The sequence below is a fragment of the Vibrio sp. Isolate25 genome (genome assembly GCF_022398025.1).
Classification (GTDB): Bacteria; Pseudomonadota; Gammaproteobacteria; order Enterobacterales; family Vibrionaceae; genus Vibrio; species Vibrio coralliilyticus_A.
In genome coordinates this window covers 576717-623595 of sequence record NZ_JAKEUT010000002.1, presented here as the reverse complement: position 1 = coordinate 623595, position 46879 = coordinate 576717, and the positions used below count along the sequence as shown (strand labels likewise).

Sequence of the window (46879 nt, the reverse complement as noted above, 5' to 3'; positions counted from 1 at the left end):
AGCGATATGGTGTTGTGGCTGATTGTGGGTATGGCTTTTTTCCGCAATGAACCCATTGCCGAAGTCGCTCGAAGAATGAACGTCTGTGCTGACGGTTTGGCTGATGAAGAGCTATTGGCAAAGAGCGCCTTAACCCAAGCAAGACAACGCTTAGGCAAAGCAGCACCCGAATGGCTGTTTAAGCAATGTGGGAAAACGTGGGGACTTGAGCGATACCCTGATGATACATGGCAAGGCTTACAAGTTTTTGCTGTCGATGGCGCTCTTTTTAGAACGGCTGACACACCAGAATTGAGGGAACATTTTGGYTCTGGAAATACGTCTAGCAACAGACAAACACCTCATCCAGTATTGAGAGTTGTGACTATGATGAATGTTCGCTCTCATGTCATCGTTGATGCGGCGATAAGCCCGTATCGCCGAGGTGAAATTCCTCTAGCGATGCCTTTCATCAACGCTCTACCAGACAACTCAGTGACGTTACTGGATAAAGGTTTTTATGGTGCAGATTTACTCCTTTCTCTGCAAAACAGTGGAATAAATAGACACTGGCTTCTCCCTGCAAGGAAAGGAGTCAAATATACTCTACTGGATGATAAAGAAAGCAGTGACATGCTTGTGGAGATGAAGGTCTCACCGCAAGCTCGTAAAAAGAATCCTCGTCTTCCAGAAAARTGGACAGTCAGAGCCGTCAGTTATGAGGTTCAAGGTAAATCCAAAACGGTGTTTACCTCGCTTCCTAGAGAGCAGTATGACGCTCAATCTGTGGCAGAGCTTTATCATGAAAGATGGGAAATCGAATTAGGTTATCGTGACATCAAGAGCTCAATGCAACACAACGCTTTAGTGTTGAGAAGCAAAACAGTCGARCTCGTCTATCAAGAGCTGTGGGGGTTATTACTTGGTTATAACTTGGTGAGACGAGRRGCTAGTCAAGCTGCCGTTGARCACGGACGCTTACCTAATGAAATCAGCTTTAAGTACGCTTGCCAATTTATMGCCAGCCAGCTCAAAATGATGAGTAAAGCGGTGTCTTTAGGTAACACGCCGAAACGCTTAAAGAGCCTTCGAGGAGATTTATCTATCCTCTTTATAGACAAACGCCCTAAGCCAAATCGGCCTAGGGCGGTAAAAATATCAAAGACCCGATACCCTGTTAATCGCTACGCAGCTCCTCTTAAGTGAACTACGTTGCNCGAAACGCTTAAAGAGCCTTCGAGGAGATTTATCTATCCTCTTTATAGACAAACGCCCTAAGCCAAATCGGCCTAGGGCGGTAAAAATATCAAAGACCCGATACCCTGTTAATCGCTACGCAGCTCCTCTTAAGTGAACTACGTTGCGGTATTTCACCGGGCTTTTTCATTAAATAACCTGTGAGACCAGCAAGAAACTACCAAACAACAAAGAGAACATCAGCATTATAGCGCCTCCCTCAGCGGTGTATCGCGTCGTTGCGGTATTTGCCAATCTGACTTTATACACCATCGCCAGTGGCACAAATACAGCCAGAAACACCAAAATGATACCGGCGTAACTCAGTACCGCCAAAAACTTATCAGCGGCCAATAGTGCACCGACAAGAGGCAAGATAAACGTCATCACATATGTCACTACGCGATTTTGTCCGAACATATCGCGGTTTTGGTTAAACAGAGACATCGCCACACCAAAAAATGACGTCAAAAGTGCAAGCCCAGTGAATACAGATAATATCGTACCGATCCAAGGTGAATGATATTCAAACGCAATAATAAGTTCTGAGACATTAGAGAACTCGCCTAATTGCTCTGGTTGTAAGTTACCCACAACCGCAAACAGCCAGCACAAGTAACAGATCAAAGGAATCACAGAACCAATAATCACCATGTTTCGCAATTGCTGATCTGTCGCTTCATGGTTGTAGGAAACAAGAGAAGGAATAACAACCATAAAGCCAAAGCTGGTAAACAGAACCGCACTAGTCTTGATCAACGCAACTTGATCATGATTCATCACCTGCATCAGATTCGTTAGGCGAAAATCCGGTAGCAGGAGTATTAAACTTAAACCCAAGCTGGCAATCATAATGAAAAACAGCGTGCGGTTGAGCTTGTCAATGACACCTGTACCGCAAGCGATAACCGCGCCAGCAATAAGCGTGAAGAGGATCTGAGTTTGGCTTGCAGAAAGCTCAATGCCAATCGCACGAGTCAGCTGACCGACAAGATCAGCAGCACCAAGAATATAAGCCATTAATAGACAAATTAGCAGAGCGTATAGAAGCAAGTTTGTCACTAATTGCCCTACTTTTCCTAACGTTTGGCGAGCCACTGAGTTAAGACCAAGGCCACCGCCTGCCTTTAACGTCGCTTCAAGCAACAACAAAGCCGCATATGTGGTGCCGAAGCAAATAAAAACCATTAGTAAGGCTCCATACCACAAACCAAATTGTGCCAGAACCATAGGAATTGCGAGCATACCAGCACCGAGCGCGGTACCAGAAATAATCAGGGAACTACCAAGAAGTTTAGTATTCATATTTTCGTATCTATTTTGAAAGTGAAAAGATTGAGATGTGCGCGTGCCTAGCGCGAGGACTAACAATCAAAAACAATACGAATAGCGAGCTTTAAAGAAGAAAACGCGTTGAAAAGAATGACGTAGAGAGGAAACGTTGTTGAACGCTTGAAAGGCAAGAGAAAAGGTAACAGCAGTGTGTGGCGAACCTTCCGTAGGTTCGATGATCGGTGTGGTAATTTTGAAGATCATTTAGGTGTCCGATATTATGAGACAATCCCTTGAAAAAAAGCAGCAATCCTTCCGCTGCCTGCCCTTCAACATGAAGGGACTCGTCATCTTAATCATTGACAGCGGGATTGCAATGTCTTCAATAAAGAAATTTCGCTATTCACCTACTGGTACATTCATAGGCGGGTATTCATAGCGGATCTCATGACGATCAAAAAAGCGAAGCTTTGAGCTTCGCTTTTCACAATTTATATCGTCGCTTAATTGCCGGTGTAAATACAACCCGCAGTACAGGTTTCTTTGATTTCGACTTTGCTTAATAGTGGCAAAGTTGGTTTAAGTTTCTGCCAAATCCATTTCGCCAACACTTCACTGGTCGGGTTTTCTAAACCTTCAATGTCATTGAGGTAATAGTGATCAAGTTGATCATAGATAGGTTTAAACGCAGCTTTAATTTCTGCAAAGTCAACAACCCACCCAGTGTGTGGATCGACTTCACCTTCTACGTAAAGACGAACTAAGAAAGAGTGGCCATGCAATCTACCGCACTTATGGCCTTCCGGCACGTTAGGAAGGTGGTGCGCCGCTTCAAACATAAACTCTTTGTATAATTCAGTTTTCATTTTGGATCTCGGGCATTACAAAAGACACGCAATACTAAGGAAATAGTATAGTAGTGACAAGGTTCACCCCGCGATTAATAGAATTATTTATAAGAGCCTAGTTCTTCGACCTTTGTAGCACGTCGAAAAAATGTCGTCGCGTCAAAGATTTGGTTACATCAGTTCCACATCACATTTACATAAACCACACATTGTGTATGGTCACAATAAATCTCTCTATCGATTGAGTGAATATGCATATAAGTCATTATATTTGACGTCTATTCCAATTCTAACAATTAAGCATTTGAAATGAGTTCAACCATTACTACCAAATTGCTGGCAACCCTCGTCACGGTTTTCTCTCTGGTACTCGCTTCCTCCACCGCGTATCAGTACTGGCAACAGAAAGAGCTAATGAATTCCGTTCTTAGCGAGCAGTTACATGATAAAGCCAGTAACTACTTTGACAGCCTCAATATGATGATGCTAACAGGCACTATGGCGCAAAAAGAAACTCTACGACAAAAAGCTCTTGCTCAAGACGGCATTGAGCAAGTCAAAGTACTCCGTGCTGAGGCTGTCAGTAAACTTTATGGCCCAGGCCAGCCAAGTCAGGCACCTGAAGACGAGATTGACCAAAGAGCTCTAAAGGGTGAACTGGTCATTGAACCGATTTCTGCCGAGTGGGGTAAAGGTTTAGTTGTCGCCTTACCGATGAAGGCAAGCGAAAACTATCGCGGAACAAACTGTGTCTCTTGTCACATGGCACCAGAAGGAGAAGTGCTCGGCGCGATTCGATTAGAATACAACTTATCTCACGTCAATAGCATGATCAGTCAGCGAACCATTATCGCCGTGACCATTATGGCAACCTTCGGCTTTATCGGCTTTTTGTTGACCCTGTTCTTGATCCGTAAATTCATTGTTCGCCCGATTCAAAAGACATCGCGCTACATGCAGAGCGTGAGTGAAAGTAAAGATTTATCCAAACGAATTAAACACGAGAACAAAGATGAGATTGGCCAGCTCTCTGTAGCAATCAATTCGTTTATGGACACGGTAAGCCATAGCTTGGAAAAAGTTCAGGAAACCTCACACTACCTAAACAGTTCAGCGGCAGGGCTTACCGACGTCGCTCAAGTGACCGATCAAGCCGCACATAATCAGCAAAACGAGACATCAGACGTTCAAGCCAACATCGAACAAATGCAATCTCAGCAAGTTCAGGTAGAACAGGCTACCAATGATGCTTCCAACTTGATCAAACATACCACCAGCATTGCTGAGCAAAGCGCTGGACAAGCGCACAGCGCCAGTACTGAAATCAAGAGTCTGGTAACCGATATAGAGCAAGTAAAAGTCAATATTGTCGAGCTCAACGATCAGACGGCTGAAGTATCCACCATTTTAGAAGTGATAAAGGGTATTGCAGAGCAAACCAATCTACTGGCACTCAATGCCGCTATTGAAGCCGCTCGCGCAGGCGAACAGGGCCGTGGCTTCGCCGTGGTCGCGGATGAGGTGCGCCAACTTGCCAGCCGAACATCCGACGCGACTGGAAGCATCGAAAACATTATCTCGCAATTCCAGAAAGACAGCCAAGCTTCTCTGGCTTCCGTTGATACTGTATGCGAGACCGCTCATGAACGCTCCAATGAGATTGAAGCGCTGTCTGTAGCAATGTCTGATGTGGTAAGCGAAATGCAACAGGCACTCGCTCATGCGCAGAGTATTCAGCATCAAACCAGCAATACCACTCAGATTAGCCAACAAGTCCAACGTAAGGTCGAAATTATTACACAACACGCAGATAACACATCACAATCCGCTGCGAAAACACGTGATATCAGCATGAACCTAGAGCAACTTTCAGAACATTTGGAGTCTTTAATCAACCAGTTTACGCTTTCGCGGAAGAATTAAGTCGATTTGGACATTTTTTGCGCCACTATTCGCGAATAAAGGTTGAAGCCTAAGATTTGAAAGGTAATATGTTCCATTGAATAGATGAAATTCAGTCCAACCCAATGTTTGCTCACTTTTTATTCGGTGAGTCCACAAAAAACATTGGGTTGATTTTTTACTCAATGGAGAATATTTACAACATGACTTACGCGCCTGTATCAGACGTATTGAACGGTAAGCTAGCAGTTGACAGTGAAGTCACTGTCCGCGGCTGGATCCGTTCGCGTCGTGATTCCAAAGCTGGAATCTCTTTCCTTGCCATCTACGACGGCTCTTGTTTCGACCCGATTCAGGCCGTGGTCCCTAATAATCTAAATAATTACAACGATGAAGTCCTAAAGTTAACAACAGGCTGCTCTGTTGAAGTAACAGGCACTATCGTTGAATCTCCTGCGAAAGGTCAGGATTTTGAGCTTGCAGCGACAGATGTAAAAGTCGTTGGCTGGGTTGAAGATGCTGAGACTTACCCAATGGCGAAAACTCGCCACTCAATTGAATACCTACGTGAAGTGGCACACCTTCGTCCACGTACGAACGTTATTGGTGCAGTCGCACGTGTACGCAACTGCTTATCTCAAGCAATTCACCGTTTCTACCACGAGCAAGGTTACTTCTGGGTATCTGCGCCACTTATTACCGCTTCTGATGCAGAAGGTGCGGGTGAAATGTTCCGTGTCTCTACGCTAGACATGGAAAACCTACCGCGCACAGAAGAAGGCAAAGTGGACTACAACGAAGACTTCTTTGGTAAAGAGACGTTCCTAACGGTATCTGGCCAGCTTAACGGCGAAGCTTACGCTTGTGCACTAAGCAAAGTTTACACGTTCGGCCCTACGTTCCGCGCAGAAAACTCAAACACCAGCCGCCATCTAGCGGAATTCTGGATGGTTGAACCTGAAGTTGCTTTCGCTGATCTTGAAGATATCGCGAAACTGTCGGAAGACATGCTGAAGTACGTATTTAAAGCAGTACTAGAAGAGCGTCGTGATGACCTTGAGTTCTTTGCACAACGCATCGACAAAGAAGCGATTACTCGCCTAGAGAAATTTGTTGAGTCTGATTTCGCTCAGGTTGATTACACTGATGCAATCCAGATTCTTCTAGACTCTGGCCGTGACTTCGAATTCCCAGTTGAATGGGGTATCGATATGTCTTCAGAGCACGAGCGTTACCTAGCGGAAGAACACTTCAAAGCACCGGTAATCGTTAAGAACTACCCGAAAGACATCAAAGCCTTCTACATGCGCCTAAACGAAGATGGCAAAACAGTAGCAGCAATGGATGTACTTGCACCGGGCATTGGTGAAATCATCGGCGGTTCTCAGCGTGAAGAGCGTCTGGACGTTCTAGACGCCCGCATGCGCGATATCGGTATCGACCCAGAGCACATGGATTGGTACCGTGACCTTCGTCGCTACGGTACAGTACCTCACTCAGGTTTCGGTCTCGGCTTTGAGCGTCTGGTTTCTTACGTAACTGGTATGGGTAACGTACGTGACGTCATCCCATTCCCACGTACACCGCGCTCAGCTAACTTCTAAACAAGAAGTGAAATAAATATCAAAAAGCCTCCTTGGAGGCTTTTTAAATGAATAAACCTCCAATATGGAGGTTTATTTTTGCACTTAAGACTGTTCTGCTTTCGAGGCATATTTAATACCAAACAGGCAAAGTCCAAACATCACAAACGGAATGGCGGCTGCAGTGTATTCCGTCCACACCAAATCAGCAAAAGACTTAGCAAGAATCAGGTGACCAAAAATCAATAAGAATGCGCTGAATATCGCGATGGCAATCAGTCGAAATTCATGCTTATAGCGTTGTTTTTCCATACTTTCCTCGCTAACTGTTTATATTTCTGGTGTATTTCATCACAGACCTCGTCAGTCAGCGCAGTACAGTTGAAGCGAAAAATAGCCAAACAGTAGCTAATCAGTGATCACCTTAGCAATTCCAATAATGGTCTGTTCCAACTCACTTGTCATCGGATAGGACGCGTTCAAACGCACACAGTTCTGAAACTTTTCCCTTGAACTGAATAGTCCGCCATAAGCAATGGTAATTCCTTGCTTTTGCAACCTTTGGTACAACTGGTAAGTATCGACGTCCTCATTCAATTCTAGCCAAACAAAGTAACCGCCACTGGGCCGGCTGACCTTCGTTCCTTTGGGAAAATAACGCTCCACAACATTAATAAAAGCATGCTGTCTTGCTGCCAATTCCTTACGCAGTTTTCTTAGGTGATTATCTAAGCTTTCATACTGGAGATAATGCGCGATCCCCTCCTGAACAGGTACGCTACCGGATAACGTTGAAACCAGCTGTAGCTTTTGTAAACGCTCGTTGTACTGACCATTAACTACCCACCCGACCCGATAACCGGGGCATAAGGATTTGGATAAAGAACCACAGAGCAGCACCCTATCTTCTTGGTCCCAGTATTTAAGCGGCATCGGTTTGTGAACACCAAAATAGAGTTCGGAATAGACATCATCTTCGACGATGGCGATCTGATGTTGGTTCGCCAATTCAATGACCTTTTGCCTGTTAGCGGACGATATGCTCGCTCCGGTCGGATTGTGGAAGTTTGGCATCAACCAGCACGCCGTCACCTTATGTTTTTTAAGCGCTCGCTCAAACTTCTCCAAACATAACCCAGTTTCAGGATGAACAGGGACTTCAATAGCTTTCAGGTTTAATCGCTCAATTGCCTGAATGGCGCCATAGAACGCTGGGGCTTCAACGATGACAGTATCACCTGGCTGTGTTACCACCTGTAGCCCTAGATTCAGCGCTTCCATTGCGCCTGAAGTAATGACGATATCTGTATGAGAAACTGTTATTCCTTGCTTGAGGTAACGCTGCGCGATTTGACGACGCAGTGCCTCATTACCAGGCGGCATGTTATCAAACACACTGTTGAGCGGCATTTTTCGACCCGCACTCGCCAGGTGACGATTCAGTGATTGAAGAGGAAATAATTGAGGGTCAGGAAAAGCCGAACCGAGCGCAATATCAGCTTTACTATTACTTTGTAAGAACTCATACAGCTTATCGTTAAATTCAGGTGCAACGACTTTGCTTTCTGGCTCAGGAGTTGGAACCCGTTCCATGATCGAGGTAACGAAATAACCTGACTGTGGTTTGGCGAGTAACCATCCTTGAGATTCAAGAAGTTGATACGCCTGAAGGACAGTTGAAGCGCTGACTGAGCAGTTACGACTGGTCATCCTGACTGAAGGCACTTTCTCTCCGGCTCGCCAGACACCATTCTCAATTTGTACCTTAAGCTGTTCAGCTAACTGTTGATAGCGATTCATACTTCCCTCACCTTTTCATTCAGGTGACAAAAGATAACACACATTTGATTCACACTGGCTTAAGCTAATTAAAACAAATTCGTTAATTTTTAACGCATTCCGTTTGTTGATGATAATCACATTAAATATTTACTTCTCTGTTACATTTAATCACGTATTAGTGATCAAACTAACCTTAACGTAAGGATTGATGATAATGAAGAAATACGATGAGTCGCATATCGAATATAAAGGTGAAAGCAACGGCGTTCATAGCTGGATAGCTCCACATGGTCAGCCGTACTATTGGCACCCAGATTGGCTACACATTGCCGAAGACGCAACAGGTTCACACCCCAAAAAAGATATTGATATCGAGCAAGGTGAAAAACCGACCCAAAAACACGCACTAAAAGCGATTATTTCGCATGTGAATGACTGGGCAGCGAAAAAGCTTAAATAATCGAAGCTAATAGCAAGTGCACTAAACAACAGCAGAGCCACATATCCGAGCGCGGTTATGTGGCTTTCTTCTGAGTAGCGAGATGGCATTAGATATCCCTAAATTGGTATTACCACTACTACTAAAGTTGCAAAAATCTATCTAAACTCGAAATGAAACGATACTATCGCGGGTCATTTATACAGGATAGATATGAAACTTAATCCAAACAGATTAATTTCAACGCAAAAATAAGGGCTAGAAGATGGTTAACTCAAACTACAACGCGCCTCTCACACTAAAGCTGTATGCTATTGCAGCGATGGTTTTCGGCACTTATGGAGGTCGAGTCTGTCCTTTTCTTGAAACACTGACAACAAAAGAGATTTTGTTTCATGTTGGAGTCACCTTTGGCTCACTATTCTTAATCCGACATTTTTTGCTCAACAGCCACTCTCTCCTTGCCGAACAACGTCAAGCAAGGCTTGATGCCACTCTATTCTTCATGGGTAGTGTTCCTCTGGCCCTGTTCTATAACACTCAATACGACTTCGCTCTCGATAGCAACCTTAAAGTCTTGTTCGGTATGACTCTCTTCGGGTTCTTTACGGGTTTAATTCTCCAACTCATTTCTAAGATCAAACAGTTCGAGCACTTGAGTCAGGAAGAACAATATCAGTTCGAACTTAGTGGTGAACGTCAATCAATGGTCAAGCAAATGATCATGATGATCTGTATGTTACTCGTGACTCTTACCACTATGTTAACGATGGTTGCGGTGAAAGATATATTCTGGTTACAACACAACCCAGAACGTGTCCTAGATGGCAGTGGCACTATCAGTATCATTAAAGAGTTTATTTACCTGTCATTGGTTCTTGGCGCGTACGTCGTCACAATTCTTGTGCTTTGGACCAAATTAATGCGCAAAGTTTTGCTCACTCAAGAGTGTTCATTGCTGGAAGTTACGCAAGGCAATATTGCCAAGCGCTTGCCTATTTTTGAGCATAATGAATTAGGTTCGATGGCCTCACTCACCAATAAAATGCTCGATAGCCTGCAGGCAAGTCAGGATGAAGTAAAGACGACGCGTGATGTCGCAATTGTATCCCTCTCCGCACTTGCCGAATCACGGGATAATGAAACAGGCGCCCATATTCTGCGTACGCAAGAATACATCCGTGCGCTGGCCAATTATTTAAGTCAGTTTGATAAGTACAAAGCACTTCTGACTCCAAACTATATAGAATTGTTGTACAAATCGGCACCGTTACACGATGTGGGTAAAGTGGGTATTCCAGACAATATTTTGCTCAAGCCCGGTAAACTCACAGATGAAGAGTTTACCACCATGAAACGTCACCCAGAAATTGGTGCAAAAGCATTGTCGATTGCAGAAAAGCACTTAGGCAGCAACTCTTTCTTACGTCTTGCTAAAGAAATCGCACTTACCCACCATGAAAAGTGGGACGGCGCAGGCTACCCTAAAGGCTTGAAAGGTGATCAAATCCCACTCTCAGGCCGTTTGATGGCACTTGCCGATGTTTATGATGCTCTCATCTCTGAGCGCGTTTACAAGAAAGCCTTCAGCCACGAAAAAGCCAAATCAATAATCCTAGAAGGAAAAGGCAGTCACTTCGATCCTGAGTTAGTTGATGCGTTTCTCACCATAGAGCAAGAATTTGTCGATATTGCAGATAAATACCGTAGTTTAGAAGCGGAAGAGAATGCGATGGCTTTGGAAGAACTTCAAGCCAGTGCGTCCGCTTAAATTTCTTCCAGCGACTTCACATTGATTTACAAAGTTCAACCACTTTTGACCTGCTTTTTATTGGCAAAATGCAGGTTAGGCAATGAGCGCTAACAAAATGTGCTTATTTTATAATTTTCTTACTGGTTGATGTTGTCTCAGCGCGCGCAGATAAGGTATAAATAACCGAAATACTTATATCCTCCCTTCGATTAACATGGATGACAATTATGTTTGAAAAAGTAGTAGCTGCACCTGCCGATCCTATCCTTGGACTGACGGAAGAGTTTAAAAAAGACTCTCGCGCAAACAAAATTAACCTCGGCGTTGGTATCTACAAAAATGAACAAGGTGAAACACCTGTTCTTGCGACCGTAAAGAAAGCCGAAGCCGCACTGATTGAAAGTGAAAAAACCAAATCATACCTGACCATCGAAGGGACTGCAGAGTATGGTCTAGCGGTACAAAAACTGCTATTTGGTGATGACTCGAACATTGTAACTCACAAGCTGGCAAAGACAGCACAGGCGCCGGGCGGTACAGGTGCTCTGCGTGTCGCAGGTGAATTCATCAAGCGTCAGCTTGGCAATGTAAAGATCTGGATCAGCAACCCTACTTGGGCCAACCACAACAGTGTATTCACCGCCGCTGGGATCGAAACTGCACAGTACAGCTACTACAATGCTGAGACAAAAGATAAAGATTTTGCGGCAATGCTCGCTGACCTTGAAAAAGCGTCTGAAGGTGACATCGTCCTTCTTCACGGCTGTTGCCATAACCCAACAGGTATTGATCCTACAGTTGAAGAGTGGGAAACATTAGCGAAACTGGTCGCGGACAAAAAACTTCTGCCTCTATTCGATTTTGCTTATCAAGGTTTTGCTAAAGGCGTTGAAGAAGATGCCGCTGGTTTACGTGTCTTCACTAAGTACAACAAGGAGATCTTAGTCGCGAGTTCGTTCTCAAAAAACTTTGGTCTTTACAATGAGCGTGTTGGTGCGTTTACCTTAGTTGCAGAATCAGAGCAGACGGCAAATACAGCATTCTCTCAGGTGAAAGCCATCATTCGCTCTATCTACTCTAACCCACCAGCACACGGTAGCGCAGTTGTGACGCACATTCTTAACAATGCTGAACTGCGCAATGAGTGGGAAGCGGAAGTAAAAGAAATGCGTGACCGCATTCAAGACATGCGCGAGCTGTTTGTCACGACTCTAAAAGAGCAAGGCGTTGACGCTGACTTTAGCTTCATTGAGCGTCAAAATGGTATGTTCTCCTTCTCTGGCCTTTCCAAAGATCAAGTGGCTCGCCTTAAAGATGAGTTCGGAATCTACATCGTGGGTTCAGGCCGTATCAGCGTAGCCGGTATGACTCGCTCAAATATGCTGCCACTGTGTAAAGCCATTGCAGCGGTTTTGTAAGCCTATTCTCTAATAGAAAGAGCCATCTGGCTCTTTCTATTACTACTGCCCTAAAGTAAATATCGTAGACTCACGCCACCTTCGTTAGTCGTTGTCGAGCCGTTATTGCGATGAGTATAAAAACCTCCAAGCATTAGCTTAGGTGAGATTTGATAATCGCCACGCATATTAAAGATATCTTCATCCAAGATATCACTTCGCCTTACTCCTCCAGTGACTGACAGTTCCCAAAGTTTGCTCAATTCATATTTAAGGGTTATATCGCCACCCCACATGAATTTACTGTCACTCGAGATTTTCTCATCTGTAACGTCATTCGTTTGAGTTGACCATATAAAGCCTGCTTTAGCACCTGCGACCAAGTCCCATTTATCCTCTAGCGAATACCTGAACGCTGCACCAGGCAGTAATGTGTAACGCTCAGTAGTGGTATCTTTCGGATGGATAAACCTCGCTTCATAATCCAGTGTCGCGAGAAACTGATCATCAAGAAGCATATTGCCACCGACGGCCAAAGAGGTCACATTGCTGTTGACCCCTAAATTCTCATCCAACGAGCCTGCACTCAAGTCTGCGTACAGAAAGTTATAATTAAGGTCGTGGGCCGTGTTTTGTCCAAAAGCGGATAAAGATGTAACCAAGAATATAGGAGCAAGCAGATAAGGCAGTTTTACTTCCATGAATACCTCTCTTAATACAGACAAATAAAGCCAGTCTATGGGAAAGAACGCATCCTCTATAATGAGAGATGGGCATCGTTCTGGATTAGAAAGTATAGAACAAGTTAACGCAAGTTATTGAGAGATATATAGGATTCTCTGAAGAGAATAAGGCCCGATACAGGGCCTTAAAGTGTAATGAACAGTTCGTCCTGCTGATCGCTTTCGATAGAGGTATTTGAGCGAGTTTCCAGGCTTTCAATTTGTTCTTGCTCTAGCTCATAGGGCATAACCACCTTGAGCTCTTCAATACCTTCACTGCGAGCAATCTGCATCAGTATGAGAATATTGGCCTCATCACTACGACTTGCTGAGAGCGATTTCATCGCTTGATCCCACAAGCGGTCTTCGGCTGAGATTGCTTCTTTGATTGAACTTTTCCAGACAAGGCTGAAAATAGGGGCGAACGTACTCATCGCTTCTAGGAAAGTCCACTTTTTGCTGCACGATGCGCCAAGAAAAGAAGTATAGTCGAAAACAACACTAGTCTTGCCCTGATGTTCCATATCAACCTCCTCTGGTAGGCAACACAGTGTTCTCAATATCCTCTATCCTTAGTCATATAGCAATAGGATATAAAACAATCGTCTTTTATACCCATTTTTTCGAGAAAAAAGCTATATCAAAACCAACCCAATAACAAAAGATGTACAAAATCGAGACATACACAATCTGTTGCGTAATATTTTAGAGACCAAATTTATCCCTACGGTTTGGATAATTATTCCCCTATCTAATATCTACGATTCGGCTCGCTTTCTTGTATTGAACTCGCCAACCGGACCATCGCGGCAGTTCCCAACGTTTTGGGTCTCCCTTTCTCAATCCAGATTTATACACCACATACACCAGCTTCTTCTTCGGGTGATATTCAACACTTAGTTGTAAATCACCAATGAAAAGCTCAAATGGGTAAGTCGCTGCAAAATCTTCGTATTCCCAATAAGGTATTCCATCAAAAGGAAAATCGTCAGCGCTGAACATTTCCAGCTCCGAGGCATCTGTCAGTTCTAATGCTTCGAGTTGTTCTATAAACCAAGTATCAAAAGTGAGTGGTTCATAGTATGCCTGAGAAAGCATTTTATCTAGCGCTTGATAGAGTTTCCAATGTTCGATCTCCTGATGACGCTGTTTCGCAAAACCGGGCAGTAATTCCTCACGTTTTACCGCTTCAAGCAGTGGCTTGATCGCAAACTCTCCCTCAGCTTGCGTTTTCTTTGAAGCCACCTTACGTCCTGCATAAATCAAATTGAGCTCGACATGAGGGATATCATCAACATTCACTACATCGCCTTCCACCCACTCTCCGACTCCAAGTGCTTCAAACAGTGCAAGATTGACTGGCATAGCTACGGTTGCGAGGTTTAAAGTCTGCTTAACGCCTCGTCCTGGTAGGCTGTGAGTATCCAACACCAGCGCTGCATCGACATTACTGGGTAGCCGACTCGCTCGTCCTAGTATGACTTCCATATGTCCGTTGCCCAATGCCTCTTTGCGCTTTTCCCGTCTAACGAACAAAAGCTCAGGATGCAAAGCAGCGATGGCCTCTACCAATTCATGGTGTGCATAGCGAGATGCCACGCCAAGTTGCGGCAATTCGAACACCACTCGCATCTGTTCAGACAAAGCTTTGGCTTCTTTCAGAACATCCGATTCAACGTTCACTCCCGGTAGACGTTCACCTCGCAAAGTCCGAATCGCGACCTCAGCATCACAACCCAATGGCTCTTCTTTATCGAGTTGCTCTAACGCTTCTGTATTTGACGACAATCGATACAAAGCCGCGGGGGTAGCGAGAACCGACGTAAGATCCACCATAGCTTCCTGCAATTTTCGGGTTGGCATACGCGTCACCAGATCCGCATACAGAGCGTCTATAGGTAAAGGGTATATTCGTTGACCATGAGATGTAGCAAGGCCGGAGTCGTCAATCGTCCCCATGTTTTTCAATATGGTCATCGCCTGCTCAAATGACTTGTCAGGCAGTGGTTCCAAGAAATTTATATCCGCCAATGATTGACCACAACAGGCCGATGCCAGCATTGCTTCAGTCAATGTTTCACGATGAAGCTCTGGCGGTGTCACATCCGCTAAAGCGGCATGCTCACCATATAAACGAATACACACGCCATCCATAACTCGACCTGCGCGGCCACTGCGCTGCCTAGCGCTGGCTTTAGAAATATGCTTCAAGCTCAGCGTGGTCTTACCGTTTCTCTGTTCCGTACGGCGCTCTAAGCCGGAATCAATCACCGCCACGACATTAGGTATCGTCAGTGAGGTTTCCGCCACGTTAGTCGCAAGCACGACTTTCTTTAGGCTTTGTTGGTTTAAGGCAATTTCTCTTTGCTGTTCAGTAACTGAGGCATGCAGTGGAACCACAATCACATCATTTATGTGTGACAGCGCACCTTGACACTGAGCTATCTCTTTTCGTCCGGGCAAAAAAACCAGAATATCGCCATCAACATCGAGTAGAGCCTCTACCTCAGTTTTGACTTTTTGTTCCAAGTTTCGGCCATCGGGCAACTGACGAGAGTCACCCGCTCTATGGGCAACTGCAACTTCAAAATTACGTCCTTTGGCCTGCAATCTTTCAGCACCCACATAGCGGGCAAGTTTCTCACCTTCGATTGTCGCTGAAGTAATAACCAAACGGTGCTGGTCGAGTTTTCTTAGCAGAGCAACCAGCAAATCGGTATCCCAACGACGCTCATGAAACTCATCAATAATAATCGTTTGATAGCCACTCAACCGATTTTCTGAATACCAACGCAGTGCAACTCCGGGGGTGACAAAGACGATTTGTGTCTCTTCATCACATCGGTTTTCAAGTTTGATTGAGTAACCAACTGATCGACCAAGTGGCTCCTTTTTTTGTTCCGCAAGAAACTGCGCTAGCGAGGTACAAGCGATACGTCTCGGTTCAATCACCAGCACTCTCCCCTTCTCTGCTGACCAAAGCGGTAATCGGGTTGATTTGCCCGAGCCAGTTTCGGCTTCTACTATCATATGGTGAGTAGAAAGCAGGTTCAGAAAGTCGGGTTTGAGAATATCTATAGGTAGGCTGGACATCGTTAGCATCGAGATCGTGGAAAAGGCGGAAAGTATATAACTAATCTGTGCCAGAATGCATGAATATTCGGTTTACAATATGGTCACTAATCCCTATCATTTTCTGGTTCCCGTTCCTTAAGACCCTACGACAAGGCAAGTGATGAATAACGATAAACGCCCTTTATATATCCCTTTCGCTGGTCCAGCGCTTCTTAGTACGCCTCTTCTCAATAAAGGCAGCGCATTCTCAGCAGAAGAAAGAGCTTCTTTCAATCTCGAAGGTTTGTTACCAGAAACAACTGAAACCATTCAGGAACAAGTGGAACGTGCTTACCAACAGTATCGCAACTTTGAAAGCGATATGGATAAACACATCTACCTACGTAACATTCAGGATACCAACGAAACTTTATTCTACCGCTTAGTGCAGAACCACGTTTCAGAAATGATGCCGATCATCTATACACCAACGGTAGGTGCGGCCTGTGAGAACTTTTCAAATATCTATCGTCGTGGTCGTGGTCTATTCGTCTCTTATGCAAACCGTGACCGCATTGATGATCTTCTTAACAACGCCTCAAACCATAACGTAAAAGTGATTGTTGTTACCGATGGTGAGCGTATTCTTGGCTTAGGTGATCAGGGCATCGGTGGTATGGGTATCCCTATCGGTAAACTTGCACTGTACACCGCCTGTGGTGGTATCAGCCCAGCTTACACACTACCTATTGTACTGGATGTTGGTACGAATAACCCTCAGCGTCTTGCTGACCCAATGTATATGGGCTGGCGTCATCCACGTATCACTGGCTCTGAATACGATGCATTCGTCGAAGAGTTTATTCAAGCGGTGCAGCGTCGCTGGCCAGATGCGTTGATTCAATTTGAAGATTTCGCACAGAAAAATGCAATGCCTTTGCTTGAACGTTACAAAGATCGCATCTGTTGTTTCAATGATGATATTCAAGGTACGGCTGCTGTCACTGTTGGCTCTCTACTGGCAGCTTGTCAGGCAGCGGGCACGCAGCTTTCTGAACAGCGCGTGACGTTCCTTGGTGCAGGCTCTGCGGGCTGTGGTATTGCAGAAGCTATCATCGCTCAAATGGTATCGGAAGGGATTTCTGACGAGCAAGCGCGTTCACAAGTTTACATGGTGGATCGTTGGGGCCTACTACAGGAAGGCATGCCAAACCTACTTGATTTCCAACAGCGTCTGGTACAAAAGCACAGTAACACCGGCGACTGGGAAGCGGAAGGCAATGGCTACTCACTACTCGACGTTATGCGCAATGCCAAGCCTACCGTTCTGATTGGAGTTTCTGGTGCTCCAGGTTTGTTCAGCGAAGAAGTGATCAAAGAGATGCACAAACACTGTTCTCGCCCAATTGTATTCCCTCTGTCAAACCCAACCAGTCGAGTTGAAGCAACGCCTCATGACATTATTCGCTGGACTAACGGTGAGGCTCTCGTTGCCACTGGCAGCCCATTTGACCCAGTCGTACACGATGGTAAAACTTACCCAATTGCACAATGTAATAACAGCTACATCTTCCCGGGTATCGGCTTAGGCGTACTTGCTGTACAAGCAAAGCGTGTTACTGACGAAATGCTCATGGAATCCAGCCGTGCTCTCGCTACGTGTTCTCCGCTGGCGATTAATGGTCAAGGTGCGCTGCTGCCTCCTCTCGAAGCTATCCACTCAGTGTCGAAGAAGATTGCTTTCGCAGTAGCAAAGAAAGCGATTGCACAGGGCGTAGCGCTTGAAATTACTGACGAGGCACTAGAAGAAGCGATTGAAAATCACTTCTGGCAACCGGTTTACCGTCGTTACAAGCGTACTTCATTCTAATTACTATATTGACTCAGCCCCTACTAATAGGGGCTTTTTTGTTTATGATGATTTTTGAATTCCTTTCCCCAGCGGGAAAATATCTCTTACCTTATCTAACTGAAATTTCAACAGCGCTGATCGCTTGTTTTCTTGTGATGGCTGGTGGCGAAGTCAACACTTTGCTCAGAAGAACGCTGCGAAACCACAACTTTGTACTCAGAACCGTCGTATTTGTCTTGATTAACGCCTTTGGTTACGGCTTAATCATTGTTAAAGCCACCCCTTACCTCGCTCGGACATTACGTGATATGGACGCTGGCATCATGTTTTCTATTGTTATTGTCAGCTTTATATTAATTGGTTCATGGGCACAACGGAATCGACAAATTTAGTGCGAAGACTCTTTCACAGACCAAAACCCTCTGATCATTATTTAGCCTACGCGCTAAAGGGGCTTCGCTGTATCCCTCTCTTGCTGATCTGCGCGGCTATCTCTCTCTTTTTGATAGACCGCTGGGTCTCCTATCAGACCAAAGATCAGCTCTATACTAGTTCAGAGCAAGTCGGTAATTTTGATGTCGCCGTCGTCTTGGGGACCAGTAAGTATCTTGGAAAAATCCTTAACGATTACTATACCAATCGCATTAGTGCAGCGATCGAGCTATACCAAAGTGAGAAAGTCGATAACTTCCTGTTAAGCGGCGACAATGCCCACCGGTCTTATAATGAACCTTGGACAATGAAGCGTGATTTGCTCAAAGCGGAAGTGCCTGAGAATCATATATACCTTGATTACGCAGGCTTTCGTACTCTTGACTCTGTGGTTCGAGCAAAGGAAATTTTTGATACCGATAATTTTTTGATCATCACTCAGAAGTTTCATTGCGAGCGAGCGCTATTTATTGCCAACTTCCATAATATCAATGCCAAATGTTTTGCGGTTCCCGGCCCTTCGGCACATTCTGGTTATCAGATCCGATTACGAGAAGTGTTTGCCAGAGCCAAAGCCGTATTGGATCTTTACATCACACGAGCCAAGCCCAAATTCTTGGGGCCAAAAGAACCGATTCATCCCAGCGAAGCAGAGCCACTAAATATTGAAGACAGCGTAGTTGAAGGCACCGAATAGCCTATCGAAACGGGCTGACTTCACCCCCAACTATATCGTTTATCTTCATAAAGCCACATCAGCCAAGTAGCAATATGGTCGATAACGATTCTCTGCTACACTAACCGCTGAGTTAAACAGCTCAAATACAACATTTACCCATATAAGAGCTGTCAATATAAAATGAGTAATGTCATGTCTTTAATCGCAAAAGGTACGCTAAGTAAGATGCGTGCTTCTTTAGATGGTGAAGTACACTATCATCTTCCAGTCGGTGATGAACTCGTCGACCTTCAGCCTTTCATAGGCCAGAAAATAACTCTAAACCATACCGGTAACATCTTTTGTTGCTCTTGTGGTAAGAAAACCAAAAAAAGCTACTCACAGGGCCACTGTTTCGTGTGCATGAAAAAGCTCGCGAGCTGCGATATGTGCATTATGAAACCGGAAACGTGTCACTATGATCAAGGCACATGTCGCGAGCCGCAATGGGGCGAAGATAACTGCATGGTTGACCATTTCGTCTATCTTTCGAATACATCAAGCCTCAAAGTCGGAATTACTCGCCATACACAGATCCCGACACGTTGGATTGATCAAGGTGCCACCCAAGGCCTTCCAATATTCAAAGTGAAAACTCGCCATATCTCAGGCCTGATTGAAATTGAGTTGGCAAAACACATTGCAGATAAAACCAACTGGCGAACTTTGCTCAAAGAAAATGGCGAGCCAATGCCACTTGAAGAGAAGTTTGCAGAGCTATTGCCGTTGGTTGAGGACAAAATCGCTGAGATAAAACATCAGTTCGGTGATGATGCGATTGAGATACTCAACGCTGATATCACGTCCATCAGCTACCCTGTTTTGCAGCACCCGACAAAAATCACATCGCATAACTTTGATAAGAACCCTGAAGTGGCAGGCACTTTACAGGGTATTAAAGGTCAATATATGATTTTTGATACTGGTGTGATTAATATCCGCAAGTTCACGTCTTACGAAGTTGAAGTCAGCGTATAACACCTGGCCCATTAACTCCTATTAAAAAAGCCCTTTCATTAAAAATGAAAGGGCTTTTTGTAACAAGGCGACTTATTGGTCTAGCGGGCTAAGTATGTATTTGTAATGCTCTGCACCTTGACCAAATGACTCTATAGCACGAACTCGCACGTCATCTAACGTAATCGCTTTTGCTACCTCTCTTGATTGAGTGAAGGCTTCTTCACCAAAATCATTCACCAAAGTTAAAGCACGGAACCAAGCAACGTCTGAGGGGTAGTTAATCGTGTCTTCAAGGTACACATCCAACTGCTCCTTCGCAATCGCTAGCTCCTCTTGGGTCACAGAAGTGATCAGATTCTGAATGACCTTATCAATGGCTTGTTCTACCTTAGGTAGATCTTCTGCTGCAACTTGAGCTTCAATAGTCCAATCCGTTGCCGGCTCATTATTGTCAGTAGAAAAGTAACTGTCGGGGGCATAATCTAAGCTCAGCTCTTCACGTACGTAAGCATCTAGACGTCTGGCTAAAATACGCTGAACAACCTTATCTACCAACGTAAGTTTTGCATCTTGAGCCCTTGCGGATTGATTAATAGAGCGCAGTCTGTAACGGCTATTCTGCTCATTATTGATCGCTAGGTTAATTTTGCTATCGGGACGAGCATTATAACGCACTTGATAAGGCGGCATCTTCGCAGCTTCCAGAGGAATTGTCGAAATATAGTTCTTCACACCATAAGCAATCTGCGATGATTCAACCCCAGCCACAATCACCAGCTTACTATTGCGAGCCTTTCTAAATAGCTCGTCATAAGCTTGTTGCACTTGATCGACCGTCACGCTTTCAAAATCATGGGCATAAGTAGGAAAATACACACTTTGAGCAGCAAAGGTATTCGTTTCAATCGCGTCATACCATTGACCGAGCGGAGATTTGAGATAAGACATGAGTTCATCCGCATACTCCTGCTTTAACACTTCGATCTGCTGTTCACTAAACTTAGGGTATGCCATCACGTTATAAAGAAGTTTGAGTACCTCATTAACTTGGTCTTTAGGAGCACTGATTTCAAAACCATGTTCAGTGCCATTAATGTAACTCTGAACATCAATATCATTTTTGCGGATATACGCTTTGAGCTGAGTACCATTAAACTGAGCAACACCACTCTTTATGAGGGTTGCCAAGAGTAATTGAGATGCTGGTACAAGATCTCGCTCCAGAACGGCTTTCCCACCCGAAGACATATAAACAATATGAGCAAAATCAGTGTCGTTATCGGGGTCAAATAGTACGTCAATACCATTATCCAAGAACCAGGTCACCTCTCCATTGTTTTGTTCTATGGCATCAGGTAAAGGCTTTTCTGACTCCACTTCAACCAATCCATTCATATCCGTACTTATGTGATTACTGGCCACACCAGGCATTCCATACATGCTTTTCCACTCAGGCAGACTTTGCTTCACTTGCTCAATCGATTCCACGGGGTCAGTACCGACGAACATATCATATGAAGAAGATAGCATATTTCGTACATGTTGATTGATGTAGTCAATATCCGCTAAACGCAGCAGTTGATCGAGACTGCGCTTGTAATCGGCTAATGACTGAGAAGGTTCTCCCTCCGCCAATTGGGTTGTTCTGTCTTCAGCGAAGTCTTCGCTTCCACGCCGAAACCACTCATCGTCCGCGTGTTCACGACTACTTTTATATTCAGCCATAACTACCTTCAATTCTTCTTGACTAACACCATGATCCCTGAGCGACGCCAAAGTTTCAAAAAACAAAGGCTGAACGGCATTTCGATCTTGAGGGGAGAATGAGATAGACGCATCGTATACGCGCTCTTGCACACTCGTATAAATACTAGAATCCCAGCCGCGTAAAGGTAAAGCATGTTCGGTGTATACTGCATCTAATCGATGTGATATCAAGCGAGCAACAATTTTGTCTTTCCAATACTCGATAAGATCATTTCTTGTGAGAAGCAAATTTTCCCCCAGATAGAAAGTCATCCCTACCACCGATGGCTCATCAATACTAACTTGAGTAACAAAGTCACCTCTGTTGATCGCAGCTTTTGCTCGTACAGGTGGTGGTAAGTCATTCGTTGGCTGCCAGTCTGCAAACATTTTTTGGATTAACCCTTTCGCATCTTCACGCTTAATATCTCCGACAATGATTAATTCACTGGATTGTGGCTGATACCAAGTGTCATAAAACGCTTTCAGTGATTGAGAAGTTGCGCTTTGGATAGTCTCTGGTGTACCAATCGCGTCCTTTCCCTCATAAGGTGTCCCTTTCACGCTATTTTCATACGCCTTGTCGTTGAAAGACAAATGCTCAGGCCCCCCTCGGCGATATTCTGCCAGAACGACTCCTTTCTCGCGCTCAACCTCCTCAGGGGCGAATGTCACACGATTTGCAACGTCTCTTAGCCAAAGTATTGCTTTGTCGAGTTCATCTTGGTTCGGTAAACTTAGTGTGTAGACTGTTTCCTCGTACGAAGTATAAGCGTTAACATCGTGACCGCTTGCTCCCGTCTTCTCCATCAGTTCAATGACTTCATTTGGCGTAAAATTTTCACTACCATTAAATGCCATATGCTCGACAAAGTGTGCATACCCGAGTTGGTCAGGTGTTTCTTCCAATGAGCCAACATGGACAAATAACCGAAGAGATATTGCTTCTGTATCAATTGGGTAAATATGGTATCTGAACCCGTTATCTAACTGACCTGACGTCCAGTTAGTATCTTGCTGAATAGGTATATTCGTACTTTGCTGAGCACAACCGGCTAACAGCAAGACAAACATAATTAAGACTTTCTTCATAATCGATATGCTTCTGTTTTATATTCAGCCGAAATATAACTGTTAACATATCAATGTCGATAGTCTATTCAATAAGAATTAGTCCTTCACGATCAAAAAAGACCCTCAGTGAGGGCCTTATTTATAGCTTAAAAGCAGAAAAAGTCTTTCGCTATTCATTGTCCTAAGATAAGTTTCAGCTCATCAAACAATTCATCGACTTCTTCTAATGTGTTGTAGTGCATGAAACCAATTCGAACCACACCACCTGATTTTTCAAGATCGAGCTGACGGGCCAAGCCAAGCGCATAAAAATGTCCGTTCCAAACACAGATATTACGCTGACCCAGCTTCTGAGCAATCTCCTCAGGGGAATGGTCATCAAAGGTCAGTGCGAAAGTTGGCGTTCTCAACTCACTGTTGGCTTCATTGCGTCCCCACAACCTCACTCCTTTTAGCTCTGCTAAACGTGTAAGGAAACGTTCACTGATCGCGGACTCGTGTTGATTAAACTGTTGGAAAGAGTCGACCAAACGGCGGCGAAGATCATCACCATCCTTACCCCATTGAGCCAGATACTTGACAGCGGCAATGACCCCCGCAAGACCTTCAAAGTTCTGAGTGCCCGTCTCAAATCGACCCGGACCTGTATTGGTGGCAGGCTCGACTTTGTATGGCTGTAAAGACTGTAACCACTTAGGCGCGATATATGCAATCCCAACATGGGGGCCAAAGAATTTATACGCAGAGCAAGCCAAGAAATCACAACCTAGCTGTTGTACGTCAACCAAGTGGTGCGGAGCGTAATGTACAGCATCGACATATACCATAGCTCCCACACTGTGTGCGGCTTCAACTACACGTTTCACGTCCACAATTGAGCCTGTGGTATTAGATGCGTAAGTCAGCGCGACAAGTTTAGTCTTAGGAGTGATCAGCGATAGCAAATGCTCTAAGTCTAGTGAACAGTCTTGCTCATTCACTCGAGCCTGATAGACTTTCACTTGCTTATCATCCGCCGCTTGCTGCCAACTCGACACGTTGGAGTAGTGATCGAGAGAGGTAACGATAACTTCATCTCCTGCTCGCCAACCGCGACTAATTGCCCGGCTAAGCTGGAACGTCAAAGAGGTCATGTTGGCACCAAAGACGATGTTATCGCTCGATTCTGCATTGAGTAACGCTTGTGCAGATTCTCTCGCTTGTTTCATCAAGTCAGTGGTATGGGCACTGGAAAAATAGTGACCACCAAGATTCGAATTAAAAAAGCCCAGATACGCGGTCATCGCCTCTAGCACACTGTTTGGCACCTGTGATCCACCCGGGCCATCAAGAAACATCACCGGCAGGTCATTGTGACTTTGCTGTAAGGCACGAAACTGCGCGCGTACCAAGTTAGGAGTGAAGTTCATTCACGGCTTCCTTTGCGGTTAGTACAAATACGTCCATATACCCTTCTTCACCCTCAATCACAGAGCGAATTGGCGTTGCGTTATGCCACAATTTATTGTCGGCCAACATGGCAACTTCACCGTTTTGAAGCACTTTGCGGAAAAAAGGTGCTTCGTTGAAACTGCTGTATAGCATCACATCGCCACCTTCGATGTTATGGCGACCCATTCCGACAAGTGCAATATGGTCAAAGCCATCTTGATGCACGCCTTCAGGAGCTACCTGCGTCTCATCAAAAATGGCAGAGATGCGCATTTGGTGAATTTCAATTTCCTGACCATCTATCAACTTATTAGCATCGACAAACAGCTGACAGATCTCGCGCATCCCTTCACTTTGAAGGGTCGTCGCTTCAATAGGCTCAAATTGACGCACGACATTGCCTTGAAACCGGTTGATATCATCGGTTTGCATGAACTCATTTTTCTGAAGATCAATAACCTGACCATCTTTAAACTGGATGACTGAGTAACGACGCAAACGGTATTGACCGTCTGCATGCTCGGTATTAGGTAGCTTGGTAAAAGACGGCGCCAACTGTGCAAAAGCAGAGTCACTTAACTGAGTGAGCTGCAAAGTTGTTTCGCGGTTATGTAACATCATCATCTCCTTAATGAGTGTTCATATGGGAATCTTTGGTTAACATCTTGTTCACAACCATTATTTGCGCATTTATATTGCAAGATCAACAAATATCAGCAGTTAAAACCAACAAAAACTATAATTTGGAATGTAACACCAACAAAAAAATTAATTACAGTTAAATGAACCATTTTGAGAGTTTAACGAGTCAAAAATTCAGATGACTTATCTATTAACAGCGATATAAATCTTTCAGCTCAATTAGTTAAGGGGCTCTTTTGTCGTTGCAAGCGTCATCGTTTGCGTTCTAATCTATAACCATTTATTACATTTCGACGACTTGCTAACGCTTTCAATACCCCAAACTATTCCATACAATCGAATGAAATTGATAAGCGTCACCGCTAATGGAGCACAAATGAGCGACGTAAAACACAGTAAGTTACTTATCCTTGGTTCTGGTCCTGCGGGCTACACTGCTGCAGTATACGCTGCGCGCGCAAATCTAAACCCAGTATTGGTGACTGGTATGCAACAAGGTGGTCAGTTAACGACAACAACCGAAGTTGAAAACTGGCCGGGTGATCCTGAAGGCTTGACTGGGCCAGCTCTCATGGAACGTATGAAAGAACATGCCGAGCGTTTTGAAACCGAGATCGTTTTTGATCATATCAACCAAGTCGACTTCAGCCAGCGCCCTTTTCGTCTGAAAGGCGACAGTGGTGAATATACATGTGATGCTTTGATTATCTCGACTGGTGCCTCAGCGAAGTACCTTGGCCTTGAATCCGAGGAAGCGTTCAAAGGGCGTGGCGTATCAGCATGTGCAACCTGTGATGGTTTCTTCTACCGTAATCAAAAAGTCGCGGTGGTTGGCGGCGGCAACACGGCTGTTGAAGAAGCGCTTTACCTCTCTAACATTGCTTCAGAAGTACATCTGATTCACCGTCGTGACAGCTTCCGTGCTGAAAAGATTTTGGTTAAACGCTTGATGGACAAAGTCGAAAGCGGCAACATCATTCTCCATACGGATCGCACTTTGGAAGAAATCACTGGCGACGACATGGGTGTGACGGGCGTTCGCATTAAAGACACCAAGTCAGACTCTATCGAAGAATTGGAAGTGATGGGTGCTTTCATCGCAATTGGCCATCAACCCAATACAGGCATTTTTGAAGGTCAGTTAGAGATGAAAGATGGCTATATTCTTGTCCAATCTGGCCTTGACGGTAATGCGACACAAACCAGCGTCCCAGGCGTCTTTGCTGCGGGTGATGTCATGGATCACAACTATCGCCAAGCAATCACTTCAGCCGGAACCGGTTGTATGGCAGCCCTTGATGCTGAACGTTTTCTGGATGCTCTAGCAGACCGTAAATAATATTTTTCATTTTTGACTCAAATCCTTAAAGCCTCGCGGTATTCCCACGAGGCTTTCTTTTGTATAATCGCGAACCTCAACTCGCATAATAATTATCATTAAGCCTTCACGATGGACAAAAAGAAACAGCGCAGCTTGAATAAATGGCTCAAGCAGCAAAGTAAGTTAGCAAAACGCTGGCTGATGATTGCTGTTGGCCTCGGCGTACTTTCAAGCGTATTTTTGTTAGCTCAAGCAGCCTTGCTCGCCACCATTCTGCATCAATTGATCATAGAACAGGTCGACAAATATCAACTTGTGCCTTATTTCATTGGCTTAGCCGCCGTCATTGGTGTTCGAGCGCTGTGTTCATGGGGCCGAGAGATCGCAGGTTATCGTTGCGGCGCGCAAATTCGTGTTTATATACGTCAGCTTATTCTCGACAAGCTAAGAGAGTTAGGCCCAGCTTATATCAAAGGTAAACCTGCTGGTTCGTGGGCAACATTGTTGCTTGAACAAGTAGAAGATATGCATGATTTCTTTGCGCGTTATCTGCCTCAAATGTCTCTCTCTGTGCTTGTTCCCTTCGTGATACTTATTGTCGTCTTCCCAGTGAACTGGGCAGCCGGTCTTATCTTCTTGCTCACCGCACCATTAGTGCCAATGTTTATGGCCCTAGTCGGTATGAAAGCCGCCGACGCCAACCGCAAGAACTTCAAAGCATTACAGCGTTTATCTGGTCACTTTTATGACCGCTTACAGTCGATGACGACGATCCGTCTTTTTGACCGAACCAAAGCAGAAACGGAAGTCATGCGTGGGGCTTCTGAAGTATTCCGAACTCGCACAATGGATGTCCTGAAAATTGCATTTCTGTCTTCCGCCGTTCTGGAATTTTTTACCTCTATTTCCATTGCACTGACCGCCGTTTACTTCGGTTTCGCCTTTATCGGTGAACTTAACTTTGGCGACTATGGTGCAGGGGTAACCTTGATGGCCGGCCTGTTTATTCTGGTGCTGGCTCCTGAGTTTTATCAACCACTGCGTGATTTAGGTACTTTCTATCACGCTAAGCAACAAGCGGTTGGAGCTGCTGAAAGCATTGTTGAGTTCCTTGATACTGATGTCAGTGCCGTTCGTTCAGGTGACAAAACGCTCAGCGCGAATGACGCTATTTCCATCCAAGCAAAAGATTTAGAGGTGTTCTCACCAGAAGGCATTAAATTGCTTGGTCCTGTGAGTTTTGAACTCTCGACGGCTCAAACGACAGCTTTAGTTGGCCCAAGTGGCGCCGGCAAAACCAGCTTAATCAATGCGATACTCGGATTTCTCCCATATCAGGGATCACTCATCATCAATGGCATTGAAAGAACAGAGCTGAATCTCGAAAACTGGCGAGAAAAAATCAGCTGGGTTGGCCAAAACCCGTTGCTATTGCATGGCTCTATCCGTGACAACATCACGTTGGGCAAGGACAACGTATCGGATGACGCTATTCAAACTGCATTACAAGAGTCTTTCTCCGCAGAATTTGTTGAGCAACACGGCCTCGATTACGCCGTATCCGACCGCTCTGGCGGCCTTTCCGTTGGGCAAGCTCAACGATTAGCACTCGCAAGAGCGATGGTACAGGACGGAAAATTCTGGCTTCTGGATGAACCAACCGCTAGCTTGGATGCGCGTAGTGAGCGCTTAGTCATGCAGGGTTTAGCTGGTCAGATCGAAGGTAAAACAACGCTGATGGTCACCCACCAGCTCAGCCCTTTACAGAACGTTGAACAGATTCTGGTCATGGAAAACGGTGCGATTATTCAAAGTGGTCACTACAACGAACTCTCTAGCCAAGAGGGGTTATTCCAAAATATGCTTCAGGCTAATAATACTCTGAACCAAGCCAATAAGGGGAATCTCGATGCGTGATTTAGTTCCCTATCTAAAACTTTATAAAAAGCACTGGTTCGGCCTATCTCTGGGAATGCTGTTGGCCTTCCTGACACTATTTGCCTCTATTGGCTTACTGACTTTGTCCGGTTGGTTCTTATCTGCAGCTGCAGTGGCCGGGTTAACTATCGCCCGAGAAACCTTCAACTACATGCTGCCAGGGGCTTTTGTCCGCGGCTTTGCCATGGGACGTACCGCTGGTCGATGGGGTGAGCGCGTTGTTAGCCATAACGCTACCTTCAAGCTACTGACCGATCTGCGTATTTTCTTCTTTTCCAAACTCGCACCATTAATTCCGGGGCGAGTATCAAACCTACGTGATGCCGACTTACTCAACCGCCTAGTTGCCGACATTGACGCGATGGACCACGTCTATCTGCGCCTTGTCAGCCCTATGGTCGTAGGCACACTTGGCATCCTAGGTTTAACTGCTCTGATTTGCTGGTTTGACATGGAGCTCGGCTTAACGCTTGGCGCCATTCTTATGGCTTTACTGCTCATCTGGCCGGTACTGTTCTACAAATTAGGTAAAACCAATGGCGCAGAGCTGACACAGAACAAATCCGACCTGCGTATCGCAACATTGGATTGGTTACAAGGCTATAGCGAGCTCACTCTGTTTGGAGCGGAAGAACGTTACCGTAATGCGATTTTAAATGTGCAAGAACGCTTACTGAAGAATCAGTATTTTAATGCTCACTTTGCAGGTTTAGCACAAGCATTGCTGATGCTGGCTAACGGTTGGACAATTGTTCTGATGCTATGGCTTGCGGCAGATGGAGTGGGCGATAATATGCCTTATCCTATGGTTGCCTTAGTGGTATTCGCTACAATGGCCAGTGTCGAGCTTCTCATGCCAATTACTGGCGCTTTTCAACATTTGGGTCAAACACTGACTTCAGCACGGCGATTAAACGACATCATCTTGTCCGAGCCTGATGTTCAGTTCCCAGACCAAAACACTCAGCACGACGACACCTATTCAATTGAGTATGAGAATGTCACTTTCCGTTATCCTGATGGCGACTCAAATGCACTTCAAGACATTAGCCTGCAAATCCCTGCCAAGCACCGCATCGCAGTGGTAGGCCAAACCGGTTCTGGTAAATCGACATTAATGCAGCTACTGAACCGCTACTGGGACACCCAGCAAGGCGACATTAAAATTGCGGGCCAATCCATTCGTCATTGGAGTGAAAGCCAGCTACGCCAAGCCATCAGCGTGGTCAGTCAGCGAGTTGATATATTAAACGGTACTTTGCGTGATAATTTATTGATGGCTTCTCCAGATGCTAACGATGAACAGTTAGCTGAAACGTTATCTAAAGTCGGCCTAAACAAGTTATTGGATGAGCAAGGTTTAGATACATGGTTAGGTGACGGTGGTCGCCAACTGTCCGGTGGGGAAAAGCGCCGTATCGGTATTGCGCGTGCTTTACTACACAATGGCCCTATCCTATTACTTGACGAGCCTACCGAAGGTTTGGATAAGCAAACAGAACGACAGATCATGAAACTGTTCGAGCAGCACTTTGAAAACAAAACGGTTGTTTTCATTACTCACCGCTTAGTGGATCTCCACAGAATGGATGCCATTTGCCTAATTGAGCAAGGCCAGATTGTCGAGCATGGTAGCCATCAAGCGCTGCTTGAAAAACAAGGGCGTTATTTCGCACTTAATCAAACACTATGATCCACAAGGGCGATAGACATCGCCCTTTTTACGCTGAATAGCGATAATTATCTTGATATCAAACGAGAGGGAAATGGGAGGATCAAGATTTCTGGTAGCGCGGTGATCGCTCTAAAAGGTACGCTATTTATCTGATTGGAGGTACAAAAAAGCAGCCGTATGGCTGCTTTTTGAAATAGATTGATTAGCGCTAACGCTGCTTATTACGAGCACCTTGCTCACCCGCACCTTTGCGCGGTTTACGGCGAGCTGGATTGTTACTACGTCCACCACCGTTGTTCATTCGTTCTTCATGACGCTTAACTGCGCGACGAATTTTCTGGCTACGAGAACGCTCACGCTTACGTGACGTATTGGCTTTGTTTTCGTCAAGCATGGTCTCTTTTTCAGGGCGCAGCTCTACCAATTCACGTAAGTAGTTCACCTCTTTGAGGTCAAGCTCCATCCATCCGCCACGAGGCAGTTTCTTATCAAGGAAGATATCACCGTAACGAACACGCTTCAGGCGGCTAACCGTACAGTCTTGAGATTCCCACAAACGACGCACTTCGCGGTTACGACCTTCGTTGATCACAACGTAGAAAGTGTGGTTCATACCATCACCACCTGCGTAAACAACATCTTCAAAGCGCGCTAAACCATCTTCCAGCTCAACACCACTGACGAGGTTACGGACTTTCTTCTCATCCACCTCACCAAATACACGCACTAGGTACTCACGCTCGACCTGACGACTTGGATGCATGAGACGGTTAGCAAGTTCACCATCGGTAGTAAATAACAGCAAGCCTGACGTATTCGCATCTAGGCGACCAACAGAGATCCAACGCGAACCACGGATTTTTGGTAGACGGTCAAATACAGTACGACGACCTTCAGGATCATGACGAGTACACAGCTCACCTTCCGGCTTGTAGTAAGCTAGCACACGGCACACAACTTCTTCCTGCGCCTTCGCAGAAACAGTGTGACCGTCAATACGTACTACGGCATTTTCGTCTTCTAGTCGTTCACCAAGCTTAGCCACAACACCATTTACACTTACACGACCCGCTTTAATTAAGGCTTCTAGCTCGCGTCGTGAGCCATGGCCTGCTCGCGCTAATACTTTCTGTAATTTTTCGTTCATTCATCTACCTTTGTGTCGTCTTCTCAGACGTCGATTCTATTTTGCGACCTAAATTCGCGGCCGCATATTATCGCAAATCCTTGGAAAAAACGCATGCTTTATTTTCGATTTTGACAGCAATAACAATAGCCAATAATAAGAGTAATCGTAAGATTTTATAACCTTTATACACCTCATTAACCTAGCTCTTTATTGACGAGAATGAACAGAGCCTATCGCCTTAGCTTTTGGTTCAATATCCCCCCAACGCTGATCTTCTAACACCTCTATCCAAGGTGTTAACTGTTCTGCAGGCTTCGGCCGACTAATAAAATAGCCCTGCGCATAATCACAGCCATTGTTTATTAACCAATCTAGAGAGGCCTGATCCTCCACACCTTCCGCGACCGTTTTCAACCCAAACCTTTTAGCCAGTTTGATTGTCGATTGTGCAATCGTCTGATCTTGCTGGTCGTCAGCGACATTTAGGATGAAGGATTTATCAATTTTGAGTTCTGTAGCAGGTAAATGTTTGAGCTGAGATAACGATGAGTAACCTGTTCCGTAGTCATCAATCGAAATTGACAGACCTCGTCGGGACATTCTGCTCAGTAGCGATAATGCGTACTCAGGATCCTCTGCAAGAGCGCTTTCGGTGATCTCTATCGTAACCTCAGCTTCACTACAACCAAACTGAGAGAGGAAACGAGCGACTTTAACATCAAAGTCTTTCTGTTTAAGGTTAACCGCCGAAACATTGATCGCGACGCCAAGCTCATACCCCGCCTCTCTCCAAGTTTGAAGCTGGCGCAATGCATTACCTATCACCCAGTCCGTTAGAGCATCGATTTGCCCTGTTGTTTCTGCAATTTCAATAAACTCATCAGGAGGAATCATGCCCAGCTCTGGATGTACCCAGCGCACAAGCGCTTCGACTTTATCGATTCGTGATGTGTGTAGATTTAATTTGGGTTGAAAGTGAAGAACCAACTGCTCATTCCGAATAGCTTCTGTCAATTCATGGATTAGACGCACTCGATTAATTGCACTCTCCGCCATGCTAGAAGCAAACTCTAAGCTGGGTTGCTTTATTTTCATTGCCTGTTGTAAAGCAATCCCTGCATTATGAAGCAGTTGTCGCGCCGTTTCACCATGTTTGGGATAACGACAATAACCAGAAACAGTGTGCACCGTCACTGAAATACGTCGCAAAGTAAACACTCCCGATAAACACTGCAAAACTACATCGACACTTTGTTCATCACTTTGAAGCTTGCTACAGGTCGTTAATAAAGCAAATTCAGATGAGTCAAGCTGGTAAAACTGAGCTTGTTCATCCAAAGTCAACAAACGACTCGCAGCCGCCACCTGCAATTCTTCCCCCGTATCCAGACCTAGGCTGTAATTAAGTTCTTCAAACTCCAGGACTCGAAATCGAATTAGCATAAAGCCATCGCATTGGTTCTGAATCAAATGGGCAATATCTTCAAATAACTTTTTCTTATTCGGCATTTGTGTCAAATCAGAGTGATAAGCACGGAAATTAAGCTCTGCTTCACGATCATTAACCGCCTGATTCATTAAATTGAACTCATGAGCCAATACACCTAACTCATCTTTGCGTTTAACCACCAACTCGTTACTTGCCTGACCCTTAGCGATTTGTTGTGCCTTTTTCACTAGCTCCTGCAAAGGTTTCGCAAGGCTTTTTGACAAGAAATACGCAGCAAGCACCGAACAGCCAAACGTACCCAATACGATCAGCACAACTTGGAACCAACGGCTTTGAAGTGTGGCGAATAGATCCGATCTGGAGAGGTAAAGTGCAGCGATCAGGTCTTTTTCTTCTTTAAAGCCAATCGCTACCTCAGTCGCTATAGTATTGGCATCCGTTTGCTGGGGCTTAGAAGAAACACCACTCTCTTTACCTTCAATACTACTAGCAAGCAGTGACCATTGACCACTTTCCTGATAGCCGATATCAACATTCATACCGGTTAACAGTGCTAACCTTTGGGCCAATATCTGATCGATAGCGAAGCCAAAACCTATCCATGCAACGGTTTCTGCCCCACTTTGTACTGGAACCAAAACTAATTGGAACACAGCGCCCTGATAATCATAAAGGATGGGGCGATCTTCATCTGGGGCAGCAGTTTCAGCCATCGTCAGCATATTGTTTTCCGTATCGGCAAGTGTCCGATTACTGCTTCTGTCATAAACCAATTTGCCAATAAAATTACCATCGGCAGTAAGACCGATCGCCAAATCAGCGGATATCCGTTGACGGTGATTGTTTAACGCCACCAAAAAGCTGCGTTCATCCTCTCTCAGCGCCTGTTTAAGGCCAAAGTCTTTTGCCACAGTTTGTGCAAATGCGGTCAGATTCCGCGTACGTTGTTCAAACTGATTTTCAAACACCACCTTTGCTGTACTTAGGTGTATTTGGGCTCGTTCAGCTCTCTCTTTTTCATTCGATTGAACGATGGAGTAAAACAGAACACACTGTACAGTGACTAATACCGTCAGGAATGAAAGCAGAATTTGTGTCTGAATACTTTTGAATTGACTCATTTGTATGACCCGTAAGATCTGTAAAAATCAATCGTCTGAGTATTTTTCTGTTTGGGTATTGGTGACATCTTTTTCGTCAGCGACAAGGTCAACTCTTTATCTTGACTAAGCTGGGCATACAGTTCCTCATTCATCTGAGGGTGCCATGCAATGACTTTCACATTTTCCAATTCATCCGGTAAGGTCATTCTTACCACTCCAGATTTACCTGTGATGGTAAAATACGGCGTGTCCACAACCTTGATATAGCCGCTCATCCAATCATGAATATTACACCCCATCGCTATGACTCCTTCACTGGGGAAGGACTTCTCTACCCCTGCTTCCGAGGAACGAATAACGAAAGAAAAATCCAGTGGACCAGTAATTGAGTATATATGGTGAGAAATGTTGTCTTTATTGGTAAACAACACTGGCTGGTTTACTTTAACTACTGAAATATAAGGCTTAAATGCACGCTTATCTTGCGAGATCTCAGTCACTAAAGTTTCTTTTACTGAGGAAGATTGCTTCGGTAAATTGGACGCCGTGACATAGACCACTGCATCTTTAACAGGTTTACCATTATTTTGGACAACACGAATTTCAACCGGAGCAGCGAAGCAGACAAGGCTGAAAAAGGAGAGAACAAAGATCAAGTGACGCATATTGCATATCTGATTAGTGAGACTTAACAATCAGCATAGCAGTCAGTGGGAAGTTTTGCGGGTAAAGAGAGCATAAGCATCAATGTCTTATGCTCTTTGGGAGCCAGCAAAATTGGCTGTTACTTGAAAGGCGCAGGATCTCCAGAGCCTAAACGAGCAATAACAGGTTCATCATCACTGAAGTCAACCACTGTTGTTGGTTGCTCACCAAGGTAACCACCGTTGAGAATACAATCGACAGCATGCTCCAGTTGGTCGCGAATCTCTTCTGGATCAGACTCTGTAATTTCGTTACCCGGAAGAATAAGAGACGTCGACATCAGTGGCTCACCGAGCGCTTCGAGAAGATCGAGTGCGATGCGGTTATCGGGGACGCGGATACCAATCGTTTTACGCTTCGAGTTCATTAAGCGACGAGGAACTTCTTTGGTGCCTTTGAAAATGAAAGTGTACGGCCCAGGCGTGTTGTTCTTTAGTAAACGAAATGCCGTATTGTCGACACGGGCATACAAAGACAATTCGGACAAATCACGACAAAGTAGCGTGAAGTTGTGCTTCTCATCCAATCGGCGAATCTTACAGATTCGTTCTAATGCTTGTTTATTTTCTAATTGGCAACCCAGTGCGTAACCTGAATCTGTTGGGTAAATAACCACGCCACCATTACGAATAATTGCTACAGCCTGATTAATCAAGCGAGCCTGCGGGTTTTCTGGGTGAACGTAAAAAAACTGGCTCATTGTCATTCCTCATCATCGAGTCTCTCGACTCTATATATCTTAACGTATTGATTTAATAGCAATCTTATAAACTAATCAGTCCAATTATTGACCATCAGCTTGCGAAGGCTCAATACCCCAATCTTTCCATACAGGTTCAACACCTGCAGGTAGCCATAGATTTCTGCCCAACTCCATCCAAGGAGATGGATAATGGAAATCGCTGCCTTGAGACGCTAATAGTTTGTATTGTATAGCATAATTAGCCAAGTTGCGTCTTTCTTGTTGACCTTGTTGTGGTTGAGCCACCTCCATCGCATCACCACCCGCTTCAACAAATGCTGTAATCAGTCGTTTTATCCACTTAGCAGTTAAGTTGTAACGTCCCGGATGGGCTAGAACGGCCTGCCCACCTGCGCTATGAATAGCCGATACCGCTTCTTCCATTGAACACCAACTGGGCGGCACATAACCAGGGTTATTGCGAGTTAGATATTTTTTAAATACCTGCTGCATGGTTTTCGCGTAACCGTTATCAACCAACCATTTAGCAAAATGAGCACGGGTGATGGGCGCATCCCCCGCAATAGCTTGAACCTCTTCCAGTACGCCCTCTCTGGTTGCCTTAGCCAAACGATGCGCCATCATTTCAGCTCGACCTTCTCGATGCTTTTTCTGCTGCTCGATGAGCTTGCCAAGTTGCTCAGATTGCGGATCTAAATTCAACCCAACGATATGGATATCCTTGTTCTGCCATACCGTTGAGATTTCGATACCGTTAATGATCTTAATTGGCAGCTGGTTTGCTTCTACGTACTGATGCGCTTGCTCTAAACCATCGACCGTATCATGATCAGTGATCGCGAGGACATCAATGTTGAAACCGAGAGCTCTGTCTATCAATTCGTTGGCAGGTAATCGTCCGTCAGAGGCGGTTGTGTGGCTGTGTAAATCAATTCTCATAAATGTGTTTTTTTAGTTGACTTTTTACCTCTGCACTAGTTAACTAGTACACAAATACGAAGTACCTGAATAAAGGCTCACTATGTTACAAGAATTTAACCAAAACCAAAAAGCGAATCTTGCATCTGACACTCTACGTGACAGTTCTGCAAACCTTGCTTGGTGGCGCACTTGGACAAGTTCTTGGTGGGCTAACGTGTACTTTTAATTGAACAGATTAATGTTACCAAGCCCGCTACTAAAGCGGGCTTTTTGTTTTGTCGGATACAAAGCACTCAACTGATCAAACATTCATCAATTACTGCAAAATCCACATTGGGTGAATGTTTTCTTTGTGCGACTATGTACGACAGGAAGTAAGAAAGAATACAAATGAAAAGGAGGTCTTGTGAACAAGGCCATTGAAATCAAAAAGCTAGGAAATCTTGAAGTCATTCAAGCGTCTGCACCTTACGCACAGGACCCAACTCGTCTGTTTCATTCCTTGTGTGAGAATAAAACTGACAGCTTATTATTAGAGTCTGCGGAAATTGACTCTAAGCAAAACCTCAAAAGCTTGCTGATCGTAGATTCTGCCGTTCGCATCGTTTGCAACGGTCACATCGTTACCATGCAAGCACTGACGAATAACGGCAAACACCTGCTTTCTCATTTGACTCACAACATTCACAACAATGTGACTCATTCTTTTGACGGCACGACGCTGATACTTAAGCTCGAAGCACCTTGCGACACATTAGATGAAGATTCTCGCTTACGCGAAGCTTCATCCTTTGACGCCCTGCGCCTAGTTCAACACAGCTTTGACCTCAGTGAACAGCAAAAGCATGCGCTTTTCCTTGGTGGCTTATTTGCTTACGATATGGTGGCTAATTTTGAACCTTTAGGTGATGCCGAAGCCACTAATAAATGTCCAGATTATGTGTTCTATGTCGCTGAAACACTGCTCATTGTTGACCACCAACGCGAGTCCTGTGACCTACAAGCTACCTTATTTGCAAACGAAGAAGAAAAAGCAACGTTAGAATCTCGTATCGAAAGCATTCAATCTCAATGCTCCAACCTTAAACATTTACCACTGGCAACGAAACTGCCCAACATCACCCCTCAACCAAGTGTGAGTGATGCCGATTTCTGTCAGATCGTTCGCGATCTAAAACAATATGTGGTTAAAGGCGATATCTTTCAGGTTGTTCCGTCACGTCGCTTTACTCTGCCTTGCCCCTCACCTCTTGCAGCATATAAAGAGCTCAAGCAAAGTAACCCAAGCCCTTATATGTTCTATATGCAAGATGAACTCTTCACACTATTCGGAGCTTCACCAGAAAGTGCTCTGAAATATGAGACTGAGACTAATCAGGTCGAGATCTACCCTATTGCTGGTACACGTCGTCGTGGCAAGCGTCCTGATGGTGCTATAGATTTTGACCTCGACAGCCGTATTGAGCTTGAGCTACGTACCGACATGAAAGAAAACGCCGAACACATGATGCTAGTCGATCTCGCGCGTAACGACGTTGCTCGTATTTCTCAGGCAGGCTCTCGTCATGTGGCCGATTTACTTAAAGTCGACCGCTACAGCCATGTTATGCATCTGGTGTCTCGTGTGGTTGGTCAACTTCGCGAAGATCTCGATGCTCTTCACGCCTACCAAGCCTGTATGAATATGGGGACGCTTACCGGGGCACCTAAAATCCGTGCGATGCAACTGATTCGCGATGTCGAAGGCGCTCGCCGTGGTAGCTATGGTGGAGCGGTAGGTTACCTAACAGGTGAAGGCACACTCGATACCTGCATCGTCATTCGCTCTGCTTACGTGGAAGATGGCATTGCACAAGTTCAGGCAGGTGCTGGGGTGGTATTTGATTCAGAGCCACAAGCCGAAGCAGATGAAACTCGTGGTAAGGCGCAAGCCGTCATCTCTGCTATTCAATCTGCACATAAGGAGTCGTAAGAGATGGCTAACATTGTATTTATTGATAACTTCGACTCATTTACCTACAACTTGGTCGATCAGTTTCGTTCACTGGGTCATAAAGTCACCATCTACCGTAACCATATCAGCGCTTCGGCAATTGAAGCAGCCGTCAACAAACTTTCTAATCCAGTCATTTTGTTGTCACCTGGGCCAGGAGCGCCTTCTGAAGCTGGGTCAATGCCGGAAGTCATTCAACGTCTCAAAGGTAAAGTGCCGATGATTGGCATCTGCCTAGGTCATCAGGCTATTGTTGAAGCTTATGGAGGCACCGTAGCCGGTGCAGGGAAAATCGTTCACGGCAAAGTGTCGATGATGGAGCATCAGCACCATGCCACCTATTCAGACTTACCTTCACCACTTGCCATTGCGCGTTACCATTCATTGGTGGCGACAGAAGTGCCACCTTCTCTTACCGTCACCGCCGAAGTTGACGGGCTGGTGATGTCGGTAGTACAAGAACAAGATAAGATTTGCGGATTCCAGTTCCATCCAGAATCGATTATGACTACCTACGGTGCAACCCTATTGGCGAACGCCATCGAATGGGCTCTTGGTCATTCAGAACAAACGTCAGCACAGCAGCAATAAGGAAGAGAAAATGGAAACGATCATTAATAAACTTTATGAGCAGCAGTCACTGACTCAAGATGAAAGCCAGCAACTCTTTGATGTTATTATTCGTGGTGAACTCGACCCTATCCTGATGGCTTCTGCGCTAACTGCCCTGAAGATCAAAGGGGAAACACCGGATGAAATCGCTGGAGCGGCTAAGGCCTTACTTGCTAACGCCAATCCCTTTCCTCGCCCTGACTATGATTTTGCCGATATCGTGGGCACAGGTGGCGATGGTCACAATACCATCAACATTTCGACCACAGCCGCCTTTGTTGCCGCTGCCTGCGGCCTAAAAGTCGCCAAACATGGAAACCGCAGTGTTTCAAGCAAATCTGGCTCTTCTGACTTGCTTGATTCATTTGGCATCAACCTAGCGATGAGTGCGGAAGACACTCGCTCTGCTGTTGATAGCCTAGGAGTGGCTTTTTTGTTTGCGCCGCAATATCACAGTGGTGTTCGCCACGCGATGCCAGTGCGTCAGACAATGAAAACGCGCACCATTTTTAACATCTTAGGCCCGCTGATTAACCCAGCGCGGCCAAACATCGAACTCATGGGTGTTTACAGTGAAGAGCTGGTTCTTCCTATTGCTGAAACCATGCTAAAGATGGGCATGAAGCGTGCTGCAGTCGTTCATGGCAGTGGTTTAGACGAAGTCGCTATCCATGGCAGCACCACTGTTGCAGAAATCAAAGATGGACAGATAACCGAATACACCCTTACTCCTGAAGACTTTGGCCTTTCGGCCCATCCTCTAGAAGCGATTAAAGGTGGAGATCCAGAAGAAAACAAAGCCATTATTACCCATATCCTCACAGGTAAAGGTACCGATGCACAACTAGGAGCCGTAGCTGTAAACGTTGCGCTTCTGATGCGTTTATTTGGTCATGAAGATCTCAAGGCCAATACTCAGCAAGCTATTGAGGCTATGAACTCTGGTAAAGCGTTTGAGCTGGTTAATCAGCTAGCAGCTCACGCCTAAGCACCTGAAGGAAGGAACAAAAGATGACTCAGACGCAAGATAAACTTTCAGAGCACGTGTCCCTAAAAGAAGCGCAAATGGCAGAAGTATTGGCAAAAATCGTTCGTGATAAGTACATCTGGGTGGAAGAACGTAAAGCCTCTCAACCTTTGGAGCAGTTTAAAGAGGCGCTAACTCCGTCTGATCGTAGCTTCTATGACGCAGTAAGCGGTAAAAAAACTGCCTTCATCACAGAATGTAAGAAGGCGTCTCCGTCTAAGGGACTGATTCGTGACGACTTTGACCTCGATTACATTGCGTCCGTGTACAATAATCACGCTGATGCGATTTCAGTGCTCACCGATGAAAAGTACTTTCAAGGAAACTTCGATTTCCTGCCACAAGTGAGAAAGCAAACATCTCAACCGATTCTGTGTAAAGACTTTATGGTCGATACTTATCAGGTTTATCTAGCTCGCCATTATTCTGCTGATGCGATTCTGCTGATGCTATCTGTACTTGATGACGCCGAGTATAAAGCACTGGAAGAAGTAGCTCACTCACTCAACATGGGCATTCTGACCGAAGTCAGTAATGAGGAAGAGTTACACCGCGCAGTAAAACTTGGCGCTAAAGTTATTGGTATTAATAACCGCAACTTACGTGACCTAACAACAGATTTGAACCGCACCAAAGAGCTGGCACCAACAATACGTGAGCTGGCACCAGAGGCAACCATCATTTCCGAATCTGGCATCTACACACACCAGCAAGTACGAGATCTTGCAGATTTTGCAGATGGTTTCCTAATCGGCAGCTCATTGATGGCAGAAGACAATCTAGAACTGGCCGTACGTAAAGTCACGCTAGGGGAAAATAAGGTTTGTGGACTGACTCACCCTGACGATGCAGCAAAAGCATACAAGGCAGGGGCAGTATTCGGTGGTTTAATCTTTGTTTCTAAGTCAAAGCGTTATGTGGATTTAGAAACCGCCCGTCTAACCATGTCTGGTGCTCCATTGAAATACGTAGGTGTCTTTCAGAACCATGATATCGAGACCATTGCCACGATCACCAAGGAGCTTGGTCTAAGTGCAATACAACTGCATGGAGATGAAGATCAGGACTATGTCGATACACTCCATACTCAGTTGGGTGAACAAGTTGAAATCTGGAAAGCCTACGGTGTAACAGACTGCTTACCAGAACTGCTAGACACTCCAGTCAGCCGCCACTTACTCGATACAAAAGTAGGCTCGCAAACAGGTGGCACTGGCTTGGTCTTCGACTGGTCATTACTCAGTGACACATCAAAAGTGATGCTCGCGGGTGGCATATCTCCTTTCAACGCTCAGAAAGCGGCCCAACAAGGCTGTCTAGGTCTGGATTTAAACTCAGGCGTTGAAGTTTCACCCGGCAAGAAAGATGCAGAGAAGCTGCAACAGGCATTTAATGCGATTCGCAGCTACTAAATAGATTTATTAAAGATCAATTACTCATAATTAAAGAAATTTTTTGGTGTGCTAGAGAGCAATGCCAAACTGAATTGAAGGAATAAAACCATGGCAAAACTTGATGCCTACTTCGGCGAATACGGTGGTCAGTATGTACCGCAAATTCTCGTTCCTGCACTGGAACAGCTAGAACAAGCGTTTATCGATGCGCAAGAAGACCCAGAGTTTCGCAGCGAGTTTATGACCCTGCTGCAAGAATACGCAGGTCGCCCAACGGCACTAACACTGACTCGCAATCTGACCAAAGGTACAAAAACCAAACTGTACCTCAAGCGCGAAGATTTATTGCACGGTGGCGCGCACAAGACTAACCAAGTGCTAGGTCAGGCACTGTTGGCTAAGCGTATGGGCAAAAACGAGATCATTGCGGAAACTGGTGCAGGTCAGCACGGCGTAGCAACTGCACTGGCTTGTGCATTGCTCGGTCTGAAATGTCGCGTGTACATGGGAGCAAAAGACGTAGAACGTCAAAGCCCGAACGTGTTCCGTATGAAACTTATGGGTGCGGAAGTCATTCCTGTTCACTCAGGCTCTGCAACTCTTAAAGATGCATGTAATGAAGCACTGCGTGACTGGTCTGCAAGCTACGAAGAAGCTCACTACTTGCTGGGTACCGCTGCTGGTCCTCATCCATTCCCGACCATAGTGCGTGATTTCCAACGCATGATTGGCGAAGAAACAAAAAACCAGATTCTGGCTCGTGAAGGGCGCCTTCCTGATGCAGTCATCGCTTGTGTGGGTGGTGGCTCAAATGCAATCGGTATGTTTGCTGACTTTATTGAAGAGGAAACGGTTCGCCTGATCGGTGTTGAACCTGCAGGTAAAGGTATCGATACCGACCAGCATGGCGCCCCTCTTAAGCACGGTAAAACCGGCATCTTCTTTGGTATGAAAGCGCCACTGATGCAAGACGTAAACGGGCAAGTTGAAGAATCTTACTCTGTTTCTGCGGGCCTTGATTTCCCTTCAGTTGGACCTCAACACGCTCACTTAAATGCAATTGGCCGCGCGGAATACGACAACGTAACCGATGATGAGGCTTTGGAAGCATTCCAAGAACTTGCCCGCAGTGAAGGTATTATTCCTGCACTAGAGTCATCTCATGCACTAGCTCATGCACTACGTATGGCTCGTGAGAACCCAGACAAAGAACAACTACTTGTGGTAAACCTATCAGGTCGTGGTGACAAAGACATCTTTACTGTTCACGCCATTCTAGAAGAAAAAGGAGTTATCTAATGAGCCGTTATGAGTCTATGTTTGAGCGCCTGAACGAGAAAAACCAAGGTGCTTTTGTTCCTTTCGTAACCGTGTGCGATCCAAACCCGGAGCAGTCCCTGAAAATTATGGAGACACTGGTTGAAGCGGGTGCCGATGCACTTGAACTGGGTATTCCGTTTTCGGATCCACTTGCGGATGGCCCTACTATTCAAGGAGCGAACATTCGCGCACTGGATTCGGGAGCAACTCCAGATATCTGCTTTGATTTGATTGGAAAAATCCGCGCCAAATACCCAGAACTCCCAATCGGCCTTCTGATGTACGCAAACCTTGTTTACGCGCGCGGTATCGATAGCTTTTACCAGCGTTGTGCGAATGCCGGTATCGACTCTGTGTTGATTGCTGACGTACCAACCAATGAAAGCCAAGAGTTTGTTGAGGCGGCTAAGAAGCACGGCATTGAGCCTATCTTCATTGCACCGCCAACGGCGTCAGAAGAGACACTAAAATCAGTTGCTGAACTAGGTGGCGGCTATACCTACCTACTCTCGCGTGCTGGTGTAACCGGTGCAGAAACAAAGGCCAACATGCCAGTAAGTGATCTTTTAGATAAACTCAATAAATACGACGCACCGCCATCGCTTCTCGGTTTTGGTATATCTCAGCCCGATCAGGTTAAACAAGCGATTGAGTCTGGTGCCGCAGGGGCAATTTCAGGCTCTGCTATCGTCAAAATCATCGAATCACACGTTGAGTCTCCGCAAGAAATGTTAAACCAACTCGCGAGTTTTGTTTCACCGATGAAAGCCGCAACACAAAAGTAGCGAACTAGCCATCTAAACACCTATGAGATCGGTTTCTTAACAACTTAAGACACCGATCTTTTTTTTAACATCTATTCTTTTTATCCACGCCTTCATTTGAATTAAAAAAACCAATGTTTAGATAACAACTCATCCCCCCAAGCGAATAGCAAACGTTTGCTATTAATCAAAAAGTTATCACCCATCAAGGAAAATGATTTTAATCGACCCAATTAACTTGGGCGCTTATTGCTAAATGTAAAAATAAAGTGTAAAAAGCGAAGCGAAATTACTGTCTAAATTATAAATTTTATTTAGATATTAATTCTGGAATTTTAAAATTTGTTAGCACAGAGGTTATGGAAGTGTTAAAAGAAAAGAATTTGCTAAGCAACATTGGCATTCAGGTTGTCATCGCTATGATTGTAGGTACTGCCGTGGGTGCCTTCATGGGAAACAGCGCTACCATCTTCGCTCCATTAGGTGCGATTTTTATCAATTTAATTAAAATGCTGGTTATCCCTTTGGTCGCCGTAGCCTTGATCTCAGGTGCAGCGGGTTTAGGTAATAGCCAATCTGCTGGTAAAGTGGGCTTGGTCACCTTAGGTTACTTTGGCTTAACGTCAGCACTCGCTGTTGCACTTGCTCTATTTATGGGTGAAGTCTTCAAACCAGGCATGGGTATCGATGTTTCAGGCATCGAGGGCATGTTCTCATCTGAATACGCTTCTAAAGGTGAACTACCTTCTTTCTGGGCAACCATCACAGGTATGATCCCAACAAACGTTTTCCAGTCACTGAATGAAGCAAACATACTGCAAATCCTAGTATTCTGTATGTTCTTTGGCATTGCGATTTCTAAGCAAGCGAAAGAACGCCGTGACCCAATCATTAACGGCGTAAATTGCATTGTTGATGCAATGGTTTGGATGATCAACAAAGTAATGATCATTGCGCCACTGGGTGTATTTGGCCTAATGGCAGAAGCGGTCGGCACTTTCGGCTTTGGCGCCTTAATGGTGGTATTCAAACTGTTCGTAGTTTATGTCGCGGCCATTCTTGTATTTGGTTTTGTGGTTTACCCGCTAATGGTTCACATCTTTACCAAAACATCTGCGAAGAAGTTCCTGACAGCGATGAAGAAGCCTCAAGCCGTTGCTCTCTCCACGGCTTCATCCATGGCAACATTACCTGTCACGATGGACACCTGTGAGCATGAGCTGGGTGTACGAAATTCAACAGCGTCTTTCGTTCTCCCGCTGGGCGCAACAATCAATATGTCAGGTAACGCGATTTACTACGGTTTAGTCGCAATCTTCTTCGCGCAACTGTTCAACATCGATCTTGGTATGGGCGCGTACATTGCCATCATTATTACCTCGACACTTGGTGCAGTAGGTCAAGCGGGGGTACCTGGCCCTTCGTTCCTAGTGGTTGCTGTTCTTCTGGCAGCAGGTATCCCTATCGAAGGTCTGCCACTCTTGTTCGCTCTTGACCGTATCTTCGACATGATCCGTACTGCATTGAACATCACAGGTGACGCCGCTTGTGCTGTGATTGTTGATTCACTGATTGAAGAAGACGTAAAAGAAGCTGATCTTCAAAAACAGCAAGCTTAAGAGCTGATTTCAGGTAACAAAAAGCCCGGCTAGTAACTAGCCGGGCTTTTTCGTGATATGTCTATTACAAGAAGTGGAATGTCGCGTTTAGCGAGAAGTTCTTCACATCGTCTTCTTTCATATTGAATACGCTGTAGCTTGCCCCTAAAGAAAGAGGCCCCATGACAAAGTACTCAGCCCCGACGCCATACATCACATCGATCTCATCTTCTTTAAAACCATCAGCTTCTAAGTCATATGAATGAAGGCCGCCTTTCGCGTATACATGCAGTGGGCCAAAATCAAGGCTTGGTTTCGCAGCAAAGTAAATTGAAGAACCAGTTAGGTTCGTTTTAATACCAGAGTAATCAACACGATCATAATCGCCCAAGTCTTGGTAACCCGCTTCAAGGCCAATGAATGGCAAAATACCTGTACCAACATGAACGTTGTATGAGGTTGTAGATTCACCACCTAAGTCTGCTTGACCTACACTTGCACTACCGTAGATCCATGAGTCCGCTGATGCTGTTGCTGATGCACCTAATAAAGCTAGTGCGAGTAGTGTCTTTTTCATATTTAACCTTCTTTCTTTTCCCTTTGCAGAGGCTGCCACGGCAATCCTCTGCCAGTATAAGTCAAAATATTGTTATGTTTAAGTTTAATGCAATTTATATACCTAGCATTGGTCAATCGCGTTCTTTACGCGTTTGTCCGATACCGGATATGGCGTGCCCAGCTGCTGAGCAAAATAGCTAACGCGCAGTTCTTCAAGCATCCAACGCACTTCTTTGACGTTATCTGGTACAGCCATTCCTTTAGGAATTTTGTTGAGCAATTCTTTGTAGTCGTTAGTAACGGCCTCAATCTTCAGCATATGCAAACGGTCCTTATTAGGATCGATTGGCAACTTCTCCATACGACGCTCAATCGCTTTCATGTAACGCAAAATATCTGGAAGGCGTCTCCAACCACATTCTGTCGCAAACCCTTTAAAGATAAGCCCCTCAATTTGCGCCTTAATATCAGATAAAGCAAAAGCCATCGAGAAGTCTATCTTGCCCTTTAACTTCTTATTAATACTGAATGCGGTTGTCAGAATTGTCTCTACTTGTTTCGCAATCTCCACCACAGTATCACCGAGTTCGGCTCGAACATGCTCTTTAAGCTGCTCAAATTCCTCAGGTTGCCAAACTATTCCGCCTTTTTCTTCGATCAGTTTATCCACACCACAAGCAATACAGTCATCAATCAGGTCAAGGACTTTCCCATAAGGGTTAAAATATAGACCGAGTTTAGACTTATTTGGCAAGTTACTGTGCAGATATTTGATCGGAGATGGTACGTTCAGCAATATCAATCGACGTTGGCCAGCCCGCATCGCAGAGGCCTGTTCTTGCTCCGTCTCGTAGAGTTTGATTTCAACACTGTCTTTGCTATCAACAATCGCTGGATAAGCTTTGACGTCATAGCCGCCGCGCTTTTGCTGATAAACTTTTGGCAACTCACCAAAACTCCAAGTATGAAGCCCTTGTTGCTCAATATCGTCATCGGCGACTTTAGAGAGTGTTTCCTGGACTTTGTCTTTTAGGCTCTCTTTTAGCTCATGCAGATCGCGATTTTCTTTGAGTTTACGGTTTCTATGGTCCACTGCGCGGAAGGTAACCTTCAAGTGATCAGGTACTTGCTCCATATTCCAATCTTCGCGTAACACTTCCACGCCAGTCATACGGCGAAGCTCTTTTTCCAGAGCGTCAAGTAAAGGGGCTTCCATTGGCGTGGCACGAGCTAAAAATGCATCGGCGTAGTTGGGGGCAGGTACGAAGTTTTTACGAATCGTCTTTGGCAGTGATTTGATCAGGCTAACGACCAATTCATGGCGCAGCCCAGGAATTTGCCAGTCAAAACCTGCTTGTTCTACTTGGTTTAAAATAGGCAGAGGTAGGTGCACCGTGACACCGTCGTTATCTTCTCCCGGTTCAAATTGGTAGCTCAACTTGAGTTTAAGGCCATTCTGATGCCAGAAGTTAGGGTAATCCAAATCCGTAACATGGCTAGCGTCACCTTTGAAAAGCATTTCTTTTTCAAAGTTCAGCAGCTCACTGTTTTCTTTAGACGCGTTCTTCCACCAAGTATCAAAATGACGCCCTGAAACAACTTCCGTCCCCACTCGTTGGTCATAAAAATCAAACAGCTCATCATCATCAACCAGAATGTCGCGGCGACGGGACTTGTGTTCCAGCTCTTCCACTTCTTGAAGCAACTTACGATTTTGCTTAAAGAAAGCGTGTTTGGTTTCCCATTCACCTTCTACCAAAGCACTGCGAATAAAGATCTCACGGCTCACTGTTGCATCGATAGGGCCATAATTCACTAGGCGTTTAGGCACGATTGGCACGCCATA

38 protein-coding genes and 1 other annotated feature (1 of these 39 running past the window's edge) are annotated in these 46879 nt (G+C 45.2%); of the genes, 21 read left to right on the top strand and 17 right to left on the bottom strand.

Going from position 1 to position 46879, the window contains the following annotated elements:
• Window positions 1–1185: IS4 family transposase (locus L1D15_RS09550; RefSeq protein ID WP_239875426.1), on the top strand; the 1185-nt coding region annotated here is incomplete at its 5' end.
• Between the two features lie 180 nt (window positions 1186–1365).
• Here the strand turns inward: L1D15_RS09550 and L1D15_RS09545 are convergent.
• On the bottom strand, window positions 1366–2520 hold the full coding sequence (locus L1D15_RS09545) for an aromatic amino acid transport family protein (protein ID WP_239868466.1): 1155 nt from the start codon (window positions 2518–2520) through the stop codon (window positions 1366–1368).
• 470 nt (window positions 2521–2990) lie between these two features.
• On the bottom strand, window positions 2991–3353 hold the full coding sequence (gene queD / locus L1D15_RS09540) for a 6-carboxytetrahydropterin synthase QueD (RefSeq protein WP_239836593.1): 363 nt from the start codon (window positions 3351–3353) through the stop codon (window positions 2991–2993).
• 291 nt (window positions 3354–3644) lie between these two features.
• On the opposite strand from queD, the gene L1D15_RS09535 reads away from it, so the two are divergent.
• Window positions 3645–5258 carry a methyl-accepting chemotaxis protein gene (locus tag L1D15_RS09535; RefSeq protein ID WP_239875425.1) on the top strand — a complete coding sequence of 538 codons (1614 nt, stop codon included), beginning with the start codon at window positions 3645–3647 and terminating at the stop codon, window positions 5256–5258.
• Between the two features lie 182 nt (window positions 5259–5440).
• Complete coding sequence (gene asnS, locus L1D15_RS09530; RefSeq protein WP_239836595.1) at window positions 5441–6841, top strand: asparagine--tRNA ligase; 1401 nt, start codon at window positions 5441–5443, stop codon at window positions 6839–6841.
• A gap of 84 nt (window positions 6842–6925) precedes the next feature.
• On the opposite strand, the gene L1D15_RS09525 is transcribed toward asnS, so the two are convergent.
• Together L1D15_RS09525 and L1D15_RS09520 are read right to left on the bottom strand one after the other, a co-directional pair.
• The gene (locus tag L1D15_RS09525; protein WP_239836596.1) at window positions 6926–7132 is read right to left on the bottom strand and encodes a hypothetical protein; all 207 of its coding nucleotides are present in this window, start codon (window positions 7130–7132) and stop codon (window positions 6926–6928) included.
• 96 nt (window positions 7133–7228) lie between these two features.
• Window positions 7229–8620 carry a PLP-dependent aminotransferase family protein gene (locus L1D15_RS09520; RefSeq protein WP_239875424.1) on the bottom strand — a complete coding sequence of 464 codons (1392 nt, stop codon included), beginning with the start codon at window positions 8618–8620 and terminating at the stop codon, window positions 7229–7231.
• A gap of 196 nt (window positions 8621–8816) precedes the next feature.
• Between L1D15_RS09520 and L1D15_RS09515 the strand changes: the two genes are divergently transcribed.
• The 3 genes from L1D15_RS09515 to L1D15_RS09505 all read left to right on the top strand — a co-directional run bounded on the left by L1D15_RS09515 (window position 8817) and on the right by L1D15_RS09505 (window position 12212).
• Window positions 8817–9062: a hypothetical protein gene (locus L1D15_RS09515; RefSeq protein WP_239836598.1), complete on the top strand. Its 246-nt coding sequence runs from the start codon at window positions 8817–8819 to the stop codon at window positions 9060–9062.
• A 244-nt stretch (window positions 9063–9306) separates the two neighbouring features.
• Complete coding sequence (locus L1D15_RS09510; RefSeq protein ID WP_239875423.1) at window positions 9307–10812, top strand: HD domain-containing phosphohydrolase; 1506 nt, start codon at window positions 9307–9309, stop codon at window positions 10810–10812.
• Between the two features lie 209 nt (window positions 10813–11021).
• Complete coding sequence (locus tag L1D15_RS09505; protein WP_239875422.1) at window positions 11022–12212, top strand: amino acid aminotransferase; 1191 nt, start codon at window positions 11022–11024, stop codon at window positions 12210–12212.
• A gap of 50 nt (window positions 12213–12262) precedes the next feature.
• Here the strand turns inward: L1D15_RS09505 and L1D15_RS09500 are convergent, their stop codons facing one another.
• The 3 genes from L1D15_RS09500 to L1D15_RS09490 form a co-directional block, all read right to left on the bottom strand.
• The gene (locus tag L1D15_RS09500; protein ID WP_239836601.1) at window positions 12263–12892 is read right to left on the bottom strand and encodes a transporter; all 630 of its coding nucleotides are present in this window, start codon (window positions 12890–12892) and stop codon (window positions 12263–12265) included.
• Window positions 12893–13059: 167 nt separating this feature from the next.
• Window positions 13060–13437: a transporter gene (locus L1D15_RS09495; RefSeq protein WP_239875421.1), complete on the bottom strand. Its 378-nt coding sequence runs from the start codon at window positions 13435–13437 to the stop codon at window positions 13060–13062.
• A 223-nt stretch (window positions 13438–13660) separates the two neighbouring features.
• Entirely contained in the window at window positions 13661–16006 is a 2346-nt protein-coding gene (locus L1D15_RS09490; protein WP_239875437.1) for a DEAD/DEAH box helicase, read from the bottom strand.
• A gap of 142 nt (window positions 16007–16148) precedes the next feature.
• On the opposite strand from L1D15_RS09490, the gene L1D15_RS09485 reads away from it, so the two are divergent.
• The 4 genes from L1D15_RS09485 to L1D15_RS09470 all read left to right on the top strand — a co-directional run bounded on the left by L1D15_RS09485 (window position 16149) and on the right by L1D15_RS09470 (window position 19947).
• Complete coding sequence (locus L1D15_RS09485) at window positions 16149–17837, top strand: NAD-dependent malic enzyme (RefSeq protein ID WP_239868450.1); 1689 nt, start codon at window positions 16149–16151, stop codon at window positions 17835–17837.
• 44 nt (window positions 17838–17881) lie between these two features.
• Entirely contained in the window at window positions 17882–18211 is a 330-nt protein-coding gene (locus L1D15_RS09480; RefSeq protein ID WP_239836604.1) for a DUF3392 domain-containing protein, read from the top strand.
• Window positions 18211–18948: an ElyC/SanA/YdcF family protein gene (locus L1D15_RS09475; protein WP_239875420.1), complete on the top strand. Its 738-nt coding sequence runs from the start codon at window positions 18211–18213 to the stop codon at window positions 18946–18948. The genes L1D15_RS09480 and L1D15_RS09475 overlap by 1 nt, the downstream gene beginning before the upstream one ends.
• A 174-nt stretch (window positions 18949–19122) precedes the next feature.
• Complete coding sequence (locus L1D15_RS09470) at window positions 19123–19947, top strand: DUF2797 domain-containing protein (protein ID WP_239868442.1); 825 nt, start codon at window positions 19123–19125, stop codon at window positions 19945–19947.
• Window positions 19948–20019: 72 nt separating this feature from the next.
• Here L1D15_RS09470 and L1D15_RS09465 read toward each other — a convergent pair whose 3' ends face one another.
• The 3 genes from L1D15_RS09465 to L1D15_RS09455 form a co-directional block, all read right to left on the bottom strand.
• Window positions 20020–22767 carry a M16 family metallopeptidase gene (locus L1D15_RS09465; RefSeq protein WP_239875419.1) on the bottom strand — a complete coding sequence of 916 codons (2748 nt, stop codon included), beginning with the start codon at window positions 22765–22767 and terminating at the stop codon, window positions 20020–20022.
• 155 nt (window positions 22768–22922) lie between these two features.
• Window positions 22923–24158 carry a cysteine desulfurase-like protein gene (locus tag L1D15_RS09460; protein WP_239875418.1) on the bottom strand — a complete coding sequence of 412 codons (1236 nt, stop codon included), beginning with the start codon at window positions 24156–24158 and terminating at the stop codon, window positions 22923–22925.
• Window positions 24142–24798 carry a 2OG-Fe dioxygenase family protein gene (locus L1D15_RS09455; RefSeq protein ID WP_239836902.1) on the bottom strand — a complete coding sequence of 219 codons (657 nt, stop codon included), beginning with the start codon at window positions 24796–24798 and terminating at the stop codon, window positions 24142–24144. The genes L1D15_RS09460 and L1D15_RS09455 overlap by 17 nt, the downstream gene beginning before the upstream one ends.
• Window positions 24799–25198: 400 nt before the next feature.
• Here L1D15_RS09455 and trxB point away from each other — a divergent pair, with 400 nt between their 5' ends.
• From trxB to cydC, 3 genes are all read left to right on the top strand, one after another.
• Window positions 25199–26161, top strand: a complete 963-nt coding sequence (gene trxB, locus L1D15_RS09450) for a thioredoxin-disulfide reductase (protein ID WP_239875417.1) — start codon at window positions 25199–25201, stop codon at window positions 26159–26161.
• Window positions 26162–26272: 111 nt separating this feature from the next.
• Window positions 26273–28060 carry a cysteine/glutathione ABC transporter permease/ATP-binding protein CydD gene (gene cydD, locus L1D15_RS09445; RefSeq protein ID WP_239875416.1) on the top strand — a complete coding sequence of 596 codons (1788 nt, stop codon included), beginning with the start codon at window positions 26273–26275 and terminating at the stop codon, window positions 28058–28060.
• The gene (gene cydC, locus L1D15_RS09440; protein ID WP_239875415.1) at window positions 28053–29774 is read left to right on the top strand and encodes a cysteine/glutathione ABC transporter ATP-binding protein/permease CydC; all 1722 of its coding nucleotides are present in this window, start codon (window positions 28053–28055) and stop codon (window positions 29772–29774) included. Before cydD ends, cydC begins: the two co-directional genes overlap by 8 nt.
• A 190-nt stretch (window positions 29775–29964) precedes the next feature.
• On the opposite strand, the gene rluB is transcribed toward cydC, so the two are convergent.
• From rluB to L1D15_RS09415, 5 genes are all read right to left on the bottom strand, one after another.
• A complete protein-coding gene (gene rluB / locus L1D15_RS09435; protein WP_239836613.1) occupies window positions 29965–30903 on the bottom strand; it encodes a 23S rRNA pseudouridine(2605) synthase RluB in 939 nt (312 codons plus the stop codon).
• Between the two features lie 189 nt (window positions 30904–31092).
• Window positions 31093–33456 (bottom strand): EAL domain-containing protein, encoded by a 2364-nt coding sequence (locus L1D15_RS09430; RefSeq protein ID WP_239875414.1) that lies wholly within the window; start codon window positions 33454–33456, stop codon window positions 31093–31095.
• Window positions 33453–34103, bottom strand: a complete 651-nt coding sequence (locus L1D15_RS09425) for a hypothetical protein (RefSeq protein ID WP_239875413.1) — start codon at window positions 34101–34103, stop codon at window positions 33453–33455. The genes L1D15_RS09430 and L1D15_RS09425 overlap by 4 nt, the downstream gene beginning before the upstream one ends.
• A gap of 119 nt (window positions 34104–34222) precedes the next feature.
• A complete protein-coding gene (locus L1D15_RS09420) occupies window positions 34223–34843 on the bottom strand; it encodes an L-threonylcarbamoyladenylate synthase (RefSeq protein WP_239875412.1) in 621 nt (206 codons plus the stop codon).
• Between the two features lie 84 nt (window positions 34844–34927).
• Window positions 34928–35785 (bottom strand): PHP domain-containing protein, encoded by an 858-nt coding sequence (locus tag L1D15_RS09415; protein ID WP_239868413.1) that lies wholly within the window; start codon window positions 35783–35785, stop codon window positions 34928–34930.
• A gap of 82 nt (window positions 35786–35867) precedes the next feature.
• Between L1D15_RS09415 and L1D15_RS09410 the strand changes: the two genes are divergently transcribed.
• The 8 genes from L1D15_RS09410 to L1D15_RS09375 all read left to right on the top strand — a co-directional run bounded on the left by L1D15_RS09410 (window position 35868) and on the right by L1D15_RS09375 (window position 44496).
• Window positions 35868–35993, top strand: coding sequence for a Trp operon leader peptide (locus tag L1D15_RS09410; RefSeq protein ID WP_239836618.1), 126 nt, complete (start codon window positions 35868–35870; stop codon window positions 35991–35993).
• Window positions 35940–36042 (top strand) — a sequence feature (Trp leader region). (Overlaps the previous gene by 54 nt.)
• 131 nt (window positions 36043–36173) lie before the next feature.
• On the top strand, window positions 36174–37739 hold the full coding sequence (locus tag L1D15_RS09405) for an anthranilate synthase component 1 (RefSeq protein WP_239875411.1): 1566 nt from the start codon (window positions 36174–36176) through the stop codon (window positions 37737–37739).
• 3 nt (window positions 37740–37742) lie between these two features.
• On the top strand, window positions 37743–38351 hold the full coding sequence (locus tag L1D15_RS09400) for an aminodeoxychorismate/anthranilate synthase component II (RefSeq protein ID WP_239875410.1): 609 nt from the start codon (window positions 37743–37745) through the stop codon (window positions 38349–38351).
• Window positions 38352–38361: 10 nt separating this feature from the next.
• Window positions 38362–39360: an anthranilate phosphoribosyltransferase gene (gene trpD / locus L1D15_RS09395; RefSeq protein ID WP_239875409.1), complete on the top strand. Its 999-nt coding sequence runs from the start codon at window positions 38362–38364 to the stop codon at window positions 39358–39360.
• Window positions 39361–39383: 23 nt separating this feature from the next.
• On the top strand, window positions 39384–40811 hold the full coding sequence (gene trpCF, locus L1D15_RS09390; protein WP_239875408.1) for a bifunctional indole-3-glycerol-phosphate synthase TrpC/phosphoribosylanthranilate isomerase TrpF: 1428 nt from the start codon (window positions 39384–39386) through the stop codon (window positions 40809–40811).
• Window positions 40812–40901: 90 nt separating this feature from the next.
• Window positions 40902–42092 (top strand): tryptophan synthase subunit beta, encoded by a 1191-nt coding sequence (trpB, locus tag L1D15_RS09385; protein WP_006958942.1) that lies wholly within the window; start codon window positions 40902–40904, stop codon window positions 42090–42092.
• Window positions 42092–42898, top strand: coding sequence for a tryptophan synthase subunit alpha (gene trpA, locus L1D15_RS09380; RefSeq protein ID WP_239875407.1), 807 nt, complete (start codon window positions 42092–42094; stop codon window positions 42896–42898). The genes trpB and trpA overlap by 1 nt, the downstream gene beginning before the upstream one ends.
• A 338-nt stretch (window positions 42899–43236) precedes the next feature.
• On the top strand, window positions 43237–44496 hold the full coding sequence (locus L1D15_RS09375; RefSeq protein WP_239875406.1) for a dicarboxylate/amino acid:cation symporter: 1260 nt from the start codon (window positions 43237–43239) through the stop codon (window positions 44494–44496).
• Between the two features lie 64 nt (window positions 44497–44560).
• Here L1D15_RS09375 and L1D15_RS09370 read toward each other — a convergent pair whose 3' ends face one another.
• Both L1D15_RS09370 and hrpA read right to left on the bottom strand, forming a co-directional pair.
• Window positions 44561–45052: an outer membrane beta-barrel protein gene (locus L1D15_RS09370; RefSeq protein WP_239875405.1), complete on the bottom strand. Its 492-nt coding sequence runs from the start codon at window positions 45050–45052 to the stop codon at window positions 44561–44563.
• Window positions 45053–45154: 102 nt separating this feature from the next.
• A protein-coding gene (gene hrpA / locus L1D15_RS09365; protein ID WP_239875404.1) for an ATP-dependent RNA helicase HrpA crosses the window boundary here: on the bottom strand, window positions 45155–46879 show its final stretch. The gene runs 2205 nt beyond the window's last position; the window shows 1725 of its 3930 coding nt (coding positions 2206–3930); its start codon lies beyond the right edge, outside the window; the stop codon is at window positions 45155–45157.

Coding starts and splice junctions, on each gene's coding strand:
- L1D15_RS09370 (WP_239875405.1), bottom strand. CDS start 45,052: ATGAAAAAGACACTACTCGCACTAGCTTTATTAGGTGCATCAGCAACA.
- L1D15_RS09500 (WP_239836601.1), bottom strand. CDS start 12,892: ATGGAAGTAAAACTGCCTTATCTGCTTGCTCCTATATTCTTGGTTACA.
- L1D15_RS09480 (WP_239836604.1), top strand. CDS start 17,882: ATGATGATTTTTGAATTCCTTTCCCCAGCGGGAAAATATCTCTTACCT.
- L1D15_RS09485 (WP_239868450.1), top strand. CDS start 16,149: ATGAATAACGATAAACGCCCTTTATATATCCCTTTCGCTGGTCCAGCG.
- trpB (WP_006958942.1), top strand. CDS start 40,902: ATGGCAAAACTTGATGCCTACTTCGGCGAATACGGTGGTCAGTATGTA.
- L1D15_RS09470 (WP_239868442.1), top strand. CDS start 19,123: ATGTCTTTAATCGCAAAAGGTACGCTAAGTAAGATGCGTGCTTCTTTA.
- L1D15_RS09460 (WP_239875418.1), bottom strand. CDS start 24,158: ATGAACTTCACTCCTAACTTGGTACGCGCGCAGTTTCGTGCCTTACAG.
- L1D15_RS09465 (WP_239875419.1), bottom strand. CDS start 22,767: ATGAAGAAAGTCTTAATTATGTTTGTCTTGCTGTTAGCCGGTTGTGCT.
- L1D15_RS09425 (WP_239875413.1), bottom strand. CDS start 34,103: ATGCGTCACTTGATCTTTGTTCTCTCCTTTTTCAGCCTTGTCTGCTTC.
- L1D15_RS09495 (WP_239875421.1), bottom strand. CDS start 13,437: ATGGAACATCAGGGCAAGACTAGTGTTGTTTTCGACTATACTTCTTTT.
- L1D15_RS09510 (WP_239875423.1), top strand. CDS start 9,307: ATGGTTAACTCAAACTACAACGCGCCTCTCACACTAAAGCTGTATGCT.
- cydD (WP_239875416.1), top strand. CDS start 26,273: ATGGACAAAAAGAAACAGCGCAGCTTGAATAAATGGCTCAAGCAGCAA.
- L1D15_RS09410 (WP_239836618.1), top strand. CDS start 35,868: ATGTTACAAGAATTTAACCAAAACCAAAAAGCGAATCTTGCATCTGAC.
- L1D15_RS09430 (WP_239875414.1), bottom strand. CDS start 33,456: ATGAGTCAATTCAAAAGTATTCAGACACAAATTCTGCTTTCATTCCTG.
- trpA (WP_239875407.1), top strand. CDS start 42,092: ATGAGCCGTTATGAGTCTATGTTTGAGCGCCTGAACGAGAAAAACCAA.
- L1D15_RS09420 (WP_239875412.1), bottom strand. CDS start 34,843: ATGAGCCAGTTTTTTTACGTTCACCCAGAAAACCCGCAGGCTCGCTTG.
- L1D15_RS09375 (WP_239875406.1), top strand. CDS start 43,237: ATGGAAGTGTTAAAAGAAAAGAATTTGCTAAGCAACATTGGCATTCAG.
- L1D15_RS09490 (WP_239875437.1), bottom strand. CDS start 16,006: ATGTCCAGCCTACCTATAGATATTCTCAAACCCGACTTTCTGAACCTG.
- rluB (WP_239836613.1), bottom strand. CDS start 30,903: ATGAACGAAAAATTACAGAAAGTATTAGCGCGAGCAGGCCATGGCTCA.
- queD (WP_239836593.1), bottom strand. CDS start 3,353: ATGAAAACTGAATTATACAAAGAGTTTATGTTTGAAGCGGCGCACCAC.
- trxB (WP_239875417.1), top strand. CDS start 25,199: ATGAGCGACGTAAAACACAGTAAGTTACTTATCCTTGGTTCTGGTCCT.
- L1D15_RS09415 (WP_239868413.1), bottom strand. CDS start 35,785: ATGAGAATTGATTTACACAGCCACACAACCGCCTCTGACGGACGATTA.
- L1D15_RS09515 (WP_239836598.1), top strand. CDS start 8,817: ATGAAGAAATACGATGAGTCGCATATCGAATATAAAGGTGAAAGCAAC.
- asnS (WP_239836595.1), top strand. CDS start 5,441: ATGACTTACGCGCCTGTATCAGACGTATTGAACGGTAAGCTAGCAGTT.
- L1D15_RS09505 (WP_239875422.1), top strand. CDS start 11,022: ATGTTTGAAAAAGTAGTAGCTGCACCTGCCGATCCTATCCTTGGACTG.
- trpCF (WP_239875408.1), top strand. CDS start 39,384: ATGACTCAGACGCAAGATAAACTTTCAGAGCACGTGTCCCTAAAAGAA.
- L1D15_RS09545 (WP_239868466.1), bottom strand. CDS start 2,520: ATGAATACTAAACTTCTTGGTAGTTCCCTGATTATTTCTGGTACCGCG.
- L1D15_RS09525 (WP_239836596.1), bottom strand. CDS start 7,132: ATGGAAAAACAACGCTATAAGCATGAATTTCGACTGATTGCCATCGCG.
- L1D15_RS09400 (WP_239875410.1), top strand. CDS start 37,743: ATGGCTAACATTGTATTTATTGATAACTTCGACTCATTTACCTACAAC.
- L1D15_RS09455 (WP_239836902.1), bottom strand. CDS start 24,798: ATGTTACATAACCGCGAAACAACTTTGCAGCTCACTCAGTTAAGTGAC.
- cydC (WP_239875415.1), top strand. CDS start 28,053: ATGCGTGATTTAGTTCCCTATCTAAAACTTTATAAAAAGCACTGGTTC.
- trpD (WP_239875409.1), top strand. CDS start 38,362: ATGGAAACGATCATTAATAAACTTTATGAGCAGCAGTCACTGACTCAA.
- L1D15_RS09520 (WP_239875424.1), bottom strand. CDS start 8,620: ATGAATCGCTATCAACAGTTAGCTGAACAGCTTAAGGTACAAATTGAG.
- L1D15_RS09535 (WP_239875425.1), top strand. CDS start 3,645: ATGAGTTCAACCATTACTACCAAATTGCTGGCAACCCTCGTCACGGTT.